The 54,617-nt window shown below is 71.9% G+C and carries 51 protein-coding genes, 1 pseudogene and 1 riboswitch (2 of these 53 cut by a window edge); of the genes and pseudogenes, 27 read left to right on the top strand and 25 right to left on the bottom strand.

Annotated elements, in window-relative coordinates:
• Nucleotides 1-34, top strand: partial view of a hypothetical protein gene (locus AC0IWM_RS04285; protein ID WP_471753228.1) — the 3' end only. It extends 182 nt beyond the left edge of the window; 34 of the gene's 216 nt are visible here — the last part of the coding sequence; its start codon lies off the left edge, out of view; its stop codon occupies nucleotides 32-34.
• Here AC0IWM_RS04285 and AC0IWM_RS04280 read toward each other — a convergent pair.
• From AC0IWM_RS04280 to AC0IWM_RS04240, 9 genes are all read right to left on the bottom strand, one after another.
• The gene (locus AC0IWM_RS04280) at nucleotides 31-477 is read right to left on the bottom strand and encodes a hypothetical protein (protein WP_471753227.1); all 447 of its coding nucleotides are present in this window, start codon (nucleotides 475-477) and stop codon (nucleotides 31-33) included. The genes AC0IWM_RS04285 and AC0IWM_RS04280 overlap by 4 nt on opposite strands.
• 150 nt (nucleotides 478-627) lie before the next feature.
• Nucleotides 628-4,380, bottom strand: coding sequence for a methionine synthase (gene metH, locus AC0IWM_RS04275; protein WP_471753226.1), 3,753 nt, complete (start codon nucleotides 4,378-4,380; stop codon nucleotides 628-630).
• A 138-nt stretch (nucleotides 4,381-4,518) separates the two neighbouring features.
• Nucleotides 4,519-5,436 (bottom strand): methylenetetrahydrofolate reductase [NAD(P)H], encoded by a 918-nt coding sequence (gene metF, locus AC0IWM_RS04270; protein WP_056214808.1) that lies wholly within the window; start codon nucleotides 5,434-5,436, stop codon nucleotides 4,519-4,521.
• Between the two features lie 84 nt (nucleotides 5,437-5,520).
• Nucleotides 5,521-6,540: an ArsR/SmtB family transcription factor gene (locus AC0IWM_RS04265; RefSeq protein WP_471753225.1), complete on the bottom strand. Its 1,020-nt coding sequence runs from the start codon at nucleotides 6,538-6,540 to the stop codon at nucleotides 5,521-5,523.
• Between the two features lie 77 nt (nucleotides 6,541-6,617).
• A complete protein-coding gene (locus AC0IWM_RS04260; RefSeq protein WP_471753507.1) occupies nucleotides 6,618-7,517 on the bottom strand; it encodes an ROK family protein in 900 nt (299 codons plus the stop codon).
• Nucleotides 7,518-7,540: 23 nt separating this feature from the next.
• Nucleotides 7,541-8,944 (bottom strand): dicarboxylate/amino acid:cation symporter, encoded by a 1,404-nt coding sequence (locus tag AC0IWM_RS04255; RefSeq protein WP_471753224.1) that lies wholly within the window; start codon nucleotides 8,942-8,944, stop codon nucleotides 7,541-7,543.
• Between the two features lie 469 nt (nucleotides 8,945-9,413).
• Nucleotides 9,414-10,364: a hypothetical protein gene (locus AC0IWM_RS04250; protein WP_471753223.1), complete on the bottom strand. Its 951-nt coding sequence runs from the start codon at nucleotides 10,362-10,364 to the stop codon at nucleotides 9,414-9,416.
• Nucleotides 10,365-10,675: 311 nt separating this feature from the next.
• Entirely contained in the window at nucleotides 10,676-11,101 is a 426-nt protein-coding gene (gene msrB, locus AC0IWM_RS04245; protein WP_471753222.1) for a peptide-methionine (R)-S-oxide reductase MsrB, read from the bottom strand.
• 75 nt (nucleotides 11,102-11,176) lie between these two features.
• Nucleotides 11,177-12,331, bottom strand: coding sequence for a YihY/virulence factor BrkB family protein (locus tag AC0IWM_RS04240; RefSeq protein ID WP_471753221.1), 1,155 nt, complete (start codon nucleotides 12,329-12,331; stop codon nucleotides 11,177-11,179).
• A 465-nt stretch (nucleotides 12,332-12,796) separates the two neighbouring features.
• On the opposite strand from AC0IWM_RS04240, the gene AC0IWM_RS04235 reads away from it, so the two are divergent.
• Complete coding sequence (locus AC0IWM_RS04235) at nucleotides 12,797-14,494, top strand: methyl-accepting chemotaxis protein (protein WP_471753220.1); 1,698 nt, start codon at nucleotides 12,797-12,799, stop codon at nucleotides 14,492-14,494.
• A 102-nt stretch (nucleotides 14,495-14,596) separates the two neighbouring features.
• Here AC0IWM_RS04235 and AC0IWM_RS04230 read toward each other — a convergent pair whose 3' ends face one another.
• The 3 genes from AC0IWM_RS04230 to AC0IWM_RS04220 all read right to left on the bottom strand — a co-directional run bounded on the left by AC0IWM_RS04230 (nucleotide 14,597) and on the right by AC0IWM_RS04220 (nucleotide 18,046).
• A complete protein-coding gene (locus AC0IWM_RS04230; RefSeq protein WP_471753219.1) occupies nucleotides 14,597-16,126 on the bottom strand; it encodes a malonate--CoA ligase in 1,530 nt (509 codons plus the stop codon).
• Nucleotides 16,127-16,272: 146 nt separating this feature from the next.
• Nucleotides 16,273-17,679 carry a malonyl-CoA decarboxylase gene (locus tag AC0IWM_RS04225; protein WP_471753218.1) on the bottom strand — a complete coding sequence of 469 codons (1,407 nt, stop codon included), beginning with the start codon at nucleotides 17,677-17,679 and terminating at the stop codon, nucleotides 16,273-16,275.
• Between the two features lie 166 nt (nucleotides 17,680-17,845).
• Nucleotides 17,846-18,046 carry a hypothetical protein gene (locus tag AC0IWM_RS04220; RefSeq protein ID WP_471753217.1) on the bottom strand — a complete coding sequence of 67 codons (201 nt, stop codon included), beginning with the start codon at nucleotides 18,044-18,046 and terminating at the stop codon, nucleotides 17,846-17,848.
• Nucleotides 18,047-18,542: 496 nt separating this feature from the next.
• Here AC0IWM_RS04220 and AC0IWM_RS04215 point away from each other — a divergent pair, with 496 nt between their 5' ends.
• A complete protein-coding gene (locus AC0IWM_RS04215; RefSeq protein ID WP_471753216.1) occupies nucleotides 18,543-19,736 on the top strand; it encodes an MFS transporter in 1,194 nt (397 codons plus the stop codon).
• Between the two features lie 7 nt (nucleotides 19,737-19,743).
• On the opposite strand, the gene cobD is transcribed toward AC0IWM_RS04215, so the two are convergent.
• Complete coding sequence (gene cobD, locus AC0IWM_RS04210; RefSeq protein ID WP_471753215.1) at nucleotides 19,744-20,730, bottom strand: threonine-phosphate decarboxylase CobD; 987 nt, start codon at nucleotides 20,728-20,730, stop codon at nucleotides 19,744-19,746.
• 30 nt (nucleotides 20,731-20,760) lie between these two features.
• On the opposite strand from cobD, the gene cbiB reads away from it, so the two are divergent.
• Both cbiB and AC0IWM_RS04200 read left to right on the top strand, forming a co-directional pair.
• Complete coding sequence (gene cbiB, locus AC0IWM_RS04205) at nucleotides 20,761-21,762, top strand: adenosylcobinamide-phosphate synthase CbiB (protein WP_471753214.1); 1,002 nt, start codon at nucleotides 20,761-20,763, stop codon at nucleotides 21,760-21,762.
• Nucleotides 21,763-21,770: 8 nt separating this feature from the next.
• A complete protein-coding gene (locus tag AC0IWM_RS04200; RefSeq protein ID WP_471753213.1) occupies nucleotides 21,771-22,910 on the top strand; it encodes a DUF3616 domain-containing protein in 1,140 nt (379 codons plus the stop codon).
• Here the strand turns inward: AC0IWM_RS04200 and AC0IWM_RS04195 are convergent.
• The 5 genes and pseudogenes from AC0IWM_RS04195 to cobU form a co-directional block, all read right to left on the bottom strand.
• Nucleotides 22,897-24,239 (bottom strand): annotated as a pseudogene (locus AC0IWM_RS04195) (MFS transporter). The gene AC0IWM_RS04200 and the pseudogene AC0IWM_RS04195 overlap by 14 nt on opposite strands.
• Before the next feature lie 65 nt (nucleotides 24,240-24,304).
• On the bottom strand, nucleotides 24,305-25,759 hold the full coding sequence (locus AC0IWM_RS04190; RefSeq protein WP_471753212.1) for a cobyric acid synthase: 1,455 nt from the start codon (nucleotides 25,757-25,759) through the stop codon (nucleotides 24,305-24,307).
• Nucleotides 25,756-26,472 carry a hypothetical protein gene (locus AC0IWM_RS04185; RefSeq protein WP_471753211.1) on the bottom strand — a complete coding sequence of 239 codons (717 nt, stop codon included), beginning with the start codon at nucleotides 26,470-26,472 and terminating at the stop codon, nucleotides 25,756-25,758. The genes AC0IWM_RS04190 and AC0IWM_RS04185 overlap by 4 nt, the downstream gene beginning before the upstream one ends.
• A complete protein-coding gene (gene cobO / locus AC0IWM_RS04180) occupies nucleotides 26,472-27,071 on the bottom strand; it encodes a cob(I)yrinic acid a,c-diamide adenosyltransferase (RefSeq protein ID WP_471753210.1) in 600 nt (199 codons plus the stop codon). The genes AC0IWM_RS04185 and cobO overlap by 1 nt, the downstream gene beginning before the upstream one ends.
• A complete protein-coding gene (gene cobU / locus AC0IWM_RS04175) occupies nucleotides 27,068-27,601 on the bottom strand; it encodes a bifunctional adenosylcobinamide kinase/adenosylcobinamide-phosphate guanylyltransferase (RefSeq protein WP_471753209.1) in 534 nt (177 codons plus the stop codon). The genes cobO and cobU overlap by 4 nt, the downstream gene beginning before the upstream one ends.
• Before the next feature lie 85 nt (nucleotides 27,602-27,686).
• Nucleotides 27,687-27,879: riboswitch (cobalamin riboswitch) on the top strand.
• A gap of 52 nt (nucleotides 27,880-27,931) precedes the next feature.
• Here cobU and AC0IWM_RS04170 point away from each other — a divergent pair.
• From AC0IWM_RS04170 to cobJ, 10 genes are read left to right on the top strand one after another with little or no spacing between them, the layout of a single operon-like run.
• On the top strand, nucleotides 27,932-28,108 hold the full coding sequence (locus AC0IWM_RS04170; protein WP_055947494.1) for a CbtB domain-containing protein: 177 nt from the start codon (nucleotides 27,932-27,934) through the stop codon (nucleotides 28,106-28,108).
• 27 nt (nucleotides 28,109-28,135) lie between these two features.
• A complete protein-coding gene (locus AC0IWM_RS04165; protein ID WP_471753208.1) occupies nucleotides 28,136-28,894 on the top strand; it encodes a CbtA family protein in 759 nt (252 codons plus the stop codon).
• Nucleotides 28,887-29,315, top strand: coding sequence for a DUF1636 family protein (locus tag AC0IWM_RS04160; protein ID WP_471753207.1), 429 nt, complete (start codon nucleotides 28,887-28,889; stop codon nucleotides 29,313-29,315). The genes AC0IWM_RS04165 and AC0IWM_RS04160 overlap by 8 nt, the downstream gene beginning before the upstream one ends.
• Nucleotides 29,312-30,346, top strand: a complete 1,035-nt coding sequence (gene cobW / locus AC0IWM_RS04155; RefSeq protein WP_471753206.1) for a cobalamin biosynthesis protein CobW — start codon at nucleotides 29,312-29,314, stop codon at nucleotides 30,344-30,346. Before AC0IWM_RS04160 ends, cobW begins: the two co-directional genes overlap by 4 nt.
• Nucleotides 30,343-31,263: a DUF4349 domain-containing protein gene (locus tag AC0IWM_RS04150; protein WP_471753205.1), complete on the top strand. Its 921-nt coding sequence runs from the start codon at nucleotides 30,343-30,345 to the stop codon at nucleotides 31,261-31,263. Before cobW ends, AC0IWM_RS04150 begins: the two co-directional genes overlap by 4 nt.
• Before the next feature lie 52 nt (nucleotides 31,264-31,315).
• Nucleotides 31,316-34,654: a cobaltochelatase subunit CobN gene (cobN, locus tag AC0IWM_RS04145; RefSeq protein ID WP_471753506.1), complete on the top strand. Its 3,339-nt coding sequence runs from the start codon at nucleotides 31,316-31,318 to the stop codon at nucleotides 34,652-34,654.
• Nucleotides 34,651-36,000 (top strand): precorrin-3B synthase, encoded by a 1,350-nt coding sequence (cobG, locus tag AC0IWM_RS04140; RefSeq protein WP_471753204.1) that lies wholly within the window; start codon nucleotides 34,651-34,653, stop codon nucleotides 35,998-36,000. The genes cobN and cobG overlap by 4 nt, the downstream gene beginning before the upstream one ends.
• Nucleotides 35,997-36,629, top strand: coding sequence for a precorrin-8X methylmutase (locus AC0IWM_RS04135; RefSeq protein ID WP_471753203.1), 633 nt, complete (start codon nucleotides 35,997-35,999; stop codon nucleotides 36,627-36,629). Before cobG ends, AC0IWM_RS04135 begins: the two co-directional genes overlap by 4 nt.
• Nucleotides 36,629-37,420, top strand: a complete 792-nt coding sequence (locus AC0IWM_RS04130) for a precorrin-2 C(20)-methyltransferase (RefSeq protein ID WP_471753202.1) — start codon at nucleotides 36,629-36,631, stop codon at nucleotides 37,418-37,420. The genes AC0IWM_RS04135 and AC0IWM_RS04130 overlap by 1 nt, the downstream gene beginning before the upstream one ends.
• Nucleotides 37,417-38,187 carry a precorrin-3B C(17)-methyltransferase gene (gene cobJ, locus AC0IWM_RS04125; RefSeq protein WP_471753201.1) on the top strand — a complete coding sequence of 257 codons (771 nt, stop codon included), beginning with the start codon at nucleotides 37,417-37,419 and terminating at the stop codon, nucleotides 38,185-38,187. Before AC0IWM_RS04130 ends, cobJ begins: the two co-directional genes overlap by 4 nt.
• 20 nt (nucleotides 38,188-38,207) lie before the next feature.
• On the opposite strand, the gene AC0IWM_RS04120 is transcribed toward cobJ, so the two are convergent.
• Nucleotides 38,208-38,969, bottom strand: a complete 762-nt coding sequence (locus tag AC0IWM_RS04120) for a cobalt-precorrin-6A reductase (protein ID WP_471753200.1) — start codon at nucleotides 38,967-38,969, stop codon at nucleotides 38,208-38,210.
• Here AC0IWM_RS04120 and cbiE point away from each other — a divergent pair.
• The 4 genes from cbiE to AC0IWM_RS04100 are packed head-to-tail and all read left to right on the top strand — an operon-like array spanning nucleotide 38,968 to nucleotide 42,720.
• A complete protein-coding gene (cbiE, locus tag AC0IWM_RS04115) occupies nucleotides 38,968-40,206 on the top strand; it encodes a precorrin-6y C5,15-methyltransferase (decarboxylating) subunit CbiE (protein WP_471753199.1) in 1,239 nt (412 codons plus the stop codon). The two genes, AC0IWM_RS04120 and cbiE, sit on opposite strands and share 2 nt — an antisense overlap.
• Nucleotides 40,203-40,619 carry a cobalamin biosynthesis protein gene (locus AC0IWM_RS04110; RefSeq protein WP_471753198.1) on the top strand — a complete coding sequence of 139 codons (417 nt, stop codon included), beginning with the start codon at nucleotides 40,203-40,205 and terminating at the stop codon, nucleotides 40,617-40,619. Before cbiE ends, AC0IWM_RS04110 begins: the two co-directional genes overlap by 4 nt.
• Nucleotides 40,616-41,413, top strand: a complete 798-nt coding sequence (gene cobM, locus AC0IWM_RS04105) for a precorrin-4 C(11)-methyltransferase (RefSeq protein ID WP_471753197.1) — start codon at nucleotides 40,616-40,618, stop codon at nucleotides 41,411-41,413. Before AC0IWM_RS04110 ends, cobM begins: the two co-directional genes overlap by 4 nt.
• A complete protein-coding gene (locus AC0IWM_RS04100; protein WP_471753196.1) occupies nucleotides 41,410-42,720 on the top strand; it encodes a cobyrinate a,c-diamide synthase in 1,311 nt (436 codons plus the stop codon). Before cobM ends, AC0IWM_RS04100 begins: the two co-directional genes overlap by 4 nt.
• Nucleotides 42,721-42,738: 18 nt before the next feature.
• On the opposite strand, the gene AC0IWM_RS04095 is transcribed toward AC0IWM_RS04100, so the two are convergent.
• A complete protein-coding gene (locus AC0IWM_RS04095) occupies nucleotides 42,739-43,161 on the bottom strand; it encodes a helix-turn-helix domain-containing protein (RefSeq protein WP_056466107.1) in 423 nt (140 codons plus the stop codon).
• Between the two features lie 481 nt (nucleotides 43,162-43,642).
• Here AC0IWM_RS04095 and hmuQ point away from each other — a divergent pair, with 481 nt between their 5' ends.
• A complete protein-coding gene (gene hmuQ / locus AC0IWM_RS04090) occupies nucleotides 43,643-43,957 on the top strand; it encodes a heme-degrading protein HmuQ (protein WP_056466106.1) in 315 nt (104 codons plus the stop codon).
• A 446-nt stretch (nucleotides 43,958-44,403) separates the two neighbouring features.
• The gene (locus tag AC0IWM_RS04085; protein WP_471753505.1) at nucleotides 44,404-45,906 is read left to right on the top strand and encodes an exopolysaccharide biosynthesis polyprenyl glycosylphosphotransferase; all 1,503 of its coding nucleotides are present in this window, start codon (nucleotides 44,404-44,406) and stop codon (nucleotides 45,904-45,906) included.
• 22 nt (nucleotides 45,907-45,928) lie between these two features.
• Here the strand turns inward: AC0IWM_RS04085 and AC0IWM_RS04080 are convergent, their stop codons facing one another.
• Nucleotides 45,929-46,417: a Fur family transcriptional regulator gene (locus AC0IWM_RS04080; protein ID WP_471753504.1), complete on the bottom strand. Its 489-nt coding sequence runs from the start codon at nucleotides 46,415-46,417 to the stop codon at nucleotides 45,929-45,931.
• A gap of 133 nt (nucleotides 46,418-46,550) precedes the next feature.
• Here AC0IWM_RS04080 and AC0IWM_RS04075 point away from each other — a divergent pair, with 133 nt between their 5' ends.
• From AC0IWM_RS04075 to AC0IWM_RS04065, 3 genes are read left to right on the top strand one after another with little or no spacing between them, the layout of a single operon-like run.
• Entirely contained in the window at nucleotides 46,551-46,682 is a 132-nt protein-coding gene (locus AC0IWM_RS04075; protein ID WP_272481483.1) for a hypothetical protein, read from the top strand.
• Nucleotides 46,679-47,575, top strand: coding sequence for a metal ABC transporter ATP-binding protein (locus tag AC0IWM_RS04070; RefSeq protein ID WP_471753195.1), 897 nt, complete (start codon nucleotides 46,679-46,681; stop codon nucleotides 47,573-47,575). The genes AC0IWM_RS04075 and AC0IWM_RS04070 overlap by 4 nt, the downstream gene beginning before the upstream one ends.
• A 38-nt stretch (nucleotides 47,576-47,613) precedes the next feature.
• Nucleotides 47,614-48,438, top strand: a complete 825-nt coding sequence (locus AC0IWM_RS04065; RefSeq protein WP_471753503.1) for a metal ABC transporter permease — start codon at nucleotides 47,614-47,616, stop codon at nucleotides 48,436-48,438.
• Nucleotides 48,439-48,463: 25 nt separating this feature from the next.
• Here AC0IWM_RS04065 and AC0IWM_RS04060 read toward each other — a convergent pair whose 3' ends face one another.
• Nucleotides 48,464-49,066 (bottom strand): exopolysaccharide biosynthesis protein, encoded by a 603-nt coding sequence (locus AC0IWM_RS04060; RefSeq protein ID WP_272481482.1) that lies wholly within the window; start codon nucleotides 49,064-49,066, stop codon nucleotides 48,464-48,466.
• 397 nt (nucleotides 49,067-49,463) lie between these two features.
• Here AC0IWM_RS04060 and bcsS point away from each other — a divergent pair, with 397 nt between their 5' ends.
• Nucleotides 49,464-50,138 carry a cellulose biosynthesis protein BcsS gene (gene bcsS, locus AC0IWM_RS04055; RefSeq protein ID WP_471753194.1) on the top strand — a complete coding sequence of 225 codons (675 nt, stop codon included), beginning with the start codon at nucleotides 49,464-49,466 and terminating at the stop codon, nucleotides 50,136-50,138.
• A gap of 2 nt (nucleotides 50,139-50,140) precedes the next feature.
• On the opposite strand, the gene AC0IWM_RS04050 is transcribed toward bcsS, so the two are convergent.
• The gene (locus tag AC0IWM_RS04050; protein ID WP_471753502.1) at nucleotides 50,141-51,784 is read right to left on the bottom strand and encodes a cryptochrome/photolyase family protein; all 1,644 of its coding nucleotides are present in this window, start codon (nucleotides 51,782-51,784) and stop codon (nucleotides 50,141-50,143) included.
• A 216-nt stretch (nucleotides 51,785-52,000) separates the two neighbouring features.
• On the opposite strand from AC0IWM_RS04050, the gene AC0IWM_RS04045 reads away from it, so the two are divergent.
• Complete coding sequence (locus tag AC0IWM_RS04045; protein ID WP_471753193.1) at nucleotides 52,001-52,867, top strand: formyltransferase family protein; 867 nt, start codon at nucleotides 52,001-52,003, stop codon at nucleotides 52,865-52,867.
• A 50-nt stretch (nucleotides 52,868-52,917) separates the two neighbouring features.
• Nucleotides 52,918-53,091 carry a DUF2256 domain-containing protein gene (locus AC0IWM_RS04040; protein ID WP_447677778.1) on the top strand — a complete coding sequence of 58 codons (174 nt, stop codon included), beginning with the start codon at nucleotides 52,918-52,920 and terminating at the stop codon, nucleotides 53,089-53,091.
• Nucleotides 53,092-53,097: 6 nt separating this feature from the next.
• Here the strand turns inward: AC0IWM_RS04040 and AC0IWM_RS04035 are convergent, their stop codons facing one another.
• Nucleotides 53,098-53,685 (bottom strand): nucleotidyltransferase family protein, encoded by a 588-nt coding sequence (locus AC0IWM_RS04035; RefSeq protein WP_471753192.1) that lies wholly within the window; start codon nucleotides 53,683-53,685, stop codon nucleotides 53,098-53,100.
• 5 nt (nucleotides 53,686-53,690) lie between these two features.
• Nucleotides 53,691-54,617: the 3' portion of a molybdopterin-binding protein gene (locus AC0IWM_RS04030; protein ID WP_471753191.1), read on the bottom strand. The gene runs 99 nt beyond the window's last position; 927 of the gene's 1,026 nt are visible here — the last part of the coding sequence; its start codon lies beyond the right edge, outside the window — the gene reads right to left on this strand; it ends in the stop codon at nucleotides 53,691-53,693.

Raw genomic sequence — 54,617 nt, 5'->3', positions numbered from 1 at the left:
GTTTCCGCGCGCCTCCGGTTCAGGCGAACCTTAGAGTCCGACGCGGTTGCTGCGGCCCGGCAGGGTCTGCACCTTCGTGTCGCGGGGCTCCCCCGGCCCGGCACAGATGTAGGTGAACTCGGTCTGCAGATCGGTGAACACGACCTCGCCGCGGATCCGGCAATCCTCGCGCCCCGTCTCGTTCAGGTAGGTGCGCGCCGCCTCGCGGAAGCGCTTGACCCGGGTCAGGCCCGGGTCGCCCCCGGCGAGCGCATCGTCGATGCCGCAGCCCGTGGTCTCCCGCAGGGCGTTGGAGACGACCAGCATCTTGCGCACCCGGCGCTGGTCGTAGACCTCGTAGGGGTCCTTGCAGCCGATGGTGACGACCTGGGGCGTCAGGCTGACATAGGTCTTCGAGATATAGGCGAAGCCCGTGCAGCCCGAGGCGATGAGCCCGAGCGCGACGGTGGCGACGAGGGAGCCGGTGAGCCGGTACACGATCGGGGCGCCCTTCGCTGGTCTCGGGCCATGGTTGAGCCGGGCCGGCATTGAAGCGCAGCCGCGCCCACGGTCAAGCCTCGCCCGGCCACACTCCAGCGGTTTCGGGTGCCGCCGCCCCGCCGGAGGGGAGACGGCGGCACCGGTACCCTACTCGGCGGCGGCCGCGAGGTAGCGGGCCGGGTCGTAGTTCAGGATCGGGCCGAGCCAGCGCTCGACCTCCCGCAGGTCCATGCCCTTGCGGACCGCGTAATCCTCGACCTGATCGCGCTCGACCTTGGCGACGCCGAAGTAATGCGCCTCCGGGTGGGCGATGTAGAGGCCAGAGACCGAGGAGCCCGGCCACATGGCGTAGGACTCGGTGAGCTTCACGCCGATGCGCGATTCCGCCTTAAGGAGGTCGAACAGCGTGACCTTCTCGGTGTGGTCGGGTTGCGAGGGATAGCCGGGGGCGGGACGGATGCCGGCATATTCCTCGCGCACGAGGTCCTCCGGCGTGAAGGTCTCGTCGGCGGCGTAGCCCCAGAACTCGCGGCGGACCCGCTCGTGCATGCGCTCGGCGAGCGCCTCGGCGATGCGGTCGGCCAGCGCCTTGACCAGGATCGAGCGGTAATCGTCGTTGGCCCGCTCGAAGCGCTCGGCGATGCGCACCTCCTCCAGGCCCGCCGTGACGACGAAGCCGCCGACATAGTCGGCGATGCCGGTCTCGGCCGGGGCCACGAAGTCGGACAGGCAGGTATTGGCGCGTCCGTCGCGCTTCGTCAGCTGCTGGCGCAGCCCGAAGAAGGTCGCGAGTGTCTCGGACCGGCTCTCGCCGGTATAGAGCGCGATGTCGTCACCGACGCTGTTGGCCGGCCAGAAGCCGATGATGGCCTTCGGGTTGAACCAGCGCTCGGCTACGATCTGGGCCAGCATCTCCTGCGCGTCGTCGAACAGGGCCTTGGCGGCCGGCCCCTGGTTGGGGTCCTCGAAGATCGCCGGGTAGCGGCCCTTGAACTCGTAGGTCTGCAGGAACGGCGTCCAGTCGATATAGGGCACGAGGTCGGAGACCTCGTAGGACGAGTAGACCCGCACGCCGGTGAAGCTGGGCTTCTTCGGCTGGTACCCCGTCCAGTCGATCTTGAACGGGTTGGCGCGGGCTTTCGCCAGCGGCAGGCGCTGCTTGTCGAGCTCCGAGCGGGCATGGGCGTCCGAGACCTTGCGGTACTCGGCGCGGATGTTGGCGATGGTCGAATCCCGCGTCTCCTTCGAGAGCAGGCTGGAGACGACGCCGACGGCCCGGCTCGCATCGGTCACGTAGACGGTCTGCCCCCGGTTGTACGAGGGATGGATCTTCACCGCCGTGTGGACGCGGCTCGTGGTGGCGCCGCCGATGAGGAGCGGCACGTCGAAGCCCTCGCGCTCCATCTCGGCCGCGACGTGCACCATCTCGTCCAGCGACGGGGTGATGAGGCCGGACAGGCCGACGATGTCGACGTTCTCGCGCTTGGCGACGTCGAGGATCTTGGCCGCCGGCACCATCACGCCGAGGTCGATGATCTCGTAGTTGTTGCAGGCGAGCACGACGCCGACGATGTTCTTGCCGATGTCGTGGACGTCGCCCTTCACGGTCGCCATCAGGATCTTGCCGGCGGCCTGGCGCTTGCCGTCGCCGCCGTTGGCGAGCTTCTCCGCCTCCATGAAGGGCTCGAGATAGGCCACCGCCTGCTTCATCACGCGGGCCGACTTCACGACCTGCGGCAGGAACATTTTCCCTGAACCGAACAGGTCGCCGACCACGTTCATGCCGGCCATGAGCGGGCCCTCGATGACGTGGAGCGGGCGCGCGGACTTCAGGCGCGCCTCCTCGGTGTCGGCGACCACGAATTCGGTGATGCCGTTGACCAGCGCATGCTCCAGGCGCTTCTCGACGGGCGCTTCGCGCCAGGACAGGTCGGCGGTCTTGGCCTGGACGCCGCCGCCGGACTTGAAGCGCTCGGCCGCCTCCAGCAGGCGGTCGGTGGAATCCTCGCGGCGGTTGAGGACGACGTCCTCGCAGAGTTCGCGCAGCTCGGCCGGGAGCTCGGCGTAGATCGCGAGCTGGCCGGCATTCACGATGCCCATGTCCATGCCGACCTGGATCGCATGGTAGAGGAACACCGCGTGCATCGCTTCGCGCACCGGCTCGTTGCCCCGGAAGGCGAAGCTGAGATTCGAGATGCCGCCCGAGATGTGGGCGTGGGGCAGCGTCTCGCGAATGGTCTTCGTGGCCTCGATGAAGGCGACGCCGTAGCCGTTATGCTCCTCGATGCCGGTGGCCACCGCGAACACGTTGGGATCGAAGATGATGTCTTCCGGCGGGAAACCGATCTCCTCCGTCAGGACACGGTAGGCCTTGGTGCAGATCTCGACCTTGCGCTCGTAGGAATCGGCCTGGCCCTGCTCGTCGAAGGCCATCACCACCACCGCGGCGCCGTAGGAGCGGCAGACCCGGGCATCGGCGATGAACTTCTCGACGCCCTCCTTCATGGAGATCGAGTTCACGATCGCCTTGCCCTGGACGCACTTGAGCCCGGCCTCGATGACGTGGAACTTCGAGGAATCGATCATCACCGGCACGCGGGCGATGTCGGGTTCGGCGGCGACGAGGTTGAGGAACTCCACCATCGCCTTCTCGGAATCGAGCAGGCCCTCGTCCATGTTGATGTCTATGATGCTGGCGCCCGCCGCGACCTGGTCGCGGGCGACGTCGAGGGCGGCGGCGTAGTCGCCGGCGGTGATGAGCTTCCTGAACTTGGCCGAACCGGTGACGTTGGTGCGCTCGCCCACGTTCACGAAGGGGATCTCCTTCGTCAGCGTGAAGGGCTCCAGACCGGACAGGCGCATCAGGCGGGGCACCTCGGGAATGGCACGGGGCTTCACGCCCTCCACGGCCTGCGCGATGGCACGGATGTGGTCCGGCGTCGTGCCGCAGCAGCCGCCGACCATGTTGACGAGGCCGGCCGTGGCGAACTCGCCCACCAGCTTGCCCATGGCCTCGGGGCTCTCGTCGTAGAGTCCGAACTCGTTGGGCAGGCCGGCATTCGGATAGGCGCAGACCAGGGTGTCGGCGATGCGCGACAGCTCCGAGATGTGGCCGCGCATTTCCTTGGCGCCGAGCGCGCAGTTCAGCCCGATGGTGAGCGGGCTGGCGTGGCGGAGCGCATTCCAGAACGCCTCCGGGGTCTGGCCCGAGAGGGTGCGGCCGGACAGATCGGTGATCGTGCCCGAGATCATGATCGGCAGGACCATGCCCCGTTCCGCGAACACCGCCCAGGCGGCGGCGACCGCGGCCTTGGCGTTCAGCGTGTCGAAGATGGTCTCGATCAGGATGAGCTCGGCGCCGCCATCCATCAGGCCGCGCACCTGCTCCTCGTAGGCCTGGCGGACCTGGTCGAAGGTCACGGCCCGGTAGCCGGGATTGTTCACGTCGGGCGAGATCGACAGGGTGCGATTCGTCGGGCCGATGGCGCCGGCCACGAAGCGGCGGCGGCCGTCCTGCTTTTCCGCCAGAGCCGCGGCCTCGCGGGCGAGGCGGGCACCTTCCGCGTTCAGCTCGTGGATGATCGATTCCATGCCGTAATCGGCCTGGGCGATCGTCGTGCCCGAGAAGGTGTTGGTCTCGCAGACGTCGGCGCCGGCCAGGAAGTAATCGAGGTGAATCTGCCGGATCGCGTCGGGCTGGGTCAGGATCAGGAGGTCGTTGTTGCCCTTCTGATCATGGCCGTGATCCGGGAAACGCGTGCCGCGGAAGTCCGCCTCGCCGTAGCCGAGGCGCTGGATCACCGTCCCCATCGCTCCGTCGAGGACGAGGATTTTCTCGCCAGCGCGCTGGCGCAGGGCGGCTTCGATCTCTTTTCCGTCGACGGGGCGCAGGTCGGTCATGGGTTTCTCACGCGTCATTCCGGGGCCGCGGAGCGGCGCCCGGAATCCAGAACCGCGACGGGTCCGGAGAGTGAAGTTCGACAGGGTCGGCGTGTCGGGATCCCGGGCGCGCCTTCGGCGCCCCGGAATGACGTCGGGTCAGGCGGCCTTGGCCGCGACCTTGGGCGCCTGGGCCCGCAGGCCGAGCACGTGGCAGATGGCGTAGACGAGGTCGGAACGGTTCATCGAGTAGAAGTGGAAGTCGTTGACGCCGTGGTCGACGAGGTCGAGCACCTGCTCGGCAGCCACCGCCGCCGCCACGAGGCGCCGGGTCTCGACGTCGTTGTCCAGGCCCTCGAACCGGGCCGCGAGCCAGTACGGCACCGAGGCGCCGGTGCGGCGGGCGAAGTTCGCCGCCTGCTTGAAGTTCTGCACCGGCAGGATGCCGGGGATGATCGGGATGTCGATGCCGGCCGCCCGCACCTTGTCGACGTAGCGCAGGTAGATGTCGTTCTCGAAGAAGAACTGCGTGATCGCCTGGTCGGCACCGGCATCGACCTTGGCCTTCAGGGCGTCGATGTCGGCATCGAGGGAGGAGGCCTCCGGGTGCTTCTCGGGATAGGCCGAGACCGAGACCTTGAAGTCGCCGATGCGCTTGATGCCGGCCACGAGGTCGGAAGTCTGGGCGTAGCCACCCGGATGCGGCCGGTAGGCGGTGCCGATGCCGTCCTGCGGGTCGCCGCGCAGGGCCACGATGTGGCGCACGCCGGCATCCCAGTAGGACTGCACGACGGCGTCGATCTCCTCGCGGGTGGCGTCGACGCAGGTCAGGTGGGCGGCCGGCTGGAGGCTCGTCTCCTTGACCATCCGGGCGACGGTGTTGTGGGTGCGCTCGCGGGTGGAGCCGCCGGCACCGTAGGTCACCGAGACGAATTTCGGCTGCAGCGGCGCGAGGCGCTCGATCGAGGACCAGAGGATCTTCTCCATCTCCTCGGTCTTCGGCGGGAAGAACTCGATGGAGACCCGGATCGGACGATAGCTGTCGCGGCTGGCGCGATGGTGGGAAGCGGATGGCATCGGGTCGTCCTCTATGTCGGTCGGTTCAGACGGGCGTCGAAAGGTTTGGCTTAAAAGGGTTTCACTGGCCGCGGGATGCCGCCCTCAGGCGACGGCCAACTCCGGTTCGAGCGCGGGCGCCGCCATCTCGGCGGCATCGGTGGCGAGCCAGAGCGTCACGGTCAACTGGTCCTCGACCTCGCCGGTGGGGGCGAGGTCCCGGGTGGTGACGGTGGGCAGGCCCGCATCGTTCAGCCAACCCGTCACCTGCTCGGGCGCGAAGCCGAGCCGGCGATGGGCCTGGGCCTCGCGCAGGAATTCGAGGTCGTGGGGCGCGAAATCCACCACCAGCAGGCGCCCGCCGGGTGCGACGAGGCGGGCGGCCTCGCGCAGGGCCCGGGCCGGATCGTCGAGGTAGTGCAACACCTGGTGGACCACGACGAGGTCGAACCCGCCGCGCCCGAAGGGCGGCGCGTGGATGTCGCCCTGGCGCAGGTCGACCCGCGACAGGCCCATCCGCTCCAGGTTGGCCCGCGCCACCGAGAGCATGGCGTGGTTCGAGTCGAGCCCGACCGCGCGGGCGGCGCGCCCGGCCAGGAGCCCGAGCATGCGCCCGGTTCCGGTGCCGAGGTCGACCAAGTTCTGGATCGGCCGGTCACCGAGCGCGTCGAGCACCGCGGCCTCGACGGTCGCTTCCGGCACGTGCAGGGAGCGCAGGCGGTCCCATTTCGGCGCGAGGCGGGCGAAGAAGGCCTGGGCGGCCTCGGCCCGCTGGGCGCGCACGGCCTGCAGACGAGCGAAATCCTCGGAGAGCGGCGCGCGGGTGGCGTCGAGCCCGGCCACCAGCGGCTCGACCAGGACGGCGCGGTCCTCGACCAGGCGGAAGAAGGCCCAGGCGCCCTCGCGATGGCGCTCCACCAGACCCGCCTCCACGAGCAGCTTGAGATGGCGCGAGATGCGCGGCTGCGACTGGCCCAGGATGTCGGTGAGATCGGAAACCGAGAGTTCCCCGGCAGCCAGCAGCGCGAGGATGCGCAGGCGCGTCTCCTCCGCTGCCGCCCGCAGGATGGCGAGGGCGTCGGGAAATGGCAGGGCCGTCGTCGGCGAGGAACCCGTGTTAGACATAAAGATATCTTTATGTGAAAACGAGAGCCCTGACAAGCGTCTCCGGCATCAGCTTCGGCCGCAACGATGCCGGCGCGTCAGGGCGCGTTCCAGAGCCAGGCCGCCCCGCGGACGCCCGAGGCATCGCCGTGCAGACTCGCGCGGATCGGGGTGTCGAACGCATCCGAGAAAACGTGCGGCGCCACCCGAGCCGGCAGGCCCGCGAGGATCTCCGGCACGCGCGAGAGGCCGCCGCCGATAACGATGACGTCGGGATCGAGCAGGTTGATCACCTGGGCCATGCCGCGCCCGAGGCGATCGAGGTAGCGTTCGAGGGTCACCCCGGCCTCGGCGTCGCCCGACCGCAGGGCCGAGATCACGGCCTCGCCGCGCAGCATCGCCCCCGTGCGGCGGCCGTGATCGGCGGCGAGCGCCGGGCCGGAGACCCAGGTTTCGAGGCATCCGTGCCGGCCGCAGTAGCAGGCGGGGCCGGGGCGCTCTTCGTCGCGGGGCGCTGGCAGCGGATTGTGGCCCCACTCGCCGGCGATCCGGTCGCGCCCCGAAAGGGCGCGGCCCTGCAGGGCGATGCCGGAGCCGACGCCGGTGCCGAGGATGATGGCCCAGACGACGGGCAGGCCCGCCCCGGCTCCGTCGATGGACTCGGACACGGCGAGGCAGTTGGCGTCGTTCTCCAGGCGCACCGGGCGGGCCAGGGCGCGCTCGAGATCCCGGGCGAAGGGCCGGCCGTTCAGCCAGACCGAGTTGGCGTTCTTGACGAGGCCGGTGCGCGGCGAGATCGCACCGGGCATGCCGATGCCGACGGTGCCGGTGGCGCCCGCCTGCGCCTCCAGGTCCCGCACCAGATCCGCAATGGCCGCGAGGGTCGCCGCGTAGTCGTCACGCGGCGTGGCGACCCGGTGCTCGGCCCGGGTCGCGCCATCGGGCGCGAGGGCGATCCCGGCGATCTTGGTGCCGCCGAGATCGATGCCGATGCGCAGGGTTTCGGACAGGTCCGGGTCCGTCAGCGCGCCGCGGCCGGGATCGGGGCCGCCGGGTTCGTAGCACCGCCCGAGTCCATCTCGGGTGCGTGGTCGGAGATGTCGGTGCCGATCGAGACCGGATGCGCCATCACCTGATTCAGCTTCTCCTGATCGAGTTCGCCCTCCCAGCGGCTGACCACCACGGTGGCGACGCCGTTGCCGATGAGGTTGGTGATCGCGCGGCACTCCGACATGAACTTGTCGACGCCGAGGATCAGGGTCATGGCCGCCACCGGCACCGGGTTGTTGGGAATGGCGCTCAGCGTCGCCGCCAGGGTGATGAAGCCCGCGCCGGTGACGCCGGAGGCGCCCTTGGAGGTCAGCATCGCCACCAGGATGATCGTGGCGTACTGGCCGAAGGACAGGTCGGCTCCCACGGCCTGGGCCAGGAACAGCGAGGCCAGGGTCATGTAGATGTTCGTGCCGTCGAGGTTGAACGAGTAGCCCGTCGGGATCACGAGGCCGACCACCGAATCCGAGGCTCCGAGGCGGCGCATCTTCGTCATCATGTGCGGCAGCACCGTCTCGGAGGACGAGGTGCCCAGCACGATGAGGAGTTCGTCCTTGATGTAGGCCAGGAACTTGAAGATCGAGAAGCCGGCCACCCGGGCGATGCCGCCGAGAACCAGGATCACGAACAGGAACGCGGTGACGTAGAAGGTGCCGACGAGCCAGGCGAGGTCGATCACCTTGCCGATGCCGTACTGGCCGATGGTGAAGGCCATGGCGCCGAAGGCGCCGATCGGCGCGAGCTTCACCACGAGGCCGATGATGCGGAAGAAGATCTGCCCCATCGTGTCGATGGCGTGGGTGATGGCCTCGCCGCGCTGGCCCATGCCGGTGACGACGACGCCGGTGAGGATCGAGATCAGCAGCACCTGCAGCAGGTCGCCGGTGGCGAAGGCGTCGAAGAAGCTCTTCGGGATCAGCGCCATGATGTGGCCGGTCACCGAATCGTCGGCGGCCATCTTGGCGTATTTCTCGACCGCCTTGCCGTCGAGCTTCGTCACGTCGGCGTTGAAGCCGGCACCCGGCTTGACGACCTCGCCGACCAGGACGCCGATGAGCAGCGCGATGGTGGAGACCACCTCGAAGTAGACCAGTGCCTTCAGGCCGACACGACCGACCTTCTTCAGGTCACCGATCGAGGCGATGCCGTGCACGATGGTACAGAAGATGATCGGCGCGATCATCATCTTGATCAGGGCAATGAAGGCGTCGCCGAGCCACTTGACCGACTTGCCCCATTCGGGATGCAACCAACCGAGGAGCACGCCGAGGGCGATCGCGATCAGAACCTGGATATAGAGTACCTTGTACCAGGGTTCCTTGACCGGACGAGGGACTGCGGCCGGTGCCGTTCCATAGGTCGTCGTCTGGGCCATGATCCCTCCCGCTGCGCTCTGCGCAACCCACTGATTGTTAATCCCGACGCTAGCCAGTTTATTCGCGCCGCTCAATCGCAGGCGGTGGTCAGCGATGACAATCGGCGAGGGCTTACATGCCCTTCGCGGTCAAAGGGGCGGGAGGACGCGCTCCGGTGCGGGCAGGCCGGCCGGAGGGTGCACGCAGCCGTGGCGCCCCGGTCCGGCATCGGTTGCCGAAGTCGGGCGACGAACGGCACCGTCAGTCCGAGCCGTGGCAGGGAGGGACGGACCGGGAGGGGCGCGCCGGCGGCGTGCGGTCAGGAGGAGCCGCCGAGGTTGGAGAGGCCGGCGCGACCCGCACGGATTCCGGGCTCCGCGGTGCGGACCTCGGGACGCCCCGGCGCTGCGCGCAGGATCTGGGGAGGATGCCCCGGATCGGCGGTCGCCCTTCGGAGAGGGCGACCGGGCCGTGGACCTGTCCTTCGGATCAGGTCTGCTGCGTGCGGCGCGGACGGACGGTCCAGCGCTCGAACTCGGCGGCGATATCGTCCTCGCCACGCGCGCCGCCCTTCGACTGAGGCTGCGGGTTGCCGAGGGCCTGCGACAGGCTCTCGATCACGTCGTCGATGCGCGAGTCGATGTGCGACGGGGTCTCGGCATGCGCTTCGGCCGCGCCGGAATCGGGCTGCGCATGGGCCTCGGCCGCTTCGGGCTCGGCGACGGCGTGCGCCTCCACCGGGGCAGGCTCCGCGGGCGGGGGAGCCGGCACGGGCACCGCCTCGGCAGCGACCGGGGCCGCGGCCGCGCCGCTGCCCACGACCCGGCGCAGGGCCTTCATCGTCCCGTCGCCATCGCTGCTGGTGCTGGTGCTGGTGCTGTTGGTCTTCGGAGCGCCGAAGCGGCCGAAGCCGAAGCGCGGCTCGACCAGGTCCAGCACGGCATCGAGGGCGGCGTTGGACAGGGCGATCTCGCCGGGTTGCGGCACGCCCTGGAGGGCGACCGCGTGGCGGTCGTAGCTGGGATCGCCCGAGACCTCGGGACCGAACCAGGACGGCACCGCGAATGCCTGCGCCTCGTCGGCTCCGTCGAACGACACGCTCACGAGGTCGAACTCGCCCGGAGCCACGTAGCGGTCGATCAGCGCCTCGCGGCCGCCGCCGAGAGCCAGCGCCGTGCGGTCATAGGCGGCCTTGCCGGAGCAGACATCCATCAGCGCGTCGCCATGGGCGCGCGGCACGTCGGTGCGCTCCTCGCTCGCGGTGCCGTCCGGCGCCGAGGTCACCAAGACGAGATGGCAGGTCTGCCCGTCGACCCGGACGTAGGAGACCCGACCGGCCTGGGGCGCGAAGTAGCCCTCGGTGATCCGGGCGCCGCCGCGCTCCTTGCGGATGAGGCGCACCAGGGAGGGGGCCACGAGAAACCGGCGTACGAGGCTCATCGACATTCTCCGCGAGGTCGGTCGGCCCGGGGGCGTGGGTCCGGGCAGACGCTGACGTCAGGGCCGCAGACCTCCGACGACGCGAGGCGGGCGGACCGGGTTCCAGGTGTCCCCGCGCCGGGCCGGCGGCCCTCCACGTGGAACGATGACGTAGGCTATGATCTATGATCATTCCCAGCCGCGCCGGGACAGATCGGCCAATAGTTCGTCGTTCCGGACTAAGCAAAACGACGGCGAAATCAAGACCATCCTCGCCGCCGCACCGCCTTGGGCCTCGCACCGTCCCCACCGAAACCCGGCGGAGGGGCTCGTCATGCCTCCGGTTCGAAGCGCAGCGAGAGCCCGTTCATGCAATACCGCAGGCCGGTGGGCGGCGGCCCGTCGTCGAAGACGTGGCCGAGATGGCCCTTGCAGCGGGCGCAATGGACCTCGGTGCGGGTCATCCAGTGGCTGCGATCGACGGTGGTCTCCACCGCCTCGTCGAGGGGGTCGAAGAAGCTCGGCCAGCCGGTGCCGCTCTCGAACTTGGTGCCGGTGACGAAGAGCGGCGCGTCGCAGCCGGCGCAATGGAAGACGCCCGGGCGCTTCTCGGCGTTGAGGCAACTGGTGCCGGCCCGCTCGGTGCCGTGCTCGCGCAGCACGCGGTACTGGTCCGGCGTGAGGCGCTCGCGCCACTCCGCCTCGCTGCGGGCCTGGACCTCGTCCATGGACTGTGAAGACGTCGAAGGGGAAGACATCGGGCCTGTACTCCTCAGGGGCTCGGGGGGTTGCCCCTTAGATAGGCGCCCGACACCCGCGTGGGGAGGCCGCCCTCAGGCCACGGCCCCGAGCGTGTCGGCCATCCGTGCCCGGCGCGCGCCCATGGGCAGTTCGGGTCCGGTGGTGGTGTCGCGCGCCGTCTGGTGCTCCATCTCGGCGTTGATCTCGCCGCCGAGCAGAACGATCGTGGTGGAGATCCAGATCCAGGTCATGAAACCGATGGCCGCCCCGAGGGAACCGTAGGTCTCGTTGTAGTTGCCGAAGCTGGAGACGTACCAGGAGAACAGGATCGAAGCGCCGAGCCAGAGCAGGCCGGCCACCGCGCCGCCGACGCCGACCCAGCGCCAGCGCGGGCGCTCGCGGCTCGGACCGTAGCGGTAGAGCAGGGACAGGCCCCCGAGCAGGACGAGCAGGAGGCCCGGCCAGCGCAGCAGGGCGATGAGCCAGGCGGTGTCGCTCAGGCCCACGAACGTGAACACCACCGGCAGCACGACGATGCCGGTGAGCGCCAGGATGGTGAAGACCAGAGCCCCGATGGTGAAGGTGAGCGAGCGCAGGTTCAGCATGATGAAGGACCGCTTCTCCTCCTCCTCGTAGACCACGTTCAGGGCGTCGAACATCGCCTTCATGGCGGCATTGGCGCTCCAGAGGGAGAGGAGAAGGCTGGTGAAGAAGGTCAGCCCGAGGCTGCCGGTGCCCTTTGCGGCGATGCGCTTGACCTGGTCGCCGATGATCTCGATGGCGCCGGAGGGCAGCACGCCCTGCATACTGGCCAGGTGCTCGTTGATGGAATTCACGTCCGCCACGAGGCCGTAGCAGGAGACCAGCGCGGCGACGGCCGGGAACAGCGAGAGCAGGGAGTAGAAGGTCACCCCCGCCGCGACCGAGAGCACCCGGTCCTGATTGAACTCCAGGTAGACCCGGTAGAGGATGTCCTTCCAGCCCGAGGCGGTGATCTCGGCGGGCGAGCGCGCGGCGCGGCCCCGCTCGATCTGTGTGGCCGCGACGTAGGCCGCCGCCGCCCCCTCGTGCGAGCGGGCGCCCCGCTCCGTCGAGGAAGGGTCGGGCGCGACGGCGGGACGCGTCCGGGTCGCGCGCCCGGATGCGGCCGCGAGCGCGATCAGCGCGGTCCCGAGTAGCAGCGTCCACAGAACGGGATTCGCCGCCTCGCCATCGGGTGCGGGACTGCGGCGGAGGGGAGAGGGCATGGCAGGACCGGAACGGGATGGACGGCGCTTCGGCGCCTCGTCGTCTCGGCGCCCGGGATCAACGTGACGCAGGCTTGACCGTTCCGGCTCCGACCACTCGTCCACGGGCTTCCGCATCGCGTCCGATTTCACAAGCTCATCGTCTCATCGGCCGAGTTCGGCAAAGACGAAGCGATGGCGGACTCGCCTCGAACGCGCCGTGTACTGCCCCGACGGCGTCAGTGCACCGCCTTGAACCTTCCAGGCATCTCGACCGGAAGCGGCCATGCCTCAGGCTCCACACAATCAATCCAAGGAAAGCTCGGAAGATGACACCCGGGCCGGGATGACTGCGCATCTTCCGGATAGAAATACTATAACCGCAACTCTTAAAGACATAAATTGTATTTTAATCAAAGATCATCAATCTTCGGCATCACAAAAGCTCTCCTGTTCGATAGCCTTTCAAGTCGTGGAGCCAAGCACGTGCGTTTCCTCAATCGAACCAGCATCCTGGCGAAGATCGCCCTCCCCCTGTTCGCCCTGGGTATCCTCGCCATCGGGCTCGTCCTCTACGCCCGCATGTCGATGAACCACATGGCCGACCAGGCGAAGCAAGTGATCGAAGTCCTCAGCGTGAGGCAGGAATCGTACCTCAAGATCCAGCTGAACATCGCGGAAGCAGGCCTGCTGGTCCGGAACATCATCCAGGAAACCGAAGAAGCCCCGATGGCGCGATACAAGGCACAGTATGTGTCGGCGGAGAAACGGGCGCTGGACACCATCGATCAGCTGATCGCAATGACCGAAACGCCGGAACGTCGCAAGATCGGTGAGAACTTGCGAAGCTTGGCGCAGGCCTATTTCGCGGTCATCGCCCGAGCCATGGAGCATGGGCTCCGGAACGAGAATACGATCGCAACCCAGATCGTCCAGCGCGATGCGCAACCCGTCCGGTACAATCTCAACAGCTTCGTGGAGCAGCGCTTGCAGCGGGTCACGGAGGAGATGAAGGCCGGCAAGCAGGCGCTCGAGGCAGGCATCTCCACCGCGGTCGAACGGTTGGTCACCGCCACCGCCATCGGTCTCGGTCTGGCCGCCCTCCTGTGCGGCGCCATCGTGGTGTTCGGAATCACTCGACCGCTCGGCCGATTGGTCTCGATCCTGAACCGCATGGCCCAGGGTGAGATCGATGCAGAGATCCCGGAGGCCCGGCGCGGCGATGAGATCGGCGCCGTCGGCAAGGCGGTGGACGGCATCAAGGCGATGGTCGCTCGAAAGAGCGCGGAGGAGGCGCAGGTCCGCCGCATTGCCGACGAGGCCGCAATCGCCGCACGCCGCGCGACGATGATCGAACTTGCGGAAAGCTTCGAAGGTGCCGTGGGCGGCATCATCGGTATGGTCTCCGCGTCGTCCACCGAACTGCAGGCGACGGCGGGGACCCTGACCACCACCGCCAGCGAGACCGCATCGCAATCCACCACCGTGGCGGCGGCGGCCGAGGAAGCCTCCGTCAACGTGGGCACCGTGGCGGCGGCGGCGGAGGAACTCGGCAACTCGGTGCAGGAGATCGGCCGGCAGGTCTCGAACTCCTCCCAGATGGCTCAGTCCGCCGTGACCGAGGCGGACACCACCTCGGCCCTGGTCCAGGAACTGAGCGGTGCCGTATCGCGGATCGGCGACGTGGTGAGCCTGATCTCGACCATCGCCGGCCAGACCAATCTGCTGGCCCTCAACGCCACCATCGAGGCAGCCCGCGCCGGCGAGGCGGGCCGCGGCTTCGCCGTGGTGGCGGCGGAAGTGAAGGAACTCGCCAACCAGACGGCCCGGGCCACCGACGAGATCGGAAGCCAGATCGGCCATATCCAGGGGGCCACGGGCCAGGCGGTCTCGGCGATCGGCTCGATCACGACGCGCATCCGCGACATCAGTGCGGTGGCGACGGCGATCGCCGCAGCGGTGGAGCAGCAGAGCGCCGCGACGCAGGAGATCGTCCGCAACGTGGCCCAGGCCTCGGTGGGGACCGCGGACGTCACCACCACCATTTCGGGCGTCGCCCGCGCGGCCGAGGAGACCGGTGCCGCCGCGAGCCAGGTCCTGGGGGCCGCGGGCGAACTGTCCCGCCAGTCGGAGCATCTCAGCGCCGAGGTGCAGCGTTTCCTCGGCACCGTTCGCGCCGCCTAGCGTCTGGACGCCGCGCGGCCCGTCCGGACCGTGCGGCCCCATCCAGGCGCCGGGGGACCATCGGACACGATGCCCGGCGAGTCCGCCGTCTCGCCTCGGCGTTCAGGCGCCGCCGGCCCCGTAGAGCCCGGCATGGGTCTCCCGCAGGACGTTCTTCTGGACCTTGCCCATGGTGTTGCGCGGCAATTCGTCGACGAAGAGCACGCGTTTGGGACACTTGTAGCGGGCGAGACGCCCCTCGAGGATGCGCAGGATGGCGGCCTCGTCCGGCACGTCGGCCCGGCCCACCACCACCGCGGTGACGCCCTCGCCGAAATCCGGGTGCGCGACCCCGATCACCGCGGATTCCACCACCCCGGGGAGCGCGTCGATCTCATTCTCGATCTCCTTCGGGTAGACGTTGTAGCCGCCCGTGATGATGAGGTCCTTGCCGCGCCCGACGATGTGGACGTAGCCGTCCGGATCGATCTTGCCGAGGTCGCCGGTGATGAAGAATCCGTCGGCCTTGAACTCGGCCGCCGTCTTCTCGGGCATGCGCCAGTAGCCCTGGAAGACGTTGGGGCCCTTCACCTCGATCATGCCGACGGCATCGGCGGGAAGGACCGCCCCCGTCTCCGGATCGACCACCCGCACGGCGACCCCGGGCAAAGCCGGGCCGACCGTGCCGGCCACCCGCGCGCCCGCATAGGGGTTCGAGGTGTTCATGTTGGTCTCAGTCATGCCGTAGCGCTCGAGGATGGCGTGGCCGGTGCGGGCCTCCCAGTCCCGGTGCGTTTCGGCCAGCAGCGGCGCCGAGCCCGAGACGAAGAGGCGGATGCCCGCGGTGACCTCCGGCGTCAGCCCGGCCTCCTTCAGGAGGCGGGTATAGAAGGTCGGAACCCCCATCATGGCCGTGGCGCGCGGCATCAGGGCGAGCACCTGGGCCGGGTCGAACCGCCCGAGGAACAGCATCGTGCCGCCTGTCGACAGCACGGTGTTGGTGGCCACGAACAGGCCGTGGGTGTGGAACACCGGCAGGGCGTGCAGCAGCACGTCCTCGGCCGTGAAGCGCCAGACCTCCGCCAGGGTGCGGGCGTTGGAGGCCAGGTTCTCGTGGCTCAGCATGGCGCCCTTGGAGCGCCCGGTGGTGCCCGAGGTGTACAGGATGGCGGCGAGGTCGTCCGGGCCGCGGACCACGTCGGAGAAGGCCTCGGTCTCCGCGTCGGCGGCCTCCGCCAGGGTGCCGTGCCCCTTCGCGTCGAGGGTGTGCAGGGCCGGCACGCCGGCATCGCGCGCCACGGGCGCGAGGGCCTCGCGCTTGGCCGGATCGCAGACGAACAGCGCCGGCTCGGCATCGCCCAGGAAGTAGGCGATCTCGGTGGGCGTGTAGGCGGTGTTGAGGGGCAGGAACACCGCCCCGGCGCGGACGGCACCCAGGTAGAGGAACAGGAAGTCCGGGCTCTTCTCGGCCTGCACCGCCACCCGGTCGCCGGGCTTCACCCCCGCCGCCGCCAGGGCCGCCGCGTAGGCTCCCGAGCGCACGATGAGGTCGGCATAGGAGTAGCGGGCGCCCTCGCCGGTCTCCAGGAACAGCTTGGCGGCCGGATCGGCCGGCAGGTTCTGGCGAACGAGGTCGAAGAGGTGATTGGTCATCGGCGTTTCGGACGGGGTGGGACGAAGATGGCGGGACGAAATTCGCAGGGACGGATACGCTGTCGATCGTCGGTTTCCTACGATCTTCGCTTCGCTCCATCGGAATGGCGGGAAATCCGGCGTCGCTCAAGCGCGGCGCGGGCGGATCAGGCCTCGGCGAGCGCCACCGCCCGCATCGGCGGCAGGTTGCTCCGCAATTCGCGGCTCACCGCGCTGGAGGCGGCCACGGTGCCGAGATTGGCATAGGTCTCGTGGTTCTTCTCGATGGCCGAGAGGTCGTAGAGGTAGTTGACCATCAATCCGCGGGACTGGGCGAGCCCCTTGGCCGATACGTCGCCGAGGAAGTTCAGGCGCTCCAGCCGGGCGCCGTTGCCGAGGTGGAAGCGCGCGACCGGGTCGAGGGGGCGCCCGCGCTCGTTCTTGGCGCGCAGGAAGTAGGCCGCCGCCGCCGGGATCATAGCCTTGCGGACGGCCTCGCACTTGGCCTTGTCGCTCTGCCAGTCCGGCTCGTCGATGAGGCGCAGGGCCTCGACGTCGTCGCGGGTCAGGCCCTGCGGCGCGTCGGAGCGGCGCTCGCGGTCGAGCCAGGCGGAGAAGCCCGGCACCGGGGAGAGGGTGACGAAGGTCTTCAGGCTCGGGATCTCCCGGGCGAGATCCTCGACCACCTGCTTGATCAGGAAATTGCCGAAGGTGACCCCGGCCAGTCCCTTCTGGCAGTTCGAGATCGAGTAGAAGATCGCGGTGGTGGCGGCCTTCAGGGGCAGGGCCTCGCGCTCATGGGCCAGGATTGGCGCGATGGCGGGAGCGATGCCGGCGGTGAGCGCGACTTCGACGAAGATCAGCGGCTCGTCCACCAGGGCCGGGTGGAAGAACGCGAAGCAGCGCCGGTCGGTCGGCTCGATCCGGCGGCGCAGGTCGTCCCAGCCGGCGATCTCGTGCACCGCCTCGTAGCGGATGATCTTCTCGAGGATGTGCGCCGGGGTCGTCCAGTCGATGTGGCGCAGCACCAGGAAGCCGCGGTTGAACCAGGAGGCGAACAGGTGCTCGAAATCGCTGTCGAGGCTGTCGGCGGCGTCGATGAGGTCGGGATCGGCCTCCTCGCGCCGGAGGTCGCGGCGAAGCCCGAACAGATCCTCGCGCATCCGCACCAGGGCGCGGGTCCCGTCCCTGGCGAGGTTCAGGCGACGGATGAGCTCCTGGCTGCGCGGCTCGGCCGCGTCGTGGAGCGCCCCGAGGGCGGCCCGGGTCGGATCGGCCCGATAGGCGGCGATCGCCTCGTCCACGGCGGCATGATCGGCGGCGAACTCGGTGGCGACGAGGCGCAGGAAGCTGGCGCGCTCGGGCCCCGCCAGGGTGGCGTAGCGCTCGAGGATGAGCCGGGCCAGGGCGACGCCGGAGGCCTCGCCCCGGCGGGAGATCAGATCCTCGCAGAGCTTGACCAGTTCCTGCGCATTGGCGCGGGCCGCGAGATCGCCGCGGCCGATGCCGATCAGATCCCGGCCGCGGTCGCTGATCGTCTGGAGCAGATCGCCGAAGAAAGAGATCGCCGCCATGGCCCGCTGCCTGCCCCTTCGCTGGCGCCCGACCTGGGCGCGCCGGAGCCCCCGTATCACGGGGTTCCAGCTCGGTCGCTACCTTAGGGCGGCGGCGTGCGCAGGACCAGAGACCGTGGCCGTAAAGACGTGTGCGGCCAGGCCGCCGCGTCGGGCTTGCGCGGGCTCAGCCCTGGCCGGAGGCGGTGGCGATCTCCGCCTGATCGGCCCGCTCGCGCCAATCGACGACGCCATGCTGCCGGGCGAAGCGCAGCTCGGCGGCGCGCAGGGCGCGCATCGGGTCACGGGCACGGGTGATGTCCACCGAGCCGACCGTGAACGGCACCCCGAGGATCTGCTTGGCAAAGTTGACGCGGTACGTCGCCATCCGAAACTCCCTGGTCGATGAGCGAGGCCTCGCCAGAACGCCTGCCCGACCCCCGCGAACACTGCGACTCACCGACTTCCACTTCAATCAGAGCGCAAGTCGCGAAAGAATCCAAGTGCAGGCTGCACGGGGATCGCAGGAACTCTGGTCGCCCATAACAACCGGTATATGGGAACCTTGAAATCCGGCGGAAAGCGCCCCGCGACGACGTGGCCGGCCCCAGGGCGCCAAGACAAAGGCCACGCTCTCGCAAGAGGAGACCAAGGTCTGTCCACGCCTCGGAGCCGGTCGCGGAAGGCCCCTGACCGTCGCGCCCGGGACCGGGCAAGGTTGCCGAAGCGGGTGCGCAGGCTTAACCGGGCTGCGGATGCCATCGCCAGCGCCTCGATTCCGTCGCGGCTCCGGCGCCGCCGACCTCCGAGATCCCATCCATGCCCCTCCAAGTCTGTCCGTCGTCGCGCCCGCTCGGGCCCGGATCTGCCCTGGACCGCCGCGCATGAGCGGCGGGATGCGGACCGCCGGCACCGGGAGCCACGGGTTCACGCCGCGCGCCCGGCTCGGGCTGACCCTGATCGCGGGCGGGGCCGTCGCCAACATCTACTACAACCAGCCCCTGCTCGGGCTCCTCGTCGGGGAATTCGGCGAACGCGCGGCCACCTGGGTCCCGACGGCCTCCCTCGTCGGCTACGGGCTCGGCATCCTCGGCCTGGTGCCACTGGGGGACAGCCTCTCCCGACGCAGCCTGATCATCGGCCAGACCCTCGGCCTCGCCGTGGCGCTCCTCGCCGCGGCGCTGAGCCCGAACCTGCCCTGCCTGGCGCTGTCGGGCCTCGTCATCGGCATCCTCGCCTCGGCGGCGCAGCAGGCGGTGCCCTTCGCCGCGGAGCTGGCGCCGGACGCCACCCGCGGCAGCGTGGTGGGCCAGGTCATGACCGGTCTCCTCACCGGCATCCTGCTGGCGCGCACGGCCAGCGGCCTCGTCGGTGCCCAGTACGGCTGGCGCGCGGTGTTCTTCGCCGCCGCGGTCGTGGCGCTGGCGATGGCCGGCATCGCCGCCGCCACGCTGCCGAAGGTCCCGCAGACCCGGCCCCTGCGCTACCGCGCCCTGATGCTGTCGATCCTCCACCTCGTGCGCAGCCAGCCGGCGCTGCGCCGGTCGAGCCTGTCGCAGGGACTGCTGTTCGCCAGCTTCAACGCCTTCTGGGCGACGCTGGCCCTGCTGGTCGAGGCGCCGCCCTTCAACCTCACGGCGGCCGGAGCCGGGATGTTCGGCGTCATCGGCGTCGCGGGCGCCTTCGTGGCCCCGCTCTCCGGCCGGTTCACCGACCGGCGCGGCCCGCGGCCGATGGTGGTGGCCGGCGCTCTCTTCGTGGTCGCGGCCTTCGCGGTGCTGTGGGCCGGCGGCGCCTGGTCCCTGGCGGCGGTGGGCCTCGGCGTCCTCCTGATCGACATCGGCCTGAACGCCGCGCTCATCGCCACCCAGACCCGGGTCTACGCCCTGGTGCCGAGCGCGCGCGGGCGGATCAACACCGTGCTGTTCACGGTGATGTTCGTGTTCGGGGCACTCGGGGCCTTCGCCGGTTCGCAGGCCTTCCTCATGGCCGGCTGGTCCGGCGTCTGCGCCGTCGGCCTCCTCCTGGCGGGCGCGGGCTTCCTCGTGAACGTGCTGGAGCCGAGGCGCGCCGTCTGACGCACCCTCAGCGGAGGATGCGCGACAGCCGGCACCAGGCCGCCTTGTCCGGCGGCAGTCCGAAGCGCAGTCGCGCGGGGGCCTCGGGAAAGCGTCGGACATAGATCCCGGCCGCGCCGAGGCGGTCGAACAGGCTGGCCGCGTCGGGAAAGTCGGCGGTGCGGAACAGGCGGGTTCCGCCGACGGGCGTGCCGCCGGCCCGCAGGATCATGCGGTCGAGGCGCGCGGCATCCGCGGCGCGGGCGATGGCGGCCTCCCGGCGCCAGCCCGCGTCGGACAGGGCGGCGCGCCCGATGGCGAGGGCCGGGCCCGAGACCGCCCAGGGGCCGAGGGCCTCGGCGAGCGCGGCGGCGAGGCCGGGTTCCGCGAGGGCGAAGCCGAGCCGGATTCCGGCGAGCCCGTAGGTCTTCCCGAAGGAGCGCAGGACCACGAGGCCCGGGCCGAGGGACGACCCCAGGGTCTCGATCGGCTCGAGGTCGGCGAAGGCCTCGTCGACGACGAGGAGGCCGCCGCGGCCCGCGAGGTCGCCGGCGAGCGCCATCAGCGTCCCGGCCTCCCAGTTGCGCCCGTCCGGATTGTTCGGGTTCACGACGACGACCACGTCGGCGTCCCGCGCCGCCTCGATGCCCGGCACGCTCGCGACGGCGTGGCCGGCCCGGGTCCAGGCGGCGGCGTGCTCGGCATAGGTCGGCCCCACCACGGCGACGCGGGCGCGCGCCACCAGGCGTGGCAGGGTTTCGATCAGGATCTGGGTTCCGGGCGCGGCGACGATCCGGTCCGGATCGTCCACGCGATAGGCTTGCGCGGCGGCCAGCCGCAGGGCGCCGAGGTCGGCGGCCGAGGGCAGACGCTGGAAGGCGCTGGCCTCCAGGGCCGGACACGGATAGGGCACCGGATTGATCCCCGTGGAGAGATCGATCCAGGGCTCGGGCGCTTGCGGGAAGAGGCGCCGGGCGGCATCGAGGTCGCCGCCATGGGCGATCCTCTCCCCCATCCCCGGGCCGCGCGCCATCACCGAGACCGCATGTCCTGGACCGCCCTCACCCATCCGCCCGATACGCTCATCGTCCTGGTGCTCGCGCTGGCCGTCGAGGCGGCGGCCGGCTATCCGGACCGGCTCTACAGGGCGCTCGGCCATCCTGTCACCTGGATCGGCGCGCTGATCGCGAGCCTCGACCGGCGCTGGAACCGCGGCGCGCCCGCGCGCCGCCGTCTCGCCGGCATGGCCGCGCTTCTTGTGCTCCTCGGAATCGTCGGCGGCCTCGCCCTGGCCCTGACCGCCCTGGCCGGCGCCGCCGGCATCCTCCCGGCGATCCTCGTCCTGGCCCTGCTCGCGGCGAGCCTGCCGGCGCAGCGCAGCCTGCACACCCACGTCGCCCGCGTGGCGGCCGATCTCCGGCGCGACGGTCTCGCGGGCGGGCGCGTCGCGGTGTCGATGATCGTCGGGCGCGATCCCGAGAGCCTGGACGAGGCCGGCATCTGCCGGGCGGCCATCGAGAGCCTGTCCGAGAACTTCTCCGACGGCATCGTGGCGCCGGCCTTCTGGATCGGGGTCGGCGGCCTGCCCGGCGGCGCGCTCTACAAGGCGATCAACACCGCCGACAGCATGATCGGCCACCGCACCCCGCGCCACGAGGCCTATGGCTGGGCCGCCGCCCGCCTCGACGATCTCGTGAACCTTCCGGCCTCGCGGCTGACCGCCCTGCTCCTCGTCGCGGCCGCCGCGCTCCATCCCGGCGCCTCGCCCGGCCATGCCTGGCGGGCGGTGCGGCGGGATGCCGGCCGCCATCGCTCGCCCAATGCCGGCTGGCCGGAGGCCGCCATGGCCGGCGCCCTCGGCCTTCGCCTCGCCGGCCCCCGCACTTACGGCGCCACCCGCGTCGAGGATGGCTGGATGGGCGACGGGCGCGCCGCGGCGACGCCCGACGACGTGGAGCGGGCGCTTGCGCTCTACCGCACGGCGTGCGGATTCCTGTTCGGGCTCGCCCTCCTGATCCTCGTCCTCCTCAAGGTTGCCCTCCCATGATCCGGTCGATGAAGACGCGCGTCCGGCGAGTCGCCGCGCCGGGCCTCGCCCTGGCCGCCCTCGGCATCGCGGGGCCGGCGCCCGCCTGCGCCGCCGAGGCCCCGCCGACGCCCGTCACGGTCACCCGGGACTTCGACGGCGCGATCGAGGACGGCCAGGTCGGCCGGGCCTACGACATCAGCGGCATGGCCTGCCGACCGGCGGACGCCGACGGCACCCGCCTCTGCGTCGTCGTCAACGACGAGAATCGCGGGGCGCAATTCGCCCGCCTCGGGGAGACCACGCTGACGCCCGGCGCCTCCGCCTACGACCTCGGCACGGCACCCTCGCCGGGCATCCGCGGCACGCCCCCGGCGCAGTCCCATTGCAGCGGCGGCCCGGGCAAGTTCAACCAGCTCGACGGCGAGGCCGTCGCCTATGCCGAGCCCTACTTCTACGTCACCGGTTCGCACGGCTGCACGCGGGGCAAGCGCAAGTACAAGCTCTCGTCGATGATCCTCACCCGCCTGCGCCCGAATGCCGACGGCACCGCCGCGGCGGAGACGGTGAGCACCTATCGCCTGTTCGACGCCCTGATGGCCGCCGGCCCCGTGCGCGACTTCGTGCTGCGCGACTTGGAATTCGACTGGAACGCCCGGCCGCCGGAGGGCACGCCGCAACCGAACGGACTGAACGTCGAGGGCCTCGCCGTCGTCGGCGGGCGGCTCTACGCGGGCCTGCGGGCGCCGAGCCTCGACGGCAAGGCCTTCCTCGTCTCCGTGCCGGTCGAGGCGCTGTTCGCGGAGGGGCCGGCCGCCCTGTCGGCCGACGTCGCGACGATCGCCCTGGAGGCCGGGACGGGTGCGGGCATCCGCGACCTCACGATCCTGCCGGATGGACGGATGCTGGTGCTCACGGGCTCGTCCCGCAACGGCCTGCCCGTGCCCTACCGGCTGTCCCTCGCCGACTTGCCGTCCGGCACCCTGACCCCCGTCGCCACCCTCGCGCCGGTCCGCGGCGAGACCGAGACGGGCAAGGTCATCGACGGCAAGGCCGAGGCCGCGGTCCCGCTCGGGCCGGACCGGGTCCTCGTCCTGTTCGACAGCCTGCGGAACGGGGCACCGCACGCCTACGCGGTCTCGATCCCGCCCGCGCTCACGCCACCCTGAGGCCGGGGTCCGCCTGCGCCGCGACCCGGCGCGCGGCGTCGCGGCGGAGCGCCGAGAGCACGACGAACATCAGGCTCGCGCCGACGCCGAGACAGGCCGCCAGGAAGTACATCGGCGCGAGGTCGCTGCCGGTCTGGTCGCGGATGAACGGCACCGCGTTCTGCGAGACGAAGCCGCCGAGATTGCCCACCGAATTGATGGCGGCGATCCCGGCCGCCGCGCTCGCGCCCTTGAGGAAGGTCGCCGGCAGGGACCAGAAGACCGGCTGGGCGGAGAAGACTCCGGCAGCGGCCACGCAGAGGCAGGCGAATTTCAGCGCCGAGCCCGGCAGCAGGACGCTGAGCACCAGGGCCAGCGCCGCGACGAGGCCCGGCACCACCACGTGCCAGACCTGGTCGCCCGTCCGGGCCGCCCGCCGCGGCACCCACCACAGGGCCAGCGCCGTGATCAGCCACGGGATGATGTTGATGAAGCCGTTGACGGTGTTCGAGACCTCGAAGCTGCGCACCACCGTGGGCAACCAGTAGCTGAGCCCGTAGGCGGCCAGCGGGAAGGCGACGTAGACGGAGGCGAGCATCCAGACCCGCCGGTCGAGGAGCGCCGCGAAGGGATTGCCGTGCTCGACCTTCCCGCCGGATTCGCGCTCGGCCACGAGGGTGCGGCTCAGCCAGTCGCGCCCTTCCCGGCTGAGCCAGGGCGCCTGTTCCGGCCCGTCGGGCAGGATGCGCAGGACGATGACCGCCAGGGCCAGGGCGGGGATTCCGGTGGCGACGAAGACCCATTGCCAGCCCTTGAGGCCGAGGGTGCCGTCGAGGTCGAGGAGCGCGCCGCCGATGGCCGCGCCGACCGCGTTGGCGAGCGCGCTCGCGATCATGAACCAGCCGATCATCCGCGCCCGGTGCGATTGCGGGAACCACAGGGTCAGGGCGAACAGGACGCCGGGGAAGAACCCCGCCTCCGCGACGCCGAGGAGGAAGCGGAGGATGTAGAACATCGTCGTGTTCTGGGTGAAACCCAGGAGGATGGTGATCAGCCCCCAGGTGAGCATGATCCGGGCGAACCAGCGCCGGGCCCCCACCCGCTCCAGGATCACGTTGCTCGGCACCTCGAACAGGAAGTAGCCGAGGAAGAACAGCGACGCCCCGAGGCCGTAGACGCTCTCGCTCAGGCCGAGTCGCCCACCATCTGCAGCTTGGCGTAGGAGATGTTCTGCCGGTCGATATAGGCGATCAGGTACATCACCCCGAGAAGCGGCATCAGCCGCAGCGTCACGGTGCGGATCGTCGCCTCGGCGACACGCGCATCCACCTGGGGAGGGGCCGGGACCATCGGGTGCTTCCTCGCCGCGCCCGTCGTGAGCCGGGCTTCGAGGCCGAGCCTAATCCCTCCGGCCGCTACAACGCTAGGGCGTGGAGGGCCTCGCAGGCGACATGCGCCTCGAGATGATCGGCCAGCCGGTCCAGCACCGCGTCGATGCCGGCCTCGTAGGCGAGACCGCTGGGGGCCGCCCCGAGGCGGGCGAGCCAGGCGCCGCGCTGGCGGTCGTCGGCGAACAGGCCGTGCACGTAGGTGCCGGTCACGCGGCCGTCGGCCGAGACCGCGCCGTCGGAGCGCCCGTCCGCGAGCCGGATCGCCGGGCGCGCCGTATCCGGCCCGGTGGTGTCGCCCACATGCATCTCGTAGCCCGCGAACGGCACGCCGTCCGGTAGGCTGGTGCCGGTGACGGCCGCGAGGTGCTTCTCCGGCGTCATCACGGTCTCGATGTCGAGGAGCCCGAGGCCCGGCACCGAGCGGGGCGCGCCCTCGATGCCGTGCGGGTCGTCGATGCGCCGGCCGAGCATCTGGTAGCCGCCGCAGAGCCCGAGCACCCGCCCGCCGCGCCGGACATGGGCGCGGATGTCGATGTCCCAGCCCTCGGCGCGGAGGGCTTCGAGGTCGTCGATGGTGGTCTTCGAGCCCGGCAGCAGCACGAGGTCGGCCACCGGGATCGGCTCGCCCGGGCGCACGAGCACCACCGCCACGTCGGGCTCGGCCCGGAGCGGGTCGAGGTCGTCGAAATTGGCGATGCGCGGCAGCACCGGCACGGCCACGACCTTGCGGCGTGCGTTGCCCGGTTCCGATCCGGCAAGCCCGAGCATATCCTCGGCCGGCAGGCGGGCCGCATCGGGAAAATGCGGGATCAGCCCGAAGCTCGGCCATCCGGTCGCCTGCGCGATGGTGGCCATGCCGTCGGCGAAGAGGCTCGGATCACCGCGGAAGCGGTTGACGAGGAAGCCCCGGATCATCGCGGCATCCGCGGGGTCGATCACCGCCTTCGTGCCGACGAGGCTGGCGATGACGCCGCCCCGGTCGATGTCGCCGAGCAGGATCACCGGCGTGCCGGTGGCGCGGGCAAAGCCCATGTTGGCGATGTCGCCGGCCCGCAGGTTGACCTCCGAGGCCGAACCGGCGCCCTCCACCACCACGAGGTCGGCCTCGGCCTTCAGGTACGAAAAGCTCTCCAGCACGGAGGCGAGGAGGCGCGGCTTCCAGGCCTGGTAGTCGCGCGCCCTGGCGGTGCCGACCATGCGGCCCTGGACCACGACCTGGCTGCCGGTCTCGCTCTGGGGCTTGAGCAGCACCGGGTTCATGTGCACCGAGAGCGCCACCCCGGCCGCCCGCGCCTGCAGCGCCTGCGCCCGCCCGATCTCGCCGCCATCGGCGGTGACGGCGGCGTTGTTCGACATGTTCTGCGGCTTGAAGGGCCGCACGGCGAGCCCGCGCCGCGCGAAGACCCGGCACAGACCGGCCACGATCAGCGACTTGCCGACATCCGAGCCGGTGCCCTGGATCATGATGGCGCGGGTCATGGCCGAGGCCGCTCCGACGGGGGCGCGGCGCAGGCCGGATCGGCCGGCCGCGCGGCGCGATGGAAGGCCAGGACGGCGGCGCCGTAGGTCTCGACGACCTCCGCGAACGGCACCCGCTCCGCCGTGAACAGCACGGCCCGGTGCCGGAACAGGTGGTCGGGGATCGCGAGGGCGCCGCAGGTCGCCGCCGGGGGCGGCGCCTGCTCCCACCCTAGCGGCAGGGGCTGCCACAGGAACTCCGCACCGACGGTCTGCCGCGTCGTGCCGAGGGCCTGGACCGCCCGGCCGAACGGCGTGTCGGTCGTCTCGAGAAGGCGGTTCATCTCCGGCGTCAGGCGTTCCGGCACGTACCAGTTGTCCGCCTCCGACAGGACGTGATCGCCGCAGGCGAGCCTCACCTGACGGTAGCGGAGGACCGTGTCCGAGCCGGCATTCAGGCGCTGCCGGGTCTCGTCCGAGGCCGGCTTGTCCACCCCGCGCTGCAGGTTCGCCGCGAGCCGGGGCGTGGCGGCCATCCCATGCTCGGCGCACCACCCTTCGAGGGTCGCGGTGGCGGAGCGGCTGGCGAGCAGCCGGGCGTTCAGCCCTTCCATCACCGCCAGGGCCTCGACGCGGCCGAGATAGGTGGCGGGCCAGGCCGGCGCGGGATCGGCGCGGAGCCCGTGGGGTCCCGTCAGCGTGGACAGCGCGACCGCAACCATGGCCACCCGCATCAGAACTCGATCCCCTCCTGCGCCTTCACCCCGGCGGCGAAGTGGTGCTTCACGCTGCCCATCTCGGTGACGAGGTCGGCGGCCTCGATCAGGGCCGGCTTGGCGTTGCGCCCCGTGACGATGACGTGGAGGTCCGGCCGGCGCGCCCGGAAAACTGCCACCACGGCGTCGAGGTCCAGGTAGTCGTAGCGCAGCGCGATGTTGAGCTCGTCCAGCACCACGAGGCGGATCGTCGGGTCGGCCATCAGGTCGAGGGCCTTGGCCCAGGCATGCTCGGCAGCGGCGATGTCGCGGGCCTTGTCCTGGGTCTCCCAGGTGAAGCCCTCGCCGAGGGTGTGCCAGTCGATCCGATCGCCGAAGGCCTTCAGCGCGTGCTTCTCGCCCGTGTCCCAGGCCCCCTTGATGAACTGCACCACGCCGACCCGCCAGCCGTGGCCGAGCGCCCGCAGCATCAACCCGAGAGCCGCCGTGGTCTTGCCCTTGCCCGGGCCGGTATTGACGATGAGGAGACCCTTCTCGATCGTCTTCTCCGCGACCTCGGCGTCCTGCACGGCCTTGCGCTTCTCCATCTTCTCGCGATGGCGTTCGGCGTCCGTCATGGGGTGGCTCCGGGTTGGGGTTTCACGATCAGGGGAAGGCCCGCCACCGTGAGCACCACGCGGTCCGCCTGCGCCGCGAGGCGCTGGTGCAGGCGCCCGGCGGCGTCGCGAAAACGGCGGGCGAGCGCGTTGTCCGGCACGATCCCGAGGCCGACCTCGCTGCCGACCAGGACCACCGGGCCGGGAGCCGCCGCGCAGGCCGCGAGCAGCGCGGCGGTGGCGGCCTCCAGGTCGGCCTCGGACAGGATCAGGTTGGTGAGCCAGAGGGTCAGGCAATCGACGAGCACCGGCCCGGTCGCGGCGGCGACCGCCTCGGCCAAGGCGAGGGGCACGTCCTGCGTGATCCAGCCGTCCGGGCGGCGGGCGCGGTGGAGCGCGATGCGCTCGCGCATCTCGTCGTCCCAGGCCCGGGCGGTGGCGAGGTAGAGCCAGGGTCGAGGGGACGCCTCGATCAGCGCCTCGGCGTGGGCGCTCTTGCCCGAGCGCGCGCCGCCGAGCACGAGGGTCATTCGGGGCGTGGGGTGGGGCATGCGGAATGCTGTGCCCGAAATCGGGGCTCGAGGTCAAAGGCGGGAAACCCGCCGGGGTCGCGTTGTCAGCGGATCGGCAACCGCGTAGAAGCGTGGATCGGACGGTGCCCCGGGAACGGGGTGAAAAGGGAATGCGGTGAGGGGGCGACCCTGAAACCGCGGCTGCCCCCGCAACTGTGAGCGGAGACGGGACTGCCATCGGCCACTGGAGCGATCCGGGAAGGCGGCAGGACCAGCGACCCGCGAGCCAGGAGACCTGCCGTCCAGAGGGGACCATCGTCCCACCCGCTCGATGACGGCCGCCGGCGGGGCGGCCAGGAGATGAACGCGATGTCGACCAACACCCTCGTCCTGACCGGCACCCGCACCAACGAGCGCCTCGGCGCCGTGCTCGTGGCCGCCTTCCTCGGCCTCGGCCTCGTGTTCATGGCGGGCTTCGCCCCCGCGATGGCGCTGCACAACGCGGCCCACGACTTCCGGCACAGCCAGAACTTCCCCTGCCACTGAGCGCATCCGCTTAAGGCAGACACCCCCATGATCATCCGGCTCGTGTCGGCGGCCCTGGTCGCCGGCTTCCTCGCGGCTGTCGTCGCGACGGTCCTGCAGCTCGCGCTCACCTCGCCGCTCATCATCGCGGCCGAGCGCTACGAGACGCAGGCCTCCACCGCTGAACCGGCCCTGCTGTCGTCCGCCGCGCTGATCGTGCGGGTGCACGGTGGGCACGATCACGGCACCAAGGATCCTTCGGTGGCGGGCGGCGAGGTCGCGCCCGACTGGCAGCCCGGCCCCGGCCTGCCCCGCATGGCCTTCACGGCGCTCGCCACCCTGGTGGGCGGCGTCGGCTACGCGCTCCTGCTCGGCGCCGTCCTGCTGGCCTGCAACCGCGAGCCCAACCCCGAGACGGGCCTGCGCTTCGCCATCGGGGGCTTCCTCGCGGTGGCGCTGGCCCCCGCCCTCGGCCTCGCGCCGGAACTGCCCGGCATGGAGGCCGCGCCCCTGGCCGACCGCCAGTTCTGGTGGGTGATGACCGCCGCGGCCACCGCCATGGGGCTGTATCTCATCGCGATCCGGCGGGCGCCGATCACCATCGCGGGCGGCATCGTCCTCCTCGTCGCGCCGCATCTCGCGGGCGCGCCGGAGGCGAGCCACGCCGCCTCGAACCTGCCGGCCTCCTACGCGGCGCAGTTCGCCGCGCGCTCGCTGGGCATCGCCTTCGTGTTCTGGGCGGTGATCGGGCTGGCCTATGGCTGGGCCTGGGGCCTGTTCGGCCGGAGCCGGGCCGTTCATGCCTGAGCCCGAGACCGCCGCGCCCGTCACCCTCTACGTCTGCGCCACCTGCCGGGCGGCGGGCGACGCGTCGGAGCCGCGCGCCGGCGCGCGGCTGCTCGCCGCCCTCCAGGAGGCCGTGAGCGCCGGCGGCCACCCCGGCATCGCGGTCGAGAGCGTCGAATGCCTCTCGGTCTGCAAGCGGCCCTGCACGGTGGCGGTGGCGTCGCAGGGGCGCTGGACCTACGTCTACGGCGACCTCGACCCGGTGGAATCCGCCGCCACCATCCTGGACGGCCTCGCCCTCTATGCCGAGACGCCGGACGGCATCGTGCCGTGGAAGGCGAGGCCCCAGGAATTCCGCAAGGGCGTCGTCGCCCGCATCCCGCCGTTCCCCGCTCCCTCGCCGCCCGTCGCGGCGCCCCCCCATCCGGACGCCGCCGAATGACCCTCGTCGCCAAGATCCCCTGCACCATCGTCACCGGCTTCCTCGGGGCCGGCAAGACCACCCTGGTGCGCCACCTCGTGGAGAACGCCAACGGGCGGCGCCTCGCCATCATCGTCAACGAGTTCGGCGATATCGGCTTCGACGGCTCGTTCCTGGCCGCCTGCGGCATTGAGGGCTGCGGGGACGAGGATATCGTCGAGCTCGCCAACGGCTGCATCTGCTGCACCGTGGCGGACGACTTCGTGCCGGCCCTGAACAAGCTCCTCGACCGGGCCGATCCGCCCGAGCACATCCTCATCGAGACCTCGGGCCTCGCCCTGCCGAAGCCCCTGGTCCAGGCCTTCCAGTGGCCGGCGATCCGCTCGCGCGTGACGGTGGACGGCGTGGTCGCGGTCATCGACGGTCCCGCCGTGGCCGCCGGCTTCTTCGCCGACGATCCGGCGGCGCTGGCCGCCCAGCGCGCGGACGACGCCAGCGTCGATCACGACAATCCCCTGGAGGAGGTGTTCGAGGACCAGCTCCTCTGTGCGGACCTCGTGGTGATGAACAAGACCGACCTCCTCGACGAGGCCGGGCGCGCCAAGGTCCGCGCCGAGGTGGCCGGGCACCTGCCCCGCGCGGTGAAGATGGTGGAGGCCGAGCACGGCCGCCTCGACCCGCGCGTGATCCTGGGGATCGAGGCCGCGGCCGAGGACGACCTCGACGCGCGCCCCTCCCACCACGGCGAGGGCGAGGACCACGACCACGACGACTTCGACTCGGTGGCGCTGCCGGTGGCGGCCGCGGCCTCCGCCGAGGACCTCGCGATCCGCGTCGCCCGCGCCGCCGAGACCGAGGGCGTGCTGCGCATCAAGGGCTTCGCCGAGGTGACCGGCAAGCCGATGCGGCTCGTGGTCCAGGGCGTGGGCGCCCGCATCGCCCACCATTACGACCGTCCCTGGAGATCCACCGAGCCGCGCGACGGCCGCCTCGTGGTGATCGGCCTGAAGGGCTTCGATCAGGGCGCCGTCGCCGAGGCCCTGGCGGGATGAGCCGCCGCGCGGCCCTGCGGCGTGGCGCGGCCGGCTGCCGGCGGCCGCCGCTGGCCGCCTTCGGCCTCGCGGCGCTGATCGGCCTCGGAGGCTGCACGGATTCCAAGGAACGGCCCGCCCCCGACGCGGCCCGCAACGCCGCCCCGGTCAGCCCGGTCGCCCAGGCCCAGCGGAACGCCGCCAGACTCGCCTACGCGCACGACCTGACCATCGGCCTGCCGGCGGATCGCGTCGGCGCGCATTTCACGGCGGCGCGGGACCGCTGCCTGACCGGGACCGCACCGGGCTGCGTATTGGTGTCCGCGTCACTCGAGGAGGGCTCGCGCCCGTCCGGCCGGCCCCAGGCGCAGATCCAGGTCCGGCTTCCCCACGCGGCGGTGGACGCGTACGTCGCCTTTCTCACGGCGCCCCTGCCGGGCGAGCAGCCGGGCGACGTCGTCGTGCGGCGCCAGGCGACGCGGGCCGACGACCTGACCCGCGCCATCGAGGACGGCGAGCGGCGCCTCGCGCAGCGCACCGCCTATCGCGAGCGCCTCGACGCCCTGGCGGCCAAGCCCGATACCCGCGTCGAGGACCTCATCCGGATCGCGCAGGAGCTGGCCCAGGTCCAGTCCCAGATCGAGGAGGGCGAGGCCCAGCAGCGCGGGCTCCAGCAGCGGGTCGACACCGAAACCGTCGCCGTCGCCTTCCGGGCGGACCAGGCCCGTTCCGGCCCCCTGGCGCCGGTGCAGGAGGCCTGGGATCAGGCCGGTGCCACCCTCGGGGCGAGCGCGGGGGCCGCCCTGCGCTTCGCCATCGTGAGCCTGCCCTGGCTCCCCCTCGTCGCTCTCGGAACACTCATCCTGCGCGGCCTCTGGCGCCTGCGCCGCCGCCGTCGCGGCGGGCTCCGGAGGCCCCTGAGGCAGGAGCGGCCATGAACGGGGCCACGAACAGGTGCACGAACAGGTGCATGACGCCGGGTCGGCCGCCATGCACCTGATCCGCATCGATACGGTCTCCCTCGACGAGGGCGAAGCCGCGGTCGATCTCGGCCAGGCGCCGGGAGACATCGTCTTCCTGTCCTTCACCGATTCCGACCTGTTCGGCATGGCCGGCGCCCACGCGGCCGCCTTCCCGGCGGGCTCGGCCGCGGCGCCGACCCTGCGGCTCGCCAAGCTCGCGAAGCTTCGCCACCCGATGTCGGTCGACCTCTACGTCGAGTCCGTGATCGCCAAGGCACGGATCGTCGTGATCCGCTGCCTCGGCGGCCTCGATTACTGGCGCTACGGCCTCGAGCGCGCCAGCGCGGCCGCCCGCGCCTCCGGGGTGGTGCTCGTGGTGCTGCCGGGGGACGACCGGCCCGATCCGCGCCTCGACGGCTATTCCACGAAGCCCGACCTCGCCCCCGACTTCGACGCCTATTTCCGGGCCGGAGGCGCTGCGAACCTGCGCCGCCTGATCGGGCGCATCGCCGCCGAGATCGGGTGCGCCGGATCGGTCGAGCCGCCTCGGCCCCTGCCCCGCGGCTTCGTCTGCTGCCCGGGCTGCGGCCCCGTCGACGAGGGGCAGGCCGTCGCCGCTGGGCGGCCGTTCCAGATCGGTTCGGACCAGGCGCCGGTGGCGCTGCTCTTGGTCTACCGGTCGAGCGTGCTCTCCGGCGACACCGCGCCGATCGCCGCGTTGGGCGCCGCGCTCCAGGCCCGCGGCCTCGCGGTGCTGGTGGTGGCCGTGTCGAGCCTGAAGGACCCGGCCGCGACCGCTCCCCTCAGGGCGGCCATCGCCGCGCATCGGCCCGCCATCGTGATCGCCGCCACCGCCTTCTCGGCCCGGGAGGATGCGGATTTCGTCCTCGATACCGCCGATTGCCCGGTGATCCAGGCCTTCAGCATCGGCGCGGCGCGGGACGCCTGGACCGCCTCGGCCCGGGGCATGGGGGCCGCGGATCTCGCCATGCAGGTCGCCCTGCCGGAATTCGACGGGCGGCTCTCCGGGTTCCCGATCTCGTTCAAGGAGGAGAGACCGGAGACCGAGGGCTTCGCCGAGCGCCGCGCCGTGCCCCATGCGGAGGGCATCGCGGCCCTGGCCGAGCGCGCCGCCGCCTGGGTCCGCCTCGCCCGCCTCCCCCGCGCCGAGCGCCGCCTCGCCCTGGTGCTGTCGGACTATCCCGCCCGCGGCGGCCGCGCGGGCTTCGCCGTCGGCCTCGACACGCCGGAAAGCGCCCGGGCGATCGTCGCGGATCTGCGGCAAGCCGGCTACGGCGTCGGCGCGCTGCCCGGGGCCGAAGCCCTGATGCGGAGGCTGACGCGGGGGCCGAGGGACTTCGCGGTCTCCCTCGATGCCTATCGCGACTGGCTCGGCACGCTGCCCGAGACCGCCCGCGCCGGCCTCGACGCCGAATGGGGGCCGCCGGAGGCCGACCCGTCCTGTCGGGAGGGCGCGTTCCGCTTCGCGAGCCTGGCCACGGAGGGCGGGCGCCTCGCCGTCTTCCTCCAGCCCGATCGCGGGCGGTCGGCGGACCGCAAGGCCGCTTATCACGACCCCGACGCGGTGCCGACCCATGCCTATCTGGCCTTCCATCTCGGCCTGCGCAGCCGGTTCGATGCCCTGATCCATCTCGGCACCCACGGCACCACCGAGTGGCTGCCGGGCAAGGCCGTGGCGCTCTCGCCGGATTGCTGGCCGGCCCGCGCCGTCGGGGCGCTCCCGGTGGTCTATCCCTTCATCGTCGACGATCCGGGCGAGGCCGCGCCCCTGAAGCGGCGCCTCGGGGGCGTCGCCCTCGGGCACCTAACGCCGCAGACCGGCGTGACGGGGCTCGACCCCGACGCCGCCCGCCTGCGCGAGCTCGTGGAGGAGTATTCCGCCGCCAGCGTGCTCGATCCGCGCCGCGCCGCGATCCTGGCGCGCACCATCCTGGACGAGGCGATGTCGGCCGGGCTCCTCGCCGGCACCGGGATCGACGCCGACACCCCGATGCCGGACGCGCTGGCGGCCCTCGACGCGCATCTCTGCGACCTCGGCGAAGTGACCGCGCGCGACGGGCTGCACGTCTTCGGCCGCGCGGCCCGGGAGGCGCCCGCCGCCGTGGCGGCCTGCGCCGAGGGCGAGCGCTTCGGCCTGCTGCGCGCCCTCGACGGGCGCTTCGTGGCCCCCGGCCCTGCCGGCTCGCCGTCGCGCGGGCGCACCGACGTGATGCCTACGGGGCGCAACCTCGCCACCCTGGACCCGCGCAGCCTGCCGACCCGGGCCGCGACGACCCTGGGCGCCCGGGCGGCCGACGCCGTGGTCCTGCGCTACCTGCAGGACGAGGGCGAGTACCCGGCCCGGATCGTCATGGATCTCTGGGCCTCGCCGACCCTGCGCACCGGCGGCGAGGACATCGCCCACGCCCTGGCGCTGATGGGCGTGCGCCCGGTCTGGGACCATGCCTCGACCCGCGTCACCGGCTTCGAGGTGCTGCCGCTGGCCCTCCTCGACCGGCCGCGCATCGACGTGACGGTGCGGGTCTCGGGCGCCTTTCGCGACACCTTCCCCGAGACCCTGTCGCTCCTCGCCCGCGCCTCAGAGGCGGTGGCCGCCCGCGAGGAGGAGGACGACGAGAATCCCCTGGCCGCCGCCCGCCGCCGCGGCGAGGCGCCGGCCCGGGTCTACGGCGCGGCGCCCGGGCGCTACGGCGCGGGGGCCGGCGGCCTCGCCCTGGACGGCGCCTGGGACAGCCGCGACGATCTCGGGCGCGCCTATCTCGAAGCGACCTCCCACGCCTATGGCGGCACGGCGGAGGCGGCGGATGCCGGCTTCGCGGCGCGGGTCGCGGGCGCCGACGCCTACGTGCATGCCTTCGACGTCGCCGAGCGCGACCTCCTCGACGGCGACGCCGCCGTGGAGGCGATGGGCGGCTTCTCGGCCGCCGCCGCCCTGACGGGGGCGAGCCCCGCCCTCTACAGCCTCGACGTCGCCACGCCCGAGACCCCGAAGGCCCGCACCGCCCGCGAGGACGCCGCCCGCCTGATCCGGGGCCGCCTCGCCCATCCGCGCTGGATCGCGGCGCAGCTCCGGCACGGCTATCGCGGCGCCCAGGAACTGGCGCAGGGGATCGACGCGGTCTTCGTCCTCGCCGCGACCACGGACGCGGTCTCCGACGCCGACCTCGACCGGCTCTACGGCGCGATGATCGCCGACCTCGAGACCTTCGAGGCCCTGCGGGCGGCCAATCCGGAGGCGGCCCGCGCCATCCTCGAGCGCTTCGACGAGGCCCGCCGGCGCGGCCTCTGGACCACACGGCGCAATGCCATGGCGGCGGACGAACTCCTGCGCGAGGCGGCCGAATGAACGCGCCCCGCCGCGTCGCTCCGGAGGCGCCGAGCCGGCGCGGCTGGTGCCCGAGCCTCGCCCGGCCGATGCCCACCGGCGACGGCCTGCTCGCCCGCGTCCACCCGCCCCTCGGGCGCCTGACCGCGGCCCAGGCCCGGGCGGTGGCGGACGCCGCGCGCCGCTTCGGCAACGGCCATGTCGACGTCACCGCCCGGGCCAACCTGCAGATCCGCGGCGTCACCGAGGCGACCCGCTGCGGTCTGGCCGAAGCCCTGGCGGCCGCCGGGCTCGGGGATGTCCGTCACGACGGCGGCCCGCAGCGCCTCACCCTGACCACGCCGCTGGCGGGGTTCGAACCCGCCGGGGCGGTCGACGTCCCTGCCCTGGCCCGCCGGATCGAGGCGATCGGGCTGGGAATCGCCGGCCTGCCGCCGAAATCCCTGGTCGCCGTCGAGTCGGCCACCCACGGCATCGCCCTCGGCCCGGCGGAAGCCGACCTTCACTGTGTCGCCATCCGCGGTGGCCTGGCCCTGCACCTCGCCGGCGATGCGGCCTGGTGGCGCCTGCCCGACGACGACGTGGAGACCGTCGTGGAGGCGGCCCTGCGCCTGCTGGCGGCGAGCGGGCAGCGCCGGATGCGCGATGTCCCCGACGTAGCGCGCGCGGAGATCCCGGCTCGCTTCGCCCTACCGGCAATCCCGGCCCCGGCCGCGTCGTCCGCCCTGAGTCCGGGCGCGTTCCCCCTGCCCACTCCCGTCAGGCCCGAACGCGGGTCCCCGCGATCCGCGTCCCCGGTGGCGGATGGCGCCGTCGCCCTCCTCGTCGACGCCCCCTTCGGCCGCGGCACGGCCGATGCGCTCGGCCGTCTCGCCGATACGGCGGACGCCGTCGGGGCTGCGGATCTGCGCCTCTCCCCGACCCGCGGCGTCCTCCTCGTCTGCGCCGACGCCGGAGCCGCCGAGACCGCGCGCAGAGCCCTGGCCGGGGCCGGCTTCCTGACGCGGGCCGACGATCCGCGCGGGGCCGTTGCGGCCTGCCCCGGCGCGCCGGCCTGCGCCTCGGGCTCGACGCCGACCCTGCACGACGCGGCCCGCCTGGCCGAGGCGTTCCGGCCCTTCGCGGCGCGGGGCCTGCGCGCCCATGTCTCGGGCTGCCCCAAGGGCTGCGCCCATCCGGGCGCCGCCGACCTCACCCTCGTCGGGCGGGACGGACACTACGACGTCGTGCTGTCCGGGCGCCCCGATGCGTTGCCGGCGACGCGCCTCCCTTTCGAGGCCGCGCTGGAGCGCGTAAGGAGGGCGGATTCGGCATTATCCCTCGCCCAGATCGTCCCAGAACCCCCGCCAGGACCGCGACCGTCATGAGTTCCCGCCTCGACTACCTGCGTGACGGAGGGGCGATCTACGCCCGCTCCTTCGCGATGATCCGGGCCGAGGCCGATCTCGCGCGCTTCCAGGGCACCGCCGAGCGGGTCGTGGTGCGGATGATCCATGCCTGCGGCATGACCGACCTGCCGCGCGACGTGGAGGCCTCCCCCGATTTCGCGCAGGCCGGCGAGGCGGCCCTGAAGGCCGGGGCGCCGATCCTGTGCGACGTCCGCATGGTCGCCGACGGCGTCACCCGGGCACGGCTGCCCGCCGACAACCGGGTGATCTGCACCCTGAGCGATCCGCGCGTGCCGGAGCTGGCCGCCGCCATGGGCACCACCCGCTCGGCCGCCGCCATGGAGCTCTGGCGCGAGCACCTGCCCGGCAGCGTCGTGGCTGTGGGCAATGCGCCGACCGCGCTGTTCCGCCTGCTCGAACTCCTCGACGACGGCGTGCCCCCCCCGGCCGCCGTCATCGGCATCCCGGTCGGGTTCGTCGGTGCCGCCGAATCGAAGGAAGCGCTCGCCCGCGACGGCCGCGTGCCCTTCATCGTGGTCCATGGCCGGCGCGGCGGCAGCGCCATGACCGCCGCGGCCGTCAACGCGCTCGCGCAAGAGATCGAGTGATGGATTCGGGCGAGCGGCTTCCCCCCGACCCGGCGGAGCGGACCGAGAATCCGCGTGCGGTGACCACCGGCACCCTGTTCGGCGTCGGCATGGGCCCGGGCGAGCCGGAATACCTCACCCTCCGCGCCCTGCGGGTGCTGGAGCGGGCTCCGGTGCTGGTGCATTTCTGCAAGAAGGGCCGGCGCGGCAATGCCCGCACCATCGCGGATGCCGTGCTGGCCTCGGAGCCGGCGCGGGAATGCCCGCTGGTCTACCCCTACACCACCGAGCTTCACCCCGAGCATCCCGAATACGTCGCGGCGCTCGCCGCCTTCTACGACGACGCCTCGGCCCGCCTCGCCGACCATCTCGGAGCGGGCCGGGACGTCGCGATCCTGTCGGAGGGCGACCCGTTCTTCTACGGCTCCTTCATGCACCTGTGGCGCCGCCTGAAGGACCGCTTCCCCGTGGAGGTGGTGCCCGGCGTCACCGGCATGTCCGGCTGCTGGACCCGGGCCGGCACTCCGATCACCTGGGGCGACGACGTGCTCACCGTGCTGCCCGCCACCCTGCCGCACGCCGCCCTGGTGGAGCGCCTGGCGCGCACCGACGCCGCCGTGCTGATGAAGCTCGGCCGCCACCTGCCGAAGGTGCGGGCGGCGCTCGCCGAGGCCGGCGTGCTGGAGCGGGCGGTCTATGTCGAGCGCGGCACCATGGCGGGCGAGCGGGTGATCGCCCTCAAGGACAAGCTCGACGACGTCGCGCCCTACTTCTCGATGGTGCTCCTGCCCGGCGAGGGACGCCGGCCGTGAGCGGTCCCGTCCCGGGGTCCGTCACCATCGTCGGCCTCGGGCCCGGCGATCCGCGCCTGCTGACGGCCGCCGCCCAGGAGGCCCTGGCCCAGGCGCAGGACCTCATCGGCTACATCCCCTACGTCGCCCGGGTGCCGGAGCGGCCGGGGCTCGTCCGCCATGCCAGCGACAACCGCGTCGAGGTCGACCGGGCGCGCCACGCCCTCGAACTCGCCGCCTCCGGCCGGCGCGTCGTGGTGGTCTCGGGCGGCGACCCCGGCGTGTTCGCCATGGCGGCGGCGGTGTTCGAGGCCGTGGAGGCCGGCGACCCGGCCTGGGCCAGGCTTCCCATCACGGTGGAGCCCGGCATCACCGCGATGCTGGCCGCCGCCGCCCGCCTCGGCGCGCCGCTGGGCGGCGATTTCTGCGCGATGTCGCTCTCGGACAACCTCAAGCCCTGGGAGGTCATCACCGCCCGCCTGGAAGCGGTCCTGCGGGCGGATTTCGTGGTCTCCCTCTACAACCCGATCTCCTCGGCGCGGCCCTGGCAGCTCGGCAAGGCCCTCGACCTGGCCGCCGGGATCCGGCGCGGCGACACGCCGGTGGTCTTCGCCCGCGCGGTCTCGCGGCCCGACGAGGCGATCCGGGTGCTCACCCTCGACGAGGCCCGCGTCAGCACCGCCGACATGGCCACCGTCGTGATCATCGGCGCCTCGGCCACCCGCCTGATCCCGCGCGGCGAGGCGACGCCCTTCGTCTACACGCCGCGCAGCGTGCCGGCGGCCTGATGCGCGGGTCGGCGCAGGCCTCAGAGGGCGGCGATCCGCGCGAGGGCTTCCGCGACGTCCGGCACGCTCGGCACGTCCGGTTTCTCCGGTCGGTCGACCATCACCACGGGCAAGCCCAGCGCCCGCGCCGCGGCGATCTTGCCGGAGGTGGCGCTGCCCCCGGAATTCTTGCTGACCAGGATTTCGATCGCGCGCGCGGTCAGGAACACGGCCTCGGCGGCCGCGTCGAACGGGCCGCGCGCTTGAATGGACGTCAGCCTCGGGACCGCCAGATCGATGCCCTCGATGGCGCGCACCACGTAATCGTGCTGCGGCGCCGCGGCGAAGGCGCCGACCTCCTGCCGCCCGATGGTGAGGAAGACCCGGCGCGGTGCGGGGCCGAGCGCCCGGGCGGCGGCCGCCATGTCGGGCACGACCGTCCAGCGGTCGCCGGGCAGCGGATTCCAGGCCGGACGGCGGATCGCCAGCAGGCGCGTCCCGGTCCGGGCGCAGGCCTCGGCGGCGTTGGCACTCATCCGGGCCGCGAAGGGATGCGTCGCATCGACCACGAGATCGGTGCGGTCCTGCCCCAGCCAGGCGGCCAGGCCCTCGGGCCCGCCGAAGCCGCCGATCCGCGTCGGCACGGGCTCCGCCTTCGGCTGGCTGGTCCGGCCGGCGAGCGACAGGGTGACGGCGAGGCTGCGATCCGCCGCCAGGAGCCCGCGCACCAGCGCGCTCGCCTCGCCGGTGCCACCCAGGATCAGAATCCGCATGCTTCCCCCGCCCATGAGGGCGTTGTCCATGACCGGTGACACCGAGTCCACCCGGCGGGCGCACGCCCCCTGGCTCACCATCGTGGGCATCGGCGAGGATGGCCGGGCGGGCCTGAGCCCCGCCGCCGCCGCCGCCCTCGACGGCGCGCACCTCGTCTATGGCGGGCGCCGGCACCTGGCGCTGGCAGCCCCCCTCGCCGCCGAGGCGCGGCTCTGGCCGAGCCCGATCTCCGACGCGTATCCGGCTCTCCTCGCCCGGCGCGGGACACCCACCTGCATCCTGGCGACGGGCGACCCGTTCCATTACGGCATCGGCGCCGAGATCGCCCGCCTCGTCCCGGCCGAGGAGATGCGGGTCTTCCCCCACCCCTCCGCCTTCAGCCTCGCCAGCGCCCGCCTCGGCTGGCCCCTGGCGGAGACGAGTTGCCTCACCCTGCACGGCCGGGCGCTGCCCCGGCTGATCCCGCACCTCCAGCCCGGCGCCCGCCTCCTCGTCCTGACCTGGGACGAGACCACGCCGGCGGCGGTCGCCGCGCTCCTGGCCGAGCGCGGCCTCGGCGCGTCGCACCTCACCGTCCTGGAAGCCATGGGCGGCCCGCGCGAGCGCCGGCGCGGCGCGACGGCCGCGGGTTTCGACCTCACCGGGCTCGATCCCCTCAACACGCTGGGCATCGAGGTGGTCGGTCCGTCCACGGCGCAGGTCGTCACCCTCAGCCCGGGCCTCGACGACACCTGGTTCGAGAACGACGGCCAATTGACCAAGGCGGATATCCGGGCCGTGACGCTGGCGGCCCTGCGCCCGCGTGCCGGCCAGACCCTGTGGGACATCGGCGCCGGAGCCGGCTCGATCTCCATCGAATGGATGCTGCGCCATCCGAGCCTCAGGGCCATCGCCGTCGAGGGCAATCCGGCCCGGGCCGCCCGCATCGCCCGCAACGCAGGGCGCCTCGGCGTACCCGACCTGCGCGTGGTGGAGGGCCCCGCCCCGGCGGCGCTCGCCGGCCTGCCGGCGCCCGACACCGTCTTCATCGGCGGCGGCGTCACCGCGCCGGGGGTGCTCGACGCGGCCGTGGCGGCCCTGTCCCCGGGCGGACGCCTCGTCGCCAACGTGGTGACCCTGGAGGGCGAGGCCGTGCTGCTCGCGGCCTTCGCGCAGCGCGGCGGCAGCCTCAAGCGCCTGACGATCGCCCATGCCGATCCGGTCGGGCACCTGCACGGCTGGCGCGGCGCGATGCCGGTGACGCAATGGGCCTGGGTCAAGGCATGACACCGGCCGCGCGCGACCTCGTCGCCGGGATCGGGTTCCGCCATGCGACGTCGCCCGCCGAGATCCTCGCCCTGATCGAGCGGGCCTGCGACGCCGCCGGCCTGCCGGGCCTCCGCCCCGCCCGCCTCGCCACTGCCGGCGACCGGGCCGGGGAGCCGGCGATCCGCGCCGTCGCCGAGAGGCTCGGATGCCCCCTGGACGCGGTTCCGCCCGAGGCCCTGATCGCCGTGGATGCCGACGTGCCCACCCGTTCGCAGCGGATCGAGGCATCGCGCCGGGTCGGCTCGGTGGCGGAAGCCGCCGCGCTCGCGGCCGCCGGCCCCGGCGCGACCCTGCTGGTGCGGCGAATCGCCAGCGCCGGGGCGACCTGCGCCCTTGCGCTTCGCGCACAATCCGTCACGCAGGGACCATGACCGTTCACTTCATCGGCGCCGGCCCGGGCGCCGCCGACCTCATCACCGTCCGCGGCCGCGACCTGATCGCGCGCTGCCCCGTCTGCCTGCATGCGGGCTCCCTCGTCGCCCCCGAGATCCTGGGCTGGTGCCCGCCAGGCGCCCGCATCGTCGACACCGCCCCCCTCGACCTCGACGCCATCGTGGCCGAATGCGCGGCCGCCCACGCGGCGGGCCAGGACGTCGCGCGCCTGCACTCCGGCGACCTCTCGATCTGGAGCGCTCTGGCCGAACAGACCCGCCGCCTGACCCAGGCCGGCATCCCCTTCACGGTGACGCCGGGCGTGCCGTCCTTCGCCGCCGCCGCCGCGCTCCTGCGGCGCGAACTCACCGTGCCGGGCCTCGCCCAATCCGTCGTGCTGACCCGGACCTCCGGGCGCGCCAGCGCGATGCCGGAGCGCGAGACCCTGGCGGCCTTCGCGAGCACCGGGGCGACGCTGGCCCTGCACCTCTCGATCCACGTCGTCGACGCGGTGGTCGCCGAGCTGAGTCCGTTCTACGGAGCGGATTGCCCGGTCGCGGTGGTGTTTCGCGCCACCTGGCCCGACGAGCGGGTGCTCACCGGAAGCCTGGCGACGATCGCGGGCCAGGTGGCGGAGGCGGGGCTGGAGCGCACGGCGCTGATCCTGGTCGGCCCCGCCCTCGACCCGGCGGAGTTCCGGGAGAGCGCCCTGTATTCCACCGATTACGACCGGCGCTTCCGGCCGACGGGCGAGACCGCACTGAGCGGGCGCGCGGACGGAGACCCCCGTTGAGCGTGCCCGGCCTCCTCGTCGCCGCCCCGCGCTCGAGCTCGGGCAAGACCACCGTGACCCTGGCGCTGATGCGGGCGCTCGCCCGCCGGGGTCTCGCCGTGCGCGGGGCCAAGTGCGGGCCGGACTACATCGATCCCGCCTTCCACCAGGCCGCCACGGGGCATCCGAGCTTCAACCTCGACAGCTTCGCCATGCCGGAGCCGATGCTCGACGCGGTGGCGGCCCTCGCGGCCACGGATGCCGACCTCGTGGTCGCCGAGGGCTCGATGGGGCTGTTCGACGGCATCGTGGCGCCGGAGGGGCGCACGGGCGCGAATGCCGACATCGCCGCCCGCTACGGCTGGCCGGTGATCCTCGTCCTCGACGTCTCGGGCGCGGCGCAGTCGGCCGCCGCCCTCGCCCTCGGCTGCAGGGCCTACGATCCGCGCATCCGCATCGCCGGGGTGATCCTCAACAAGGTCGCGAGCGCCCGGCACCGCCGCCTCGTCGAGACCGGGCTGAGCCGCATCGGCATGCCGGTGCTCGGGGCGCTGATGCGGGATGCCAGCCTCGTCCTGCCCGAGCGCCATCTCGGCCTCGTCCAGGCCCGCGAGACCAGCGACCTCGAGACCCGCCTCGACCGGCTCGCCGACCTCGCCGAGGCCGGCCTCGACCTCGACGCGATCCTGGCCGTCGCGGCCGGGGCGGCGCCCGCTCCGGGCACGGGCCGCCTGCCGCGCCCGCCGGGCCAGCGCATCGCCATCGCGTCGGATGCGGCGTTCTCGTTCCTGTATCCGCACATGGCGACGGGCTGGCGGGCGGCGGGCGCCGAACTCATCCCGTTCTCGCCCCTGGCCGACGAGGCGCCCCCGGCCGATTGCGATGCCTGCTGGCTGCCCGGCGGCTACCCCGAGCTCCATGCCGCGCCCCTGGCGCGGGCGGATCGCTTCCTCGGCGGCTTACGGGACTTCGCGCGCGCCAAACCGGTGCACGGCGAGTGCGGCGGCTACATGGTTCTCGGCGAGAGCCTGGAGGATGCGGCAGGGGTCACGCACCCCATGGCGGCCCTGCTGCCGGTGGCGACCTCCTACCGGACGCGCCGGCTGCATCTCGGCTACCGGGTGGCGACGCTCCTGGCCGCAGGGTCCCTCGGGGCGGCGGGCGCGCGCCTGGTCGGGCACGAGTTCCACTATGCCAGCGAGCGGAGCGGGCCACCGACGCCCGAGACGGGGCTCGCGGCGGTGACCGATGCGGAGGGCGTGTCCCTCGGACTCGCCGGGCATCGCCGCGGCTCCGTCACCGGCAGCTTCTTCCACTGGATCGGCTAGGCCGCTCGCGGCGAGCGCCTAGCTGGCGGCGACGGCCGCGGGCGCCGCAGCGGCGGGCTCGGGCGCCTGCTTGCCCATCTTCGCGGCCGTCCGCACGATGGCGAGCACGTCGCGTCGCAGCTGATCGTCCTCGATCAGCGCGTAGGCCCGCAGGAGTTCGATGGCACCCTGCGCGCTGAGGAAGCCGAACACGTCGGACTGGGTGCCGCCGACCTCGTCCTCCTCGAAGAACGCCGAGACCGGAACCTCCAGGAGACGGGCGATCTCGCGCAGGCGCCCGGCGCCGACGCGGTTCTGCCCCTTCTCGTATTTCTGAACCTGCTGGAAGGTCACGCCGACGGCGGTTCCGAGCGCAGTCTGGCTCAGACCGCGCGCCTTGCGCAGGGCGGTGATCCTCAATCCGACGAGGCGATCGACGTCGGTGGTCTGCTTAGGCATCATCTCTCGATTCAGTCCCTGTAGAATTTCCCAGCCCCCGCCCGGACCAGCCCCGGGGACGATGAGGTTTGAACGCTTTCGTACGGAGGCGCGCAGGATTCCTTAAGTTCATTCGCCACGAAACCAGCGGAGTCGACCGTCGATAGAACGAGGTGGGGGAGACTATCCTTGTCTGCAGTCAAATGCCACTAGATGTTTACTCCGCATCAGCATCGACCGTGACCGTTCTGACAGCTTGACCACAAAGCCGGCACAAATTGCAAGCCTGACGTTGTATCCGTCCCTCGCCAGTTTCGCTGCACTGCGAACGGGCCGGTCCTCCGCGGATGCGTCACGGATCCGGACCCGGCCCCCGGTTTCAGCGGCCGCATCTCAGCGGGTGGAGCGCGACGCATGCGCCGGGGCGATGACTTTCGGCCGCTGCCGCCCCAGGTTTAGGGTGTCGGACCGGATCGTTCGCGACGCCGAAAAACCCAGGTGGATCATGTATATCGCAATGAATCGCTTCAAAGTCGTCAAGGACGCGACCGAAGATTTCGAGCAGGTTTGGCTCGGGCGCGACAGTCATCTGGGCGAAATGCCGGGCTTCGTCGAGTTCCATCTGCTGCGCGGCCCCGAAGCGGAAGACCACGTCCTGTATGCCTCGCACACGATCTGGTCGTCCAAGGCCGATTTCGAGGCCTGGACCCGCTCGGAGCAGTTCCGGAAAGCCCATGGCCGCGTGCCGTCGACCAAGCCCCTCTACCTCGGCCATCCGCAGTTCGAAGGGTTCGAGACGATCCAAACCGTCGCGCGCTGATTCGGCCACGCAGACCTGATTCGTCGATCGGGTCCGCGCCGCCTTCCGAGACGGAAAACGGCCGTCGATCCGGACAGGATCGGCGCGCCTCGCCCGGGCCGGCCTCGATGCGTCGGAGGCCGCGTGCCCCGGCGCACATGTCGACAGCAAGTCTTCGCGCAACCCTATCCGCCGGACCGGCGTTGCTGGGCAGTGCACAATGCGCCGTGCGGTTTTCGGACCGTTGATCCACGCGCATAGCTCGATAAGAACACTTTCCTTTTTCAAAGACTCTTCAAATTGTCGGCCCTGCGGCGGCTTCCGAGACGCGGCCTGAGCCTGCGCCGGACAGGTTCGGCGGGCTTCAGGCCCGAGACTTGCACCGTTATTCTCGGTTACCATGATTGATTCGTGACTTGGTTCAGATTCGCACAGTCTTCGCATCAGGATGGGACATGGCGCTTCAGATGTTTCATGACCGCATCCCAGCCTCGCTCGAAAAACTCCCGATCTTCCGGACACGCCGCGATGTCTGGGCGGCGCTCCTGCCGCGCCGCAGCCGCACCGCCTTTCGGATCGGCCTCTCGGCCGCGACCGCCCTGGCGGAGATCCTCGTCATCTTCCTCGTCGCGGCGGGCATCGATCTCGCCTACCATGCCGCCTTCGACGGCACCGTGCCGATGGCGGCCCGCAGCGGCAGCTTCGAACTCGCCGCCCTGATCGCGCTCTTCGTCCTGCTGACCAACCTCGTGCGCGAGGACTACAACATCGAGACGCTGCTTTCGCGCCGGCCCCACCTGCGCCGGGCGGCGACTGTCTGGACCGGCGCCTGGGCCATCGTCCTGCTGATCGGCTTCGCCACGAAGACGACCCACGAGTATTCGCGCCTCGTTTCCCTGGGGTTCTTCCTGACCGGGCTGCCGGCGGTGCTGCTGGCCCGCGGGGCGATGCTGCGCGTGGTCCGCAGTGCGGCGGCGACGACCTCCGGCAACACCAACCGCGTCCATCTCGTCGGCTACGAGGAGGACATCGCCCGCTTCTATGCCCACAACGACCCGGAGGCCCTCGGACTTCGCGTGATCGGGACGAGCTACCTGCGCGCCCTCGACCCGGTGGCCGATGCGGCGTCCCGCACCGCCCAGATGTCGGAGGATCTCGATCTGGCCGTCTCCGTGGTGCGCTTCCTGCGCCCGGACGACGTGTTCATCCTGGTGCCGTGGTCGGAGGCCTCGGATATCGAGCGCTGCATCGATGCGTTCCTGCGGGTGCCGGCGGCCCTGCATCTGCGCCCCGGCTCGGTGATGGACCGGTTCCCCGACCTGACCCTCGCCCGGGTCGGCCGCCTCTCGGGCATCAATATCGGGCGCCGCCCGTTGCAGGCCGGCGAGCTGTTCCTGAAGCGCAGCCTCGATCTCGCCCTGGCCCTGGTGGCCCTGGTGCTGCTCAGCCCGCTCTTCCTCGTGGTGGCGGTGCTGGTGAAGATCGACAGCCCGGGTCCGGTGTTCTTCCGCCAGAAGCGCTACGGCTTCAACCAGCAGCCCTTCGGCGTCTTCAAGTTCCGCAGCATGAAGGCGGAGCCGGAAACGGTCTTCAAGCAGGCGACCCGCAACGACAGCCGCATCACGCCGATCGGCCGGGTGCTGCGCCGCTCGAACATCGACGAATTGCCCCAGCTCCTCAACGTCGTGCTCGGCGAGATGTCCCTCGTCGGGCCGCGCCCCCATGCCCTGGCGCATGACCGCAGCTTCGAGAACCGCATCGCGCTCTACGCCCGGCGCCACAACGTGATGCCGGGCATCACCGGCTGGGCGCAGGTGAACGGCCTGCGCGGGGAAACCCTCACCGATCTCGACATGGAGCGGCGGGTCCAGCACGACCTGCACTACATCGACAACTGGTCGATCTGGCTCGATCTGCGGATCATGTTCATGACGGTGTTCTCGCGGCGCGCCTACAGGAACGCCCGCTGAGACGGACCGGTCCGCCCGAACCTCAATCCTCGGCGGACCGGCCGAGACAGGCACCGCACTCGCCCTCCACCTCGAGGATCCGGCTCGTCGGCCGGAACCCGGCCTTGGCCAGGGTGCGGCCGAGCTGATCCTCCACTTCCGGCGAGGTGGTCTCGTCGATGGTGCCGCAGTTCCGGCAGATGAGGAAGACGAGGCCGGCACCGTCCGTGTGGGAATGGCCGCAGGACACGAAGGCGTTGCGGCTGGCGATGCGGTGCACGAGCCCGTGCTCGGTGAGAAAGTCGAGGGCCCGGTAGACCGAGACCGCCGCGACCCGCCGTCCCGGTTCGCTCAGGGCCTCGGCGATGTCGTAGGCGCCCATCGGCCGCGTCTGTCCCGCCACGGCCGCCAGCACGTCGCGGCGCAGCCGGGTGAATTGCAGGTCGCGTTCGCGGCACAGGCGCTCCGCCCGGGCGATCGCCTCCGGCGCCCCGCCGCAACCGTGGTCATGCGTCGCCGCATGGTCGTGCATGGTCTGCCCCATGAACCCGGGCTGCTGGAAGGACCCGGCCTGTCGGATGAACCCGGCCCGTTGAACTGCCCGAGTGTTACAGTGTATCACCCCAACATAAGCCGGCGCTCCCGTTCGGGCAAATGATCCATCCGTGACCCGACACCCGCGTCCTCCCGTTTCCCCCCGCCCCTCCCTGTTCCAGGCCGGCGCGTCCCTGCGCTTCGCGGTGGCCGCGGTGCTGGCCCTGCTGCTCTGGGGCGCGGTTCTCTGGGCCTCCCGATGAGCGCCGACCTGCCCGGCGCCATCGCGCTCCACGGCCTGACCCTCGGCTACGATCGCCATCCGGCGGTCCATCACCTCGACGGGATCATCCCCCCCGGCGCGCTCCTCGCCCTGGTCGGGCCCAACGGGGCCGGCAAGTCGACGCTCCTGAAGGGCATCGTCGGCGAGATCCCTTGCCTGGAGGGCCGGATCGCGCGACCGGGCCTCGACGACGCCATCGCCTACCTGCCCCAGGCGGCGGAGATCGACCGCAGCTTCCCCCTCAGCGTCCTCGACCTCGTGGCCATGGGCCTGTGGCGCCGCCTCGGTCCCTGGCGGAGCACGCGGCGCCACCAGGGGACGCTCTTGGAGGCCTTGGCCGCCGTCGGCCTCGCCGGGTTCGAGAAGCGCCTGATCGGCACCCTGTCGGGCGGCCAGTTCCAGCGCGCCCTGTTCGCCCGCCTGATCGTGCAGGAGGCCCGGGTGCTCCTCCTCGACGAGCCGTTCACCGGTGTCGACGGACGCACCACCGCCGACCTCCTGGCCCTGGTGCGCGCCTGGCACCGGCAGGGACGCACCATCGTGGCCGCCCTGCACGATCTCGGGCAGGTTCGGAGCCACTTCCCGCAGACCCTGCTCCTCGCCCGGGAGGCGGTGGCCTGGGGGCCGACCGATCGGGTGCTCACGGCCTCGAATCTCGCCCGCGCCCAGAGCCTGTCGGAGGCCTGGGACGAGGATGCGGCGGTCTGCGGCCGCCACGAGGAGACCGGCCCGGCTCACGGCCATGCGCACGCGCATGACGCCGCCCATCCGCACAGCCACGATCACGGGGCTGCGCACGACCGGGACCCCGCGCACGGCCAGAAACCCGCGCACGGCCCAAAACCCGCGCACGACCATGGGCACGCCGCGTGATCGATCTCCTGTTCGGACCCTTCGTCGAATTCGGCTTCATGCGCCGGGCCCTGGTCGGCTGCCTCGCCCTGTCACTCTCGGCCCCGCCCGTCGGCGTGTTCCTGATGCTGCGGCGCATGAGCCTGATGAGCGACGCCATGAGCCACGCGATCCTGCCCGGGGCGGCGGTGGGCTTCCTGGTGGCGGGGCTGTCCCTGCCGGCCATGACCCTGGGTGGGCTCGCCGCCGGCCTCGCGGTGGCGCTGATGGCGGGGCTCGTCACCCGCTCCACCGTGATCAAGGAGGATGCGAGTCTGGCGGCCTTCTACCTGATCTCGCTGGCCGGCGGCGTCCTGCTGGTCTCCCTACGCGGATCGCAGATCGACCTGCTGCACATCCTGTTCGGCAGCGTGCTCGCCCTCGACGATCCGGCGCTCTGGCTGCTCGGGGGCATCGCCACCGTGACCCTGTTCGGCCTGGCGGCGATCTACCGGCCCCTGGTGATGGAATGCGTCGATCCGCTGTTCCTGCGCACGGTCAGCCGCGCCGGCGCCCCGGTCCACTACGCCTTCCTCGGCCTCGTGGTGATGAACCTCGTGGGCGGGTTCCAGGCCCTGGGGACCCTGCTGGCGGTGGGGCTGATGCTGCTGCCCGCCATCGCGGCGCGGTTCTGGGCGGCGGACCTGTCGGGCATGATCCCGGTCTCGGTGCTGATCGCGATGCTGTCGAGCGTGATCGGTCTCAGCGTGTCCTATCAGGCCGATGTCCCGACCGGCCCGGCGATCGTGCTGGCGGCCGGCGGCCTCTATCTCGTCTCGATGATGGTCGGACGCCGGGGCGGGCTCGTCTACCGGCTCGTCCGCGCCCGCCACCTGGAGGCCTGACGGGCCGGGGCCTCAGGACGAAGCCCTAGAGATTGAAGAGGCTCATGAGGCCGGAGATGATGGCGTAGACGAAGCCGGCATTGAGGAGGACGCCCACCGCCCCGATGGCGAGGCCGCCCAGCACCACGACGCCGTCGCGCTCGACGAGTCCGAGGCCGACGAGGCAGATGGCGAGACCGAGGGGAATCTGCCCGACGATCGGCGCGGCGACGATCAGGGCCAGCGACAGCGTGAGCAGGATGAGGCCGATCCCGCGCATGCCGAGGGCCGTCTCGAACAGGCTCATGCGCGGGCGCGACCAGTGCTCGAGGCGGCGCAGCAGCGGCACGGCCCGGTTGGCTGCCCGCTCGACGTCGCTGCGGGCGACGGACCGGCGCAGCAGCGCCCGCGGCAGCCAGGGCGAGGCCATGCCGGCCGTGATCTGGATCGCCACCAGGAGCAGCAGGAGCCCGCAGACCAGCGGGATCGGCGGCGGCATCGGCAGGCAGTTGGGCAATCCGAGGATCACGATGAGGAGCGCGAAGGCGCGATCCTTCAGGACGGCGACGATGTCACCGACTGTCAGCCGTTCCCCTTCCTGCTCGGCGAGCACGGTGAGAACCTCGGAAGTTCTGGCAGCAGGTGACAAGAAAGCTCGGCCATTGGCGACTGTCCTGAGCCGGGCTGTAGCCGAGATGGACGCGCAGGCCAAGCGGCGCATCTGCACGCCGGGACGGCCGCGATTCGCGGCGGCCGGGACGGCGGTGGCCGAACGCGACGGGTGCCTCGGACACGCGCCGTCAATTTAGAGTTGCCAAATCGAAGATTCGTTTCCGTAAGGTGATCAGTGCGCGGAAACATCAACCTATCGGCTGCGCAGAATGCAACCAATATTAGCTTATACCCGGATTTTACCGACCTGAGATTGCATTTCCGGCCTGCCTTCGGAAGATTGAAGCCTTCTTCGAGGTCGAGGCAGACCGCCCGTGGGACCGAAGGCAGGAGATGTTCCAAAACCGGGGCGCGGCCCCGCGATCCTGGCCGGCATGGTCGCCTGGTCCGCCTCCGTCCTCGCTGCGCCGGCCCTGGCCTCCTCGCCCGCCTCGATCCTCCTGTTCGGGAGCCTGGAGGCAAGTCCCTCCGTCTTCGTCACCACGGGCGCGAAGGTGGCGCTGGATCGGCTCGATCGGGAGGGCTTCGTGGCCCTGGGCAGCCTCGGGGGCCAGCAGCGCCGGGAGGGGGCCGTCACCCGCGACACCGCGATCGGTGCGGTCGCGCTCGGCTACCAATGGTTTCACGACTGGGGCGTCGTTGCCGCCTATGCGGGTCCCGAAGGAACGATGGAGGTGGTGTCGGGCTGCGGCTGCGTCCATGCCCTGGCGCCCCGCTTCGGCCTGCGCCTGCACGGCGAGGTCTGGGCCCGCCCCACCGACGCGACCCTACTCACCGCCACGCTGATCGCCGGCACCACCCGCATGAGCGCCTGGGGCCGCCTGTCCTGGGGTACGCGGGGCTGGGGCACGCGGGGCTGGGACGCCTATCTCGGACCCGAAATCTCCCTCTACGGGGACGAGACCGGCTACCGGAAATGGAATGTCGGGCTGCACGCCACGGATTTCGCCCTCGGCCGCTTCAGCCTGCGCCTCTCGGCCGGGCTGCAACTCGCCAGCGATCAGGACCCCGGCCCCTATCTCGGCCTCAGCGTCTGGACCCCTTGGTAGTCCTACGTCCTGGCGGGCCTACCCCTTGATGGAGTCTTGCCCCCGGCGGGGCGGCGGCCCGCGCCGGATCGGGGCGGCGCCAGGTCCAGGTGTCCCTGCTCGACCCTGGGAGCGGAGGGCGCGGCGTCGAGCCCGTCGAGGAAGCGGGCCGCATCCTCGACGATGGCGGCCCGCTTGGCGGGGTCCATGCGCGCCAGGGTGCGGTAGGGCATGGCGAGGCGGGGATTGTCCGCGAGGCGCACGGCGTGCCGGATCAGGAAGTCCCAGTAGAGGTAGTTGAACGGGCAGGCCGCGGCGCCGGTCTTCTGCGCCACGTCGTAGGCGCAGCCCCGGCAGTAATCCGACATGCGGTTGATGTAGGCGCCCGAGGCCGCGTAGGGCTTCGAGCCCATCACGCCGCCATCGGCCCAGAGCACCATGCCGTGGACGTTGGGCAGTTCGACCCACTCGTAGGCATCGGCGTAGACGACGAGGTACCATTCCTCGACCTGCGCCGGCGCGATCCCGGCGAGGAGCGCGAAGTTTCCCGTCACCATCAGGCGCTGGATGTGGTGGGCATAGGCGTGGGTGCGGGTGGCGCCGATGCACTCCCGCAGGCAGTTCATCCCGGTCTCGCCGGACCAGTAGAACCACGGCAGGTCGCGGGTGGCCTCGAGGGCGTTCGAGCCCGCGTAGTCCGGCATCCGCGCCCAGTACAGGCCGCGTACGTATTCCCGCCAGCCGAGGATCTGGCGGATGAAGCCCTCGACGCAGTGGAGCGGGGCCTCGCCCGCGCGGTAGGCGCGCTCCGCCGCCCGGCAGACCTCCTCAGGCGTCAGGAGCCCGGCATTCAGCGCCGGCCCGATCAGCGCGTGGTACAGGAACGGGGCGCCGGCGCGCATCGCGTCTTGGTAGTCGCCGAAGGCGGGAAGGCCCACGGCGAGGAAGTGCTTGAAGGCCGCGACGGCGTCGGTCCGGGTCACCGGCCAGGCGAAGGCGTGGGTCTCGCCGAAGTGATCGGCGAACTCCGCTTCGACGAGGGCGATGACCTCCCGGGTCACGGCATCCGGCGGAAAGGCGATGCGCTCGGGCAGGACGTGCCCCTTCGGCAGGCCCTTGCGATTCTCGGGGTCGAAGTTCCAGCGGCCGCCGACGGGCTCGGCGCCCTCCATCAGCAGGCCGGTCCGCCGGCGCATGCCGCGGTAGAACGTCTCCATGCGCAGGCTCCGGCGATCGCCGGCCCATTCGGCGAAGGCCGCGCGCGGACAGAGGAAGCGGTTGTCGTCGCGGATCTCCACCGGCGGCCCGAGATCGGCGCGCCAGCCTTCCATCATCTCCCAGACCCGCCACTCGCCGGGCTCGGTCACGACGACCCGGTCGACCGCGTGGCGCGCGACCGCCCGCGCCAGTTCGCCGGTGAAGCTGCCGGTGTTGTCCGGGGCATCGAGGCGGACGTAGTCGACGGTGCTGCCCTCCGCCTCCAGCTCGGCCGCGAAGTGGCGCATCGCCGAGAACAGGAACGCGATCTTCTGCTTGTGGTGGCGGACATAGGTCGCCTCCGCCCGGACCTCGACCATCAGCACGACGTCGTGCTCCGGATCGAGATCGGTCAGGGTGGCGATGCGGCGGGTGAGCTGGTCGCCGAGGAGGAAGCGCAGGGTGCGGATGGCCGTCAGGCCCCGCCGTGCCGGCGCAGACGCGCGCGGGCCGGATTCCGGACCCGGCCGGCGCTTCCGCGCCCCGGTCCCTCGGCGACGATGTCCCGCCTCATGCCCGCTCCCAATTCGCTCCCGATCGGGTAGGTATGGCGAAAGCCGGGGACGGGGAGCCGTCGCCGCGCGGGATCGACCGATCCGTGACGTCGCAGGACCGTCGGGAGCCTCATGAAGTTCGCCTTTGCCGGCATCGATTTCCTCGGCGGCGTGTTCGAGGCCCTGACCGGGGCGGGCTGGACGCCGATCAAGCTGTTCACCCGGCCCTGCGACGGGATCTACGATCACAACGAGGCGGTGGTGGCCCAGGCCCGCCGCTACCGCGTGCCGATGCAGATCTCGCGGATACGGCCGGAGGACCTTTCCGGGCTCGCGGAGGCGCATGGCCGGGACTGGGCCCTGGTGGTGGCCGGCTATCCCTGGCTGATCCGGGGCTGGCGCGGCCAGGCGGCCTACGGGCTGAATTTCCACCCCTCCCCGCTTCCCCTGGGCCGCGGGCCCTACCCGCTCTTCAAGGCGATCAGCGACGGGCAGCCGGAATGGGGCGTCACCGCCCACGTCCTGGCCGAGGACGGCTTCGACACCGGCGACATCCTGGCCCAGGAGCGCTTCCCGCTCGCCCCCCTGGAATCGCACGAGACCCTGCTCGCCAAGTGCCAGATGGCGGCGCGCCGCATCGCGGCCGGCCCCGTCGCCCGGGACCTTCCCGCCCTCTGGAGAACGCCGGCCCCCCAGGGCACCGGCTCCTACTGGCCGCGGGTCACGGATGCCGACCGGACACTGGATTTCCGGTCCGAGGTCGAGGCGATCCTGCGCCGCGTCCGCGCCTTCGGCACGATCGAGACGATCGCACGGGTCGGCGAGTCGCGGGTCTACGTGGCGGCCGCCGAGGGCTGGCGGGAGGCGCACCGCCATTCGCCCGGGACGGTGGTGCAGCGCTACCGCCGCCACGTCGTCGTCGCGGCCCGCGACGGCTACATCCAGCTCAACCGCTGGAGCCCCGTCCCGGTCAGCGAGGCCGGGCAGCTCGGGCGGTAGGCTGCCCTATATGGACGCGACGTCTCCCCAGAAGCGACCGAGCAGATCCGATGGCGCGGATGCGCAAGAAGGCCGATCTCCCCACCAAGGTCTGCGTCCAGTGCGGCAAGCCGTTCGCGTGGCGCAAGAAGTGGGAGCGGGTCTGGGACGAGGTCCGCTACTGCTCGGACCGGTGCCGGGCCGAGGCCAAGCGCGCCCCGGCGCGGGCCGCGGCGCAGGACTGACCGGCCTCAGCCGAGGGCGGCGAGACCATCGGGCGTGTCGACGTCCTGGGTGACGCCCGCATCCATCGCGCATTCCAGCACGTCGTCGCGTCCGGCGAGCAGGCGCCCCGCCCCCTGGTCGCCGGAGAGGGCGGCGAGGGCCGGCGCCAGGAGCCCCAGGTTCAGGAGGACCGGGTTGCCGCGCCGGCCGGCATGGATCGGCACCACGGCCGAAGGGGCCGGGTCGGCCCGGCGGAAGGCCTCGGCGAGGTCCGTGAGGTGGCGGGCGGTCACGCGCGGCATGTCGCCGAGGAGCACGATCGCGCCCGCCACCTCCGCCGGCAGGGCCGCCAGACCGGCCTGGAGCGAGGTCGCGAGGCCGCCGGCATAGGAAGGGTTCACGATTCGGACGAGATCGAGCCCGTCGAGGGCGGCGCCGACCCGGTCGGCATGGGCGCCGAGGACCGCCACCACCGGGCCGAGCCCGGAGCCGATGGCGGCCTCGGCCGCGTGGCGCACCAGTGGCCGGCCGGCCAAGGGCTGCAGCAGCTTCGGCGCCGCGCCGAAGCGGGTTCCCCGCCCGGCCGCGAGGAGGATGAGGCCGAGTTCAGGCATCGGCCTCAGGCATCCTCGTCGGCCGGGTCGCCGCCGGAGCGGGGCTGGGGCCGCGACACGATCTCCATCAGGAGGCCGCCGACGCCCAGGGCGACGATGTCGGCCCGGGTCACGGCCAGCCCGGCGAGCAGCCGGTGCAGCACCCAGTCGAAGCCGTTCTCCTTGGGCGAGCGCGCGCAGCCCGGCGCGCCGATGACCGGAACCGCGCCGACCCGGCCGACCAGCAGGAGGTTGCCCGGGTCCACCGGCATGCCGAGGTGGTCCACATGCCCGTCCGCCGCCTCGATCGCAGCGGGAATCACGTCGCGCCGGTCGGCGATGGCCGAGGCGCCGAACACCACCACCAGCTCGGCGCGATCCTCCGCGACCGCCGCCCGGATCGCGTCGGCCACGGCCTCCCGGCGATGGGGCACGCGGGCCTCGGCGACGAGCTCCGCGCCCGTGGGGGCGAGGCGGTGGCGCAGGTTGGCCAGCGTCTTGTCGATGGTCGCGGGCTTGAGGCCGGGCAGCAGGGTCGAGACCACGGCGACCCGGGTCAAGCGGTAGGGCGCGACGGCGAGGGCGCCCGCGGGCGCGGCGCGGCAGGCCCGATCGAGGGCCGCACCCGAGACCGCGTAGGGGATGATCTTGACCGTGGCGACCATCTCGCCGGCCACCACCGGCTTGTAGGGCGCGAGCGTCGCCACCGTGATCGCCTCGTCGGTGCCGTTGACGGCGTCGATGGCGGCCCGGTCGATCTGCAGGAGCCCGGCGGTGGCCGCGTGCAGGTTGCAGCGGCCGGTGAAGGGCGGCTCGCGGTGCAGCTGCGCGCCGGCGAGATGCGCGGCGAGGCGCTCGGCCGCCGCATCCTCGGCCACGTCGCCCGGCTCCAGGGTGACGGCCACGAGTTCGGACAGGCCGGCGGCGGCGAGGCGCGCGGCGTCCTCGGCCGG

This window comes from Methylobacterium sp. AC433 (assembly GCF_979253015.1).
This window is presented reverse-complemented; position numbering and strand designations above follow the sequence as displayed.

What these genes read in the sequence shown, in the direction of transcription:
- AC0IWM_RS04170 (WP_055947494.1), top strand. Translation starts at nt 27,932, where the DNA reads ATGTCGACCAACACCCTCGTCCTGACCGGCACCCGCACCAACGAGCGC.
- cbiE (WP_471753199.1), top strand. Translation starts at nt 38,968, where the DNA reads ATGACCGGTGACACCGAGTCCACCCGGCGGGCGCACGCCCCCTGGCTC.
- cobD (WP_471753215.1), bottom strand. Translation starts at nt 20,730, where the DNA reads ATGGGGGAGAGGATCGCCCATGGCGGCGACCTCGATGCCGCCCGGCGC.
- AC0IWM_RS04070 (WP_471753195.1), top strand. Translation starts at nt 46,679, where the DNA reads ATGAGCGCCGACCTGCCCGGCGCCATCGCGCTCCACGGCCTGACCCTC.
- AC0IWM_RS04200 (WP_471753213.1), top strand. Translation starts at nt 21,771, where the DNA reads ATGAAGACGCGCGTCCGGCGAGTCGCCGCGCCGGGCCTCGCCCTGGCC.
- AC0IWM_RS04190 (WP_471753212.1), bottom strand. Translation starts at nt 25,759, where the DNA reads ATGACCCGCGCCATCATGATCCAGGGCACCGGCTCGGATGTCGGCAAG.
- AC0IWM_RS04065 (WP_471753503.1), top strand. Translation starts at nt 47,614, where the DNA reads ATGCGCCGGGCCCTGGTCGGCTGCCTCGCCCTGTCACTCTCGGCCCCG.
- cbiB (WP_471753214.1), top strand. Translation starts at nt 20,761, where the DNA reads ATGTCCTGGACCGCCCTCACCCATCCGCCCGATACGCTCATCGTCCTG.
- AC0IWM_RS04040 (WP_447677778.1), top strand. Translation starts at nt 52,918, where the DNA reads ATGGCGCGGATGCGCAAGAAGGCCGATCTCCCCACCAAGGTCTGCGTC.
- AC0IWM_RS04240 (WP_471753221.1), bottom strand. Translation starts at nt 12,331, where the DNA reads ATGCCCTCTCCCCTCCGCCGCAGTCCCGCACCCGATGGCGAGGCGGCG.
- cobW (WP_471753206.1), top strand. Translation starts at nt 29,312, where the DNA reads ATGACCCTCGTCGCCAAGATCCCCTGCACCATCGTCACCGGCTTCCTC.
- AC0IWM_RS04160 (WP_471753207.1), top strand. Translation starts at nt 28,887, where the DNA reads ATGCCTGAGCCCGAGACCGCCGCGCCCGTCACCCTCTACGTCTGCGCC.
- cobU (WP_471753209.1), bottom strand. Translation starts at nt 27,601, where the DNA reads ATGCCCCACCCCACGCCCCGAATGACCCTCGTGCTCGGCGGCGCGCGC.
- AC0IWM_RS04215 (WP_471753216.1), top strand. Translation starts at nt 18,543, where the DNA reads ATGAGCGGCGGGATGCGGACCGCCGGCACCGGGAGCCACGGGTTCACG.
- AC0IWM_RS04080 (WP_471753504.1), bottom strand. Translation starts at nt 46,417, where the DNA reads ATGCACGACCATGCGGCGACGCATGACCACGGTTGCGGCGGGGCGCCG.
- AC0IWM_RS04095 (WP_056466107.1), bottom strand. Translation starts at nt 43,161, where the DNA reads ATGATGCCTAAGCAGACCACCGACGTCGATCGCCTCGTCGGATTGAGG.
- AC0IWM_RS04250 (WP_471753223.1), bottom strand. Translation starts at nt 10,364, where the DNA reads ATGAGCCTCGTACGCCGGTTTCTCGTGGCCCCCTCCCTGGTGCGCCTC.
- cobM (WP_471753197.1), top strand. Translation starts at nt 40,616, where the DNA reads ATGACCGTTCACTTCATCGGCGCCGGCCCGGGCGCCGCCGACCTCATC.
- AC0IWM_RS04085 (WP_471753505.1), top strand. Translation starts at nt 44,404, where the DNA reads ATGTTTCATGACCGCATCCCAGCCTCGCTCGAAAAACTCCCGATCTTC.
- cobO (WP_471753210.1), bottom strand. Translation starts at nt 27,071, where the DNA reads ATGACGGACGCCGAACGCCATCGCGAGAAGATGGAGAAGCGCAAGGCC.
- AC0IWM_RS04265 (WP_471753225.1), bottom strand. Translation starts at nt 6,540, where the DNA reads ATGTCTAACACGGGTTCCTCGCCGACGACGGCCCTGCCATTTCCCGAC.
- hmuQ (WP_056466106.1), top strand. Translation starts at nt 43,643, where the DNA reads ATGTATATCGCAATGAATCGCTTCAAAGTCGTCAAGGACGCGACCGAA.
- msrB (WP_471753222.1), bottom strand. Translation starts at nt 11,101, where the DNA reads ATGTCTTCCCCTTCGACGTCTTCACAGTCCATGGACGAGGTCCAGGCC.
- AC0IWM_RS04035 (WP_471753192.1), bottom strand. Translation starts at nt 53,685, where the DNA reads ATGCCTGAACTCGGCCTCATCCTCCTCGCGGCCGGGCGGGGAACCCGC.
- AC0IWM_RS04220 (WP_471753217.1), bottom strand. Translation starts at nt 18,046, where the DNA reads ATGGCGACGTACCGCGTCAACTTTGCCAAGCAGATCCTCGGGGTGCCG.
- bcsS (WP_471753194.1), top strand. Translation starts at nt 49,464, where the DNA reads ATGGTCGCCTGGTCCGCCTCCGTCCTCGCTGCGCCGGCCCTGGCCTCC.
- cobN (WP_471753506.1), top strand. Translation starts at nt 31,316, where the DNA reads ATGCACCTGATCCGCATCGATACGGTCTCCCTCGACGAGGGCGAAGCC.
- AC0IWM_RS04150 (WP_471753205.1), top strand. Translation starts at nt 30,343, where the DNA reads ATGAGCCGCCGCGCGGCCCTGCGGCGTGGCGCGGCCGGCTGCCGGCGG.
- cobG (WP_471753204.1), top strand. Translation starts at nt 34,651, where the DNA reads ATGAACGCGCCCCGCCGCGTCGCTCCGGAGGCGCCGAGCCGGCGCGGC.
- AC0IWM_RS04225 (WP_471753218.1), bottom strand. Translation starts at nt 17,679, where the DNA reads ATGGCGGCGATCTCTTTCTTCGGCGATCTGCTCCAGACGATCAGCGAC.
- AC0IWM_RS04255 (WP_471753224.1), bottom strand. Translation starts at nt 8,944, where the DNA reads ATGGCCCAGACGACGACCTATGGAACGGCACCGGCCGCAGTCCCTCGT.
- AC0IWM_RS04135 (WP_471753203.1), top strand. Translation starts at nt 35,997, where the DNA reads ATGAGTTCCCGCCTCGACTACCTGCGTGACGGAGGGGCGATCTACGCC.
- AC0IWM_RS04165 (WP_471753208.1), top strand. Translation starts at nt 28,136, where the DNA reads ATGATCATCCGGCTCGTGTCGGCGGCCCTGGTCGCCGGCTTCCTCGCG.
- AC0IWM_RS04120 (WP_471753200.1), bottom strand. Translation starts at nt 38,969, where the DNA reads ATGGACAACGCCCTCATGGGCGGGGGAAGCATGCGGATTCTGATCCTG.
- AC0IWM_RS04130 (WP_471753202.1), top strand. Translation starts at nt 36,629, where the DNA reads ATGGATTCGGGCGAGCGGCTTCCCCCCGACCCGGCGGAGCGGACCGAG.
- AC0IWM_RS04230 (WP_471753219.1), bottom strand. Translation starts at nt 16,126, where the DNA reads ATGACCAATCACCTCTTCGACCTCGTTCGCCAGAACCTGCCGGCCGAT.
- AC0IWM_RS04045 (WP_471753193.1), top strand. Translation starts at nt 52,001, where the DNA reads ATGAAGTTCGCCTTTGCCGGCATCGATTTCCTCGGCGGCGTGTTCGAG.
- AC0IWM_RS04110 (WP_471753198.1), top strand. Translation starts at nt 40,203, where the DNA reads ATGACACCGGCCGCGCGCGACCTCGTCGCCGGGATCGGGTTCCGCCAT.
- AC0IWM_RS04185 (WP_471753211.1), bottom strand. Translation starts at nt 26,472, where the DNA reads ATGCGGGTGGCCATGGTTGCGGTCGCGCTGTCCACGCTGACGGGACCC.
- metH (WP_471753226.1), bottom strand. Translation starts at nt 4,380, where the DNA reads ATGACCGACCTGCGCCCCGTCGACGGAAAAGAGATCGAAGCCGCCCTG.
- metF (WP_056214808.1), bottom strand. Translation starts at nt 5,436, where the DNA reads ATGCCATCCGCTTCCCACCATCGCGCCAGCCGCGACAGCTATCGTCCG.